Origin of the sequence: Staphylococcus kloosii (assembly GCF_032139365.1) — a bacterium.
GTDB classification, from domain to species: domain Bacteria; phylum Bacillota; class Bacilli; order Staphylococcales; family Staphylococcaceae; genus Staphylococcus; species Staphylococcus kloosii_A.
In genome coordinates this window covers 1-57,671 of sequence record NZ_JAVTDB010000053.1, presented here as the reverse complement: position 1 = coordinate 57,671, position 57,671 = coordinate 1, and the positions used below count along the sequence as shown (strand labels likewise).

54 protein-coding genes (1 of these 54 running past the window's edge) are annotated in these 57,671 nt (G+C 33.4%); 4 read left to right on the top strand and 50 right to left on the bottom strand.

From position 1 onward, the window contains the following. The 18 genes from rseP to ylqF all read right to left on the bottom strand — a co-directional run. Window positions 1–571, bottom strand: partial view of an RIP metalloprotease RseP gene (gene rseP, locus RPL90_RS06990; RefSeq protein ID WP_313547217.1) — the beginning only. It extends 713 nt beyond the left edge of the window; only the first 571 of its 1,284 coding nucleotides appear in the window; its start codon is at window positions 569–571; its stop codon lies beyond the left edge, outside the window. A gap of 308 nt (window positions 572–879) precedes the next feature. Continuing rightward, window positions 880–1,662, bottom strand: coding sequence for a phosphatidate cytidylyltransferase (locus RPL90_RS06985; RefSeq protein ID WP_313547216.1), 783 nt, complete (start codon window positions 1,660–1,662; stop codon window positions 880–882). 15 nt (window positions 1,663–1,677) lie between these two features. Beyond that, on the bottom strand, window positions 1,678–2,442 hold the full coding sequence (locus RPL90_RS06980) for an isoprenyl transferase (protein WP_313547214.1): 765 nt from the start codon (window positions 2,440–2,442) through the stop codon (window positions 1,678–1,680). Between the two features lie 254 nt (window positions 2,443–2,696). After that, window positions 2,697–3,251 (bottom strand): ribosome recycling factor, encoded by a 555-nt coding sequence (frr, locus tag RPL90_RS06975; RefSeq protein WP_313547213.1) that lies wholly within the window; start codon window positions 3,249–3,251, stop codon window positions 2,697–2,699. Between the two features lie 15 nt (window positions 3,252–3,266). Beyond that, window positions 3,267–3,989: a UMP kinase gene (gene pyrH / locus RPL90_RS06970; RefSeq protein ID WP_061854834.1), complete on the bottom strand. Its 723-nt coding sequence runs from the start codon at window positions 3,987–3,989 to the stop codon at window positions 3,267–3,269. Window positions 3,990–4,125: 136 nt separating this feature from the next. Continuing rightward, entirely contained in the window at window positions 4,126–5,004 is an 879-nt protein-coding gene (tsf, locus tag RPL90_RS06965; protein ID WP_313547212.1) for a translation elongation factor Ts, read from the bottom strand. Between the two features lie 90 nt (window positions 5,005–5,094). Beyond that, window positions 5,095–5,889, bottom strand: a complete 795-nt coding sequence (gene rpsB, locus RPL90_RS06960; protein ID WP_061854836.1) for a 30S ribosomal protein S2 — start codon at window positions 5,887–5,889, stop codon at window positions 5,095–5,097. Window positions 5,890–6,118: 229 nt separating this feature from the next. Further along, entirely contained in the window at window positions 6,119–6,892 is a 774-nt protein-coding gene (codY, locus tag RPL90_RS06955; protein ID WP_313547210.1) for a GTP-sensing pleiotropic transcriptional regulator CodY, read from the bottom strand. 24 nt (window positions 6,893–6,916) lie between these two features. Further along, complete coding sequence (gene hslU, locus RPL90_RS06950; RefSeq protein ID WP_313547208.1) at window positions 6,917–8,320, bottom strand: ATP-dependent protease ATPase subunit HslU; 1,404 nt, start codon at window positions 8,318–8,320, stop codon at window positions 6,917–6,919. A 99-nt stretch (window positions 8,321–8,419) separates the two neighbouring features. Continuing rightward, window positions 8,420–8,962 (bottom strand): ATP-dependent protease subunit HslV, encoded by a 543-nt coding sequence (gene hslV / locus RPL90_RS06945; protein ID WP_048794070.1) that lies wholly within the window; start codon window positions 8,960–8,962, stop codon window positions 8,420–8,422. A 1-nt stretch (window position 8,963) separates the two neighbouring features. Then, window positions 8,964–9,854, bottom strand: coding sequence for a tyrosine recombinase XerC (xerC, locus tag RPL90_RS06940; RefSeq protein WP_313547205.1), 891 nt, complete (start codon window positions 9,852–9,854; stop codon window positions 8,964–8,966). Between the two features lie 121 nt (window positions 9,855–9,975). Beyond that, a complete protein-coding gene (trmFO, locus tag RPL90_RS06935) occupies window positions 9,976–11,283 on the bottom strand; it encodes an FADH(2)-oxidizing methylenetetrahydrofolate--tRNA-(uracil(54)-C(5))-methyltransferase TrmFO (protein ID WP_313547203.1) in 1,308 nt (435 codons plus the stop codon). Window positions 11,284–11,437: 154 nt separating this feature from the next. Further along, a complete protein-coding gene (gene topA, locus RPL90_RS06930) occupies window positions 11,438–13,522 on the bottom strand; it encodes a type I DNA topoisomerase (protein ID WP_313547201.1) in 2,085 nt (694 codons plus the stop codon). A gap of 174 nt (window positions 13,523–13,696) precedes the next feature. Continuing rightward, window positions 13,697–14,575 (bottom strand): DNA-processing protein DprA, encoded by an 879-nt coding sequence (locus RPL90_RS06925; protein WP_313547199.1) that lies wholly within the window; start codon window positions 14,573–14,575, stop codon window positions 13,697–13,699. Window positions 14,576–14,757: 182 nt separating this feature from the next. Beyond that, window positions 14,758–15,666: a succinate--CoA ligase subunit alpha gene (gene sucD / locus RPL90_RS06920; protein WP_313547198.1), complete on the bottom strand. Its 909-nt coding sequence runs from the start codon at window positions 15,664–15,666 to the stop codon at window positions 14,758–14,760. A gap of 21 nt (window positions 15,667–15,687) precedes the next feature. Beyond that, window positions 15,688–16,854 carry an ADP-forming succinate--CoA ligase subunit beta gene (gene sucC, locus RPL90_RS06915; RefSeq protein ID WP_313547196.1) on the bottom strand — a complete coding sequence of 389 codons (1,167 nt, stop codon included), beginning with the start codon at window positions 16,852–16,854 and terminating at the stop codon, window positions 15,688–15,690. 96 nt (window positions 16,855–16,950) lie between these two features. After that, window positions 16,951–17,733: a ribonuclease HII gene (locus RPL90_RS06910; RefSeq protein ID WP_313547194.1), complete on the bottom strand. Its 783-nt coding sequence runs from the start codon at window positions 17,731–17,733 to the stop codon at window positions 16,951–16,953. Next, window positions 17,726–18,598: a ribosome biogenesis GTPase YlqF gene (gene ylqF, locus RPL90_RS06905; RefSeq protein ID WP_313547192.1), complete on the bottom strand. Its 873-nt coding sequence runs from the start codon at window positions 18,596–18,598 to the stop codon at window positions 17,726–17,728. Before ylqF ends, RPL90_RS06910 begins: the two co-directional genes overlap by 8 nt. A 224-nt stretch (window positions 18,599–18,822) precedes the next feature. Here ylqF and RPL90_RS06900 point away from each other — a divergent pair, with 224 nt between their 5' ends. Both RPL90_RS06900 and RPL90_RS06895 read left to right on the top strand, forming a co-directional pair. Next, a complete protein-coding gene (locus tag RPL90_RS06900) occupies window positions 18,823–21,402 on the top strand; it encodes a YfhO family protein (RefSeq protein ID WP_313547190.1) in 2,580 nt (859 codons plus the stop codon). A gap of 40 nt (window positions 21,403–21,442) precedes the next feature. Further along, on the top strand, window positions 21,443–24,052 hold the full coding sequence (locus tag RPL90_RS06895) for a YfhO family protein (RefSeq protein WP_313547188.1): 2,610 nt from the start codon (window positions 21,443–21,445) through the stop codon (window positions 24,050–24,052). A 57-nt stretch (window positions 24,053–24,109) separates the two neighbouring features. Here RPL90_RS06895 and RPL90_RS06890 read toward each other — a convergent pair whose 3' ends face one another. Beyond that, on the bottom strand, window positions 24,110–24,751 hold the full coding sequence (locus RPL90_RS06890; protein WP_313547186.1) for an FMN-dependent NADH-azoreductase: 642 nt from the start codon (window positions 24,749–24,751) through the stop codon (window positions 24,110–24,112). A gap of 81 nt (window positions 24,752–24,832) precedes the next feature. On the opposite strand from RPL90_RS06890, the gene RPL90_RS06885 reads away from it, so the two are divergent. Continuing rightward, the gene (locus RPL90_RS06885; RefSeq protein ID WP_313547184.1) at window positions 24,833–25,768 is read left to right on the top strand and encodes a helix-turn-helix transcriptional regulator; all 936 of its coding nucleotides are present in this window, start codon (window positions 24,833–24,835) and stop codon (window positions 25,766–25,768) included. A 66-nt stretch (window positions 25,769–25,834) separates the two neighbouring features. Here the strand turns inward: RPL90_RS06885 and rplS are convergent, their stop codons facing one another. The 20 genes from rplS to RPL90_RS06785 all read right to left on the bottom strand — a co-directional run bounded on the left by rplS (window position 25,835) and on the right by RPL90_RS06785 (window position 46,311). Then, the gene (rplS, locus tag RPL90_RS06880; RefSeq protein ID WP_048794080.1) at window positions 25,835–26,185 is read right to left on the bottom strand and encodes a 50S ribosomal protein L19; all 351 of its coding nucleotides are present in this window, start codon (window positions 26,183–26,185) and stop codon (window positions 25,835–25,837) included. Between the two features lie 184 nt (window positions 26,186–26,369). Next, window positions 26,370–26,768, bottom strand: a complete 399-nt coding sequence (locus tag RPL90_RS06875; protein ID WP_313547181.1) for a GNAT family N-acetyltransferase — start codon at window positions 26,766–26,768, stop codon at window positions 26,370–26,372. Window positions 26,769–26,794: 26 nt separating this feature from the next. Next, window positions 26,795–27,529 (bottom strand): tRNA (guanosine(37)-N1)-methyltransferase TrmD, encoded by a 735-nt coding sequence (gene trmD, locus RPL90_RS06870; RefSeq protein WP_313547179.1) that lies wholly within the window; start codon window positions 27,527–27,529, stop codon window positions 26,795–26,797. Continuing rightward, window positions 27,529–28,032: a ribosome maturation factor RimM gene (gene rimM, locus RPL90_RS06865; protein WP_313547177.1), complete on the bottom strand. Its 504-nt coding sequence runs from the start codon at window positions 28,030–28,032 to the stop codon at window positions 27,529–27,531. The genes trmD and rimM overlap by 1 nt, the downstream gene beginning before the upstream one ends. 288 nt (window positions 28,033–28,320) lie before the next feature. Further along, on the bottom strand, window positions 28,321–28,587 hold the full coding sequence (gene rpsP / locus RPL90_RS06860) for a 30S ribosomal protein S16 (protein ID WP_048794083.1): 267 nt from the start codon (window positions 28,585–28,587) through the stop codon (window positions 28,321–28,323). Between the two features lie 277 nt (window positions 28,588–28,864). Then, window positions 28,865–30,232 carry a signal recognition particle protein gene (ffh, locus tag RPL90_RS06855; protein ID WP_313547174.1) on the bottom strand — a complete coding sequence of 456 codons (1,368 nt, stop codon included), beginning with the start codon at window positions 30,230–30,232 and terminating at the stop codon, window positions 28,865–28,867. 16 nt (window positions 30,233–30,248) lie between these two features. After that, window positions 30,249–30,581 (bottom strand): putative DNA-binding protein, encoded by a 333-nt coding sequence (locus RPL90_RS06850; protein WP_313547172.1) that lies wholly within the window; start codon window positions 30,579–30,581, stop codon window positions 30,249–30,251. Further along, the gene (gene ftsY / locus RPL90_RS06845) at window positions 30,568–31,782 is read right to left on the bottom strand and encodes a signal recognition particle-docking protein FtsY (protein ID WP_313547170.1); all 1,215 of its coding nucleotides are present in this window, start codon (window positions 31,780–31,782) and stop codon (window positions 30,568–30,570) included. The genes RPL90_RS06850 and ftsY overlap by 14 nt, the downstream gene beginning before the upstream one ends. Next, on the bottom strand, window positions 31,779–35,348 hold the full coding sequence (gene smc, locus RPL90_RS06840; protein ID WP_313547168.1) for a chromosome segregation protein SMC: 3,570 nt from the start codon (window positions 35,346–35,348) through the stop codon (window positions 31,779–31,781). The genes ftsY and smc overlap by 4 nt, the downstream gene beginning before the upstream one ends. An 81-nt stretch (window positions 35,349–35,429) precedes the next feature. Beyond that, window positions 35,430–36,161, bottom strand: coding sequence for a ribonuclease III (gene rnc / locus RPL90_RS06835; protein WP_313547166.1), 732 nt, complete (start codon window positions 36,159–36,161; stop codon window positions 35,430–35,432). A 174-nt stretch (window positions 36,162–36,335) separates the two neighbouring features. Next, window positions 36,336–36,569 (bottom strand): acyl carrier protein, encoded by a 234-nt coding sequence (locus RPL90_RS06830; protein WP_002462381.1) that lies wholly within the window; start codon window positions 36,567–36,569, stop codon window positions 36,336–36,338. 167 nt (window positions 36,570–36,736) lie between these two features. Then, the gene (gene fabG / locus RPL90_RS06825; protein ID WP_313547163.1) at window positions 36,737–37,471 is read right to left on the bottom strand and encodes a 3-oxoacyl-[acyl-carrier-protein] reductase; all 735 of its coding nucleotides are present in this window, start codon (window positions 37,469–37,471) and stop codon (window positions 36,737–36,739) included. After that, window positions 37,464–38,390 (bottom strand): ACP S-malonyltransferase, encoded by a 927-nt coding sequence (fabD, locus tag RPL90_RS06820; protein WP_313547161.1) that lies wholly within the window; start codon window positions 38,388–38,390, stop codon window positions 37,464–37,466. The genes fabG and fabD overlap by 8 nt, the downstream gene beginning before the upstream one ends. A 1-nt stretch (window position 38,391) precedes the next feature. After that, window positions 38,392–39,369 carry a phosphate acyltransferase PlsX gene (gene plsX, locus RPL90_RS06815; protein ID WP_313547159.1) on the bottom strand — a complete coding sequence of 326 codons (978 nt, stop codon included), beginning with the start codon at window positions 39,367–39,369 and terminating at the stop codon, window positions 38,392–38,394. After that, window positions 39,362–39,931, bottom strand: coding sequence for a transcription factor FapR (fapR, locus tag RPL90_RS06810; protein ID WP_313547156.1), 570 nt, complete (start codon window positions 39,929–39,931; stop codon window positions 39,362–39,364). The genes plsX and fapR overlap by 8 nt, the downstream gene beginning before the upstream one ends. Window positions 39,932–40,451: 520 nt before the next feature. Beyond that, a complete protein-coding gene (gene recG / locus RPL90_RS06805) occupies window positions 40,452–42,500 on the bottom strand; it encodes an ATP-dependent DNA helicase RecG (protein ID WP_313547154.1) in 2,049 nt (682 codons plus the stop codon). A gap of 2 nt (window positions 42,501–42,502) precedes the next feature. Then, on the bottom strand, window positions 42,503–43,372 hold the full coding sequence (sdaAA, locus tag RPL90_RS06800) for an L-serine ammonia-lyase, iron-sulfur-dependent, subunit alpha (protein WP_313547152.1): 870 nt from the start codon (window positions 43,370–43,372) through the stop codon (window positions 42,503–42,505). A 12-nt stretch (window positions 43,373–43,384) separates the two neighbouring features. Beyond that, on the bottom strand, window positions 43,385–44,050 hold the full coding sequence (gene sdaAB, locus RPL90_RS06795) for an L-serine ammonia-lyase, iron-sulfur-dependent subunit beta (RefSeq protein WP_313547149.1): 666 nt from the start codon (window positions 44,048–44,050) through the stop codon (window positions 43,385–43,387). 231 nt (window positions 44,051–44,281) lie between these two features. Then, a complete protein-coding gene (gene fakA / locus RPL90_RS06790; protein ID WP_313547147.1) occupies window positions 44,282–45,925 on the bottom strand; it encodes a fatty acid kinase catalytic subunit FakA in 1,644 nt (547 codons plus the stop codon). A gap of 14 nt (window positions 45,926–45,939) precedes the next feature. Continuing rightward, window positions 45,940–46,311, bottom strand: coding sequence for an Asp23/Gls24 family envelope stress response protein (locus RPL90_RS06785; RefSeq protein WP_313547145.1), 372 nt, complete (start codon window positions 46,309–46,311; stop codon window positions 45,940–45,942). Between the two features lie 241 nt (window positions 46,312–46,552). On the opposite strand from RPL90_RS06785, the gene rpmB reads away from it, so the two are divergent. Beyond that, on the top strand, window positions 46,553–46,741 hold the full coding sequence (rpmB, locus tag RPL90_RS06780; protein ID WP_061854869.1) for a 50S ribosomal protein L28: 189 nt from the start codon (window positions 46,553–46,555) through the stop codon (window positions 46,739–46,741). 61 nt (window positions 46,742–46,802) lie between these two features. On the opposite strand, the gene RPL90_RS06775 is transcribed toward rpmB, so the two are convergent. The 11 genes from RPL90_RS06775 to RPL90_RS06725 all read right to left on the bottom strand — a co-directional run bounded on the left by RPL90_RS06775 (window position 46,803) and on the right by RPL90_RS06725 (window position 57,277). Next, window positions 46,803–47,438 (bottom strand): thiamine diphosphokinase, encoded by a 636-nt coding sequence (locus RPL90_RS06775; protein WP_313547143.1) that lies wholly within the window; start codon window positions 47,436–47,438, stop codon window positions 46,803–46,805. Window positions 47,439–47,442: 4 nt separating this feature from the next. Continuing rightward, the gene (rpe, locus tag RPL90_RS06770; RefSeq protein WP_313547141.1) at window positions 47,443–48,087 is read right to left on the bottom strand and encodes a ribulose-phosphate 3-epimerase; all 645 of its coding nucleotides are present in this window, start codon (window positions 48,085–48,087) and stop codon (window positions 47,443–47,445) included. After that, window positions 48,088–48,963: a ribosome small subunit-dependent GTPase A gene (gene rsgA, locus RPL90_RS06765; protein ID WP_313547139.1), complete on the bottom strand. Its 876-nt coding sequence runs from the start codon at window positions 48,961–48,963 to the stop codon at window positions 48,088–48,090. It lies immediately after the preceding gene. Between the two features lie 146 nt (window positions 48,964–49,109). After that, window positions 49,110–51,155, bottom strand: a complete 2,046-nt coding sequence (gene pknB / locus RPL90_RS06760; protein WP_313547137.1) for a Stk1 family PASTA domain-containing Ser/Thr kinase — start codon at window positions 51,153–51,155, stop codon at window positions 49,110–49,112. After that, window positions 51,152–51,895 (bottom strand): Stp1/IreP family PP2C-type Ser/Thr phosphatase, encoded by a 744-nt coding sequence (locus tag RPL90_RS06755; RefSeq protein WP_313547135.1) that lies wholly within the window; start codon window positions 51,893–51,895, stop codon window positions 51,152–51,154. The genes pknB and RPL90_RS06755 overlap by 4 nt, the downstream gene beginning before the upstream one ends. 7 nt (window positions 51,896–51,902) lie before the next feature. Further along, window positions 51,903–52,997 carry a dual-specificity RNA methyltransferase RlmN gene (rlmN, locus tag RPL90_RS06750; protein WP_313547132.1) on the bottom strand — a complete coding sequence of 365 codons (1,095 nt, stop codon included), beginning with the start codon at window positions 52,995–52,997 and terminating at the stop codon, window positions 51,903–51,905. A gap of 3 nt (window positions 52,998–53,000) precedes the next feature. Beyond that, window positions 53,001–54,311, bottom strand: coding sequence for a 16S rRNA (cytosine(967)-C(5))-methyltransferase RsmB (rsmB, locus tag RPL90_RS06745; RefSeq protein WP_313547129.1), 1,311 nt, complete (start codon window positions 54,309–54,311; stop codon window positions 53,001–53,003). Further along, a complete protein-coding gene (fmt, locus tag RPL90_RS06740; RefSeq protein ID WP_313547126.1) occupies window positions 54,308–55,240 on the bottom strand; it encodes a methionyl-tRNA formyltransferase in 933 nt (310 codons plus the stop codon). The genes rsmB and fmt overlap by 4 nt, the downstream gene beginning before the upstream one ends. Next, window positions 55,233–55,721, bottom strand: a complete 489-nt coding sequence (locus RPL90_RS06735) for a peptide deformylase (protein ID WP_313547123.1) — start codon at window positions 55,719–55,721, stop codon at window positions 55,233–55,235. The genes fmt and RPL90_RS06735 overlap by 8 nt, the downstream gene beginning before the upstream one ends. A 189-nt stretch (window positions 55,722–55,910) precedes the next feature. Continuing rightward, entirely contained in the window at window positions 55,911–56,603 is a 693-nt protein-coding gene (locus RPL90_RS06730) for a GNAT family N-acetyltransferase (protein WP_313547120.1), read from the bottom strand. Between the two features lie 518 nt (window positions 56,604–57,121). Beyond that, complete coding sequence (locus RPL90_RS06725; RefSeq protein WP_313547117.1) at window positions 57,122–57,277, bottom strand: hypothetical protein; 156 nt, start codon at window positions 57,275–57,277, stop codon at window positions 57,122–57,124. Between the last annotated feature and the right edge of the window lie 394 nt (window positions 57,278–57,671).

The following is a 57,671-nucleotide window of genomic DNA, read 5'->3' as shown; positions in this document are numbered from 1 at the left end:
CAATAAATAGAACTAATGTAAGTAAAAAGTTAAATAAAGGTCCAGCAAATAATGTTAAAAACTTTTGGTATGGCTTTTTGTAAGTAAATTGTCTGTTTTTTGGAGCAATTTGAATTAAACTACCATTTTCAACAAAGTATGCTTTATGCGCGATTGGATAATGATGTCGTTCATCATCTGAACCAACACCTTCAATAAACAAACCTTCTTTAAAATCACATTGTTTTACTTCGATTGCTTCGATTTGTTGGAATTTGTGCTGATCATCTAGAATGATGTGTGTGATTTCATCTTGCTCATTTAATTTAATTTTAACATGCATGCCGGGTTTTACTGGCGGTTCTTCTAAACCATCACCAGCCATACGTACATAACCACCAACAGGTAATAAGCGAATCGTATAGAGTGTTTCGTTTTTTCTAAAACTGAAAATTTTAGGACCCATTCCTATTGCAAATTCTGGACACATGATTCCTGCACGTTTGGCGAAAAACATATGTCCGTATTCATGTACGGATACTAATACGCCAAAGACGATAATAAAAGCAAATATTGTTACTAAGAAACTCAATTATATACACCTCGTGTTTGATTAATTTAGTCGCATAAAGTGTAAAAGTTAGCAGTTAATATTTATCTACAATAATTTAAAACTAGTTAGACGTAACTTTTACATTTATATATGGTTATATCATTTCATTAGTGTTATTAGGGATAAGTTTTTACAACTTGTGAAAAGGAGTTAAGAAATAAATAACTACTCAAATGATGTAGTTATTTTACCTCATTAACTCCTGCTCGACAACTTTATTCCATTATACAATCGTGACATTAATTTGTATGTATATGCTCGCTAGCAGTAATAAATTAGTCACATCATTACGCTTGAATAAGTAAAATATTAACTAGTGGTAAGACAAACATAAAGCTATCAAAGCGATCTAATATACCACCATGACCAGGTAATATTCTTCCAGAGTCTTTCACTCCAAAATGACGTTTAAACCCTGATTCTACTAAATCACCAAGCTGTCCGAATGCACTTAGTACAACAGTCCAGATTAGTAATAACCAAACAGCGATATTAAAGTCAACAAAAATCAACATAATAATCGGTACTAATAAACTACAAATTAAACCACCAATAAAACCCTCAATCGTTTTATTTGGACTGATTACTGGCCATAATTTGTGTTTACCCATTAAACGGCCGAAAATATATGCACCTGTATCTGTTAACCACACTACTAGAAAGGCATATAAAATATAATGTAATCCTTCAGAACGTGTTGCGTATAAATACATAAATCCAATACCTACATATGCAACAGCCATTAGACAGAAGGCCGCATCCATAAAACTAAATCTATTTTTAGACAATACAGTATAACTTAACAAGATAAAACTAATTGCTATAAGCGATTTAAGTTGGAAATTATCAATCCATGTCCCGGCATCTTGAGGTAACATTATAATCAATATTCCAAGCGCACAAATTAATCCTGGAATTGACATAAATTTAATCATGTTCATATTTAATAATTCTTTTAAACCTATAAAAGCAAGTAAATATGAAAATAGCATTAGTATAAATCCGCCCTTAAGTAATATAGGAAGGAAGATAATCAGAGCTATTATTGCAGTTAAAGTTCTAACTTTCATACTATTCTCCTAACTTTATAGTCCACCAAAACGTCGTTGGCGTGACTGATAAATTTTTATACATTTTGTTAGTTCTTCTTTATCAAAATCGGGCCATAATTTTTCATTAAAGATAAATTCACTATATGAAACTTGCCAAATTAAGAAATTACTAATGCGCTGTTCACCAGAAGTTCTAATTAATAAATCCGGATCAGGATAATTATGAGTGAATAAATGATCTGAGATTAATTTTTCGTCAATTTGATCGGAACTAGCACCTTCTGCTATTAATTGTTCATACAGCGATCTCACACTATGTACAATTTCAGCACGCCCACCATAATTAATCGCAAATATTAATTTCATACCTGTATTATTCTGAGTATCGGTCTTCGCCTTTTCTATTGCCTTTAGTGTAGACTTAGGTAAATTTTCTAAAATACCTATCGTTTCAACTTTAACATTATTTTCAATAAGTTCGGGTAAAAAAGTTTTCAAAAAATTTACTGGTAAGCTCATAATATAATTCACTTCATTTTCAGGCCTAGACCAATTTTCTGTAGAAAATGTATAAAGTGTTAAATATTTTAATCCCATATCGCTCGCAGCTTTTGTGATTGATTTTACGGTTTGCATACCTTGATAATGACCTTTAATTCTCGGCAGTTTACGTTGTTTTGCCCAGCGACCATTGCCATCCATTATGATTGCAACATGTTGAGGTATGTTATGTATGTCCAAATCATTATTTTCATGATTTGAAGGTGTTTTATTCTTCTTTTTAAGGTTTTTAAACATGGTATTTCCTCCGAGCATGATCATCTCTGTATATTATAATAGGTTCTTTATACAATTATCTACCATTTTATCATACTAAAACTGTACATTACATAAACAAAGAAAAAACTGTACCAAAGTCTTATTTGATACAGTCCACTATCTTCACAAAACTAATTACTGTAATACAAACTTAAATTGCCCATATTATAATAGATTAGTTTTAAAAAACGTCATGAATTGTACAAATCACTTTTGGCACAGTCTTACCATGATTATACTGATAAAATATCTTGTTCTTTATCTTCAAGTAAATTATCGATTTCCTTAATAGAATCGTCAGTAAGTTTTTGTATATCATCTGTTTGTGATCTTAAGTCATCTTCAGTAATGTCACCGTCTTTTTCTTGTTTCTTCAAAGAATCATTACTGTCACGACGAACGTTTCTTACTGCTACTTTAGCATTTTCACCGATTTTTTTTACTTCTTTAACTAATTCTTTACGACGTTCTTCAGTAAGTGCTGGTACAGAAATTCTAATAACTTCACCATCACTTGAAGGATTTACGCCTAAGTTAGCCGCATTGATAGCTTTTTCAATATTTCCAACAGAGCTTTTATCATAGGGAGAAATAACAAGTAAACGTGCTTCAGGCACATTGATGCTTGCTAATTGTTGAACTGGTGTTGGTGCACCATAGTAATCAACAGTTACGCCATTTAATAAATTTGAATTAGCACGTCCGGCACTAATGTTCGCTAATTCTCTTGATAAATTATCGATTGATTTTTTCATCTTACTTTTCGTGTCATTAATTATGTCACTCATATTTTACACCTCTGATTATTTAGTAATTAACGTACCTATTTTTTCGCCCATCACTGCACGTTTAATATTGCCTTCTTCCATGATTGAGAACACATTTAAAGGAATATTGTTATCCATACAGAATGATGAAGCAGTAGAATCCATTACTTGTAGGCCTTCTTGTAACATTTGGATGTGCGTTAAATGCTCATATTTAATAGCATTCGCATCGACTTTAGGGTCAGCAGAATATACACCATCTACATTATTTTTACCCATTAGGATAACATCTGCTTCAACTTCAGCTGCACGTAAGGCAGCAGTAGTATCTGTTGAGAAGTAAGGGTTACCGATACCAGCAGCGAAGATAACAACTCTTTTCTTCTCTAAATGTCTAATAGCACGACGTCTAATGTATGGTTCTGCCACTTGTTTCATTTCGATTGAAGTTAAGACACGTGTATCACAGTCTAGTTGCTCTAGGCTGTCTTGTAATGCTAGCGCGTTCATAACAGTTGCTAACATGCCCATGTAGTCCGCAGTACCACGGTCCATACCTAAATCCGCACCTGTTTTACCTCTCCAAATATTGCCACCGCCAACAATTACAGCAATTTCACAATCCATTTTTGCAACTTCAGCTACTTGTCTAGCGACACTTTTAATAATCATAGGGTTAATACCGCTACCTTTATCTCCCGCAAGTGCCTCACCACTTAATTTTAAAACAACACGTTTGAATTTTGAAGTATCAGCCATCGTCTTATCCTCTCTATTGAAAATATATGTAAATGATACAAGTAAAGAAGACACGTGAGTTGGACCTATACAAAAGTTTATCTTTTATACTGAGGCACAAAAGGTGTCTTCTTTCTTGTTCAACACTTATGAAAAATTATTTCATTTGTCCTTTAACTTCATCAGCGAAGTTTTCTTCGCGTTTTTCCATACCTTCGCCTACTTCATAACGTACGAAGTCAACAAGCTTACCACCTTTAGATTTTAAGTAAGCTTCAACTGTTTGGTCAGGATCTTTAACAAAGTTTTGGTCAACTGCACAAATTTCTTGTAAATATTTACGTAAACGACCTTCTACCATTTTTTCAACGATATTTTCTGGTTTACCTTCATTTAATGCTTGTTGTTTAAGCACTTCTTTTTCGTGTGCGATTTCTTCTTCATTTACTTGATCAGAAGAAACATATTTAGGGTTGATTGCCGCGATATGCATAGCGACATCTTTAGCAGCTTCTTGGTCTGTTGTTCCTTCAACAACGCTAAGTACGCCAATACGTCCACCCATGTGTTTGTAAATACCGAAAGCGTCGTTATCTGTTTTAGTTCTAACTGCAAAACGACGGATACTTAATTTTTCACCAATTGTAGCAATTGATTCTTTCATACGTTCATCAACTGTTTTACCGTCAGATAATTTAGTTTCTAATAATTCTTCTACTGTATTTACTTTTGTTTCAAGCACTTGGATTGCAATTTCTTTAACTAATTCTTGGAAACCTTCATTACGAGCAACGAAGTCAGTTTCTGAGTTGATTTCTACGATTGCTGCGTCGTTTCCTTTTTGTTCCGCATGTACTAAACCTTCTGCCGCGATACGGTCAGCTTTTTTAGCTGCTTTTGAGATACCTTTTTCACGTAGATAATCGATTGCTTTATCGATGTCACCGTCTGTTTCAGTTAGCGCTTTTTTACAGTCCATCATACCAGCGCCAGTTTTTTCACGTAATTCTTTAACAAGTTTAGCTGAAATTGCCATTTAATATTCCTCCATTATTTCATAAATTTATTATTTATTTTAAAAAAGGGTGATAAGCCTCATTATCTTATCACCCATTTTACATTATTCTTAGTTTGATTCAACAGAAGTGTTTTCTTCAGTTGATGCTGATTCAGTAGCTTCAGTTTCAGTTGATTCTTCAAGATTAATGTTTTGTTCTGCTGCTACTTCTTCATTAGATACACCTTGTTGACCTTCTAAGACTGCATCTGCCATTTTACCAGTTAATAATTTAACTGCGCGAATAGCGTCATCGTTTGCTGGGATAACGTAATCAATTTCATCAGGATCACAGTTTGTATCCACAATACCTACGATAGGGATGTTTAATTTACGTGCTTCAGCAATTGCGTTACGCTCTTTACGAGGGTCAACTACAAATAATGCTTGAGGCATTGATTTCATATCACGAATACCGCCTAAGAATTTGATTAAACGGTCGTATTCTTTTTTAAGTTCTACAACTTCTTTTTTAGGTAATACTTCGAATAAGCCATCTTCTTCCATTTTTTCAATTTCAGAGATGCGTTTGATACGTTTAGAGATTGTTTTGTAGTTAGTTAAAATTCCGCCTAACCATCTTTGGTTAACGTAAAACTGACCAGCACGTTCTGCTTCAGCTTTAACTGATTCTTGTGCTTGCTTTTTAGTACCTACAAATAAAACGCGTCCGCCATCTTCAGAAATTTGTTTAATGAAGTTATAAGCTTCTTCTACTTTTTTAACTGTTTTTTGTAAGTCGATGATATAGATACCATTTCTCTCAGTGAAAATGTATCTTTTCATTTTTGGGTTCCAACGGCGTGTTTGGTGACCGAAGTGAACACCTGCTTCTAGTAATTGTTTCATTGAAATTACTGCCATGATTAAATCCTCCTAATGGTTTTTTACCTCCACAAAAAGCTCATATAAACACGAAATAAATTATTTCGCACCCTTTATACTTCTACTCTTTGTGTGTGTATTGGCTCAATAGCCGTTTACTAATATACCACAATTATAATAACTACGCAATAAATTAATTTCGCCAGATTTCATAATAAAAAAACGACTCGCAAAATATTTATTACTGTCGCTTTTTTATGAAAGAATATTATTTAATATTACTTAATTCATCAAGGAATTTTTCTTTTTTAACTTTAATAAAAGTCCCCTTCATGCCGAGTGAGCGGGATTCAATGACCCCCGCACTTTCTAACTTTCTTAACGCATTAACAATTACAGATCTTGTAATACCCACTCTGTCTGCAACTTTAGATGCAATAAGTAACCCTTCTTTGCCACCTAGTTCTTCAAAGATATGATCAATGGCTTCGCTTTCTGAATAAGAAAGGGAATTAATAGCCATATTGATTGCTGCTTTATCACGTGCTTCTTGTTCTACCTCGTTATGTTTTTCACGTAGAATTTCCATACCGATAACAGTGGCAGCATATTCACCTAGCACTAAATCATTTTCAGAGAAGTCATCATGAACACGTCCTAGTACAAGTGTACCTAAACGCTCTCCTCCACCTAATAATGGGAAGATTGTTGTTCTGCTATCTTTGAATAAATCTTCATTTTCAGGTGGAAATACTGTAAGTACATCATTAATACTAATATTAGATTGTGTTTCTTTCACGTCCATTAACTTTTCAGTATATTCGCTTGGAATATGTCGATTTTCTAGCATTTGAATAATACGTTCATTTTTTAATAGTTCATTTAAGCTTGAACCTAATATTTTACCTTTTCTTGATACAATAAATACATTCGTTACGGTAACGCTACTAATTGTTTGTGCCATATCTTTAAAGTCTACAGCTATACCTTTATGCTTTTGTAACAGTGTATTTAATTCTCTCGTTTTTGATAATAAACTCATTTTGTCTCTCCTTTATCTTTGGTTTTATAGTATAAACGCGCTTAAATCTTTGTTCGTTGAAATTGATTTTAGTTTGTCGTCAACATACTGTGGTGTGATGTCTACAACTGCATTCGGCATATTAGGTGCTTCGTACGATAAATCTTCTAACATTTTTTCTAATATCGTGTGTAAACGTCTTGCACCAATATTATCAGTATCTTGGTTTACTTGATGTGCAATTTCGGCTAAACGTTTAACTGCTTCATCAGTAAACTTAACTGTGACATCTTCAGTTAATAGTAACGCCTCATATTGTTTAATTAGTGATAATTTAGGTTCTGTTAATATGCTGACGAAATCTTCAACTGATAAGCTTTCTAGTTCTACACGAATTGGGAAACGGCCTTGCAATTCTGGAATCAAGTCACTCGGTTTAGATACATGGAATGCACCTGCGCCTATGAATAGCATATGTTCAGTATTTACAGTACCATATTTTGTTTGAACCATGCCACCTTCAACAATAGGTAAAATATCTCGTTGTACACCTTGACGTGAAACATCTTGGCCAGAATTTTGATTGTTAGTAGCAACTTTATCTATTTCATCAATAAATATAATGCCCATTTCTTCAGCAAGTTTAATCGCTTCTTGATTAGCAGTCTCTTGATCAATTAATTCATCTGCAAACTCATCAGTTAAAATTTTACGTGCTGTTTTAACAGGTACTTCACGTTCAACTTTTTTCTTAGGCATTAATTGGTTCATCATGTCTTGCATTTGTTGATTTTGATTAGTACCTAGCATCCCCATTGCGCCAGGATCTTGTTCAACTTTGATACGAACTTTCTCTTCTTCAAGTTTACCTGCTAACAGTTGTTGCTTAATTTCTGAACGCTTCGTTTTAATTTCTTCAGTTGGTGCTTCTTCTTCATCTTCTTGGTTTTGACCAAAGTTTGGCATATTACCACCAAGTAGAGATTCTAAAGGATTTGAAGATTGACTCGCTTTTTTCTTCATACTTGGTACAAGTAGTTTCACTAATTTTTCGTTAGCTTTTTTCTCTGCATCGTCTTTGACTAATGCTTTTTTCTCTTCTTTTACTAACCTAACAGCAACATCTACTAAATCTCGTACCATACTCTCGACGTCACGACCAACGTAACCTACTTCGGTAAATTTAGTTGCTTCTACTTTAATAAAAGGTGCACCTACAATTTTCGCCATGCGTCTAGCGATTTCTGTTTTACCTACACCAGTAGGGCCAATCATTAAAATGTTTTTAGGTGCAATTTCTTGTTTTGTTTCGTCAGAAAGTAAACTTCTTCTATATCTATTTCTTAACGCTATCGCAACTTTGCGCTTGGCGTCTTCTTGACCTACGATATATTCGTTTAATTTTGAAACTATGTCTTTCGGCGTTAATTTTATGCCATTTTCAACCATAGTAATAATACCCTCCATCTCAAATACAATAAGCTGTTTTGCTTGTTTTCGTGTACGTTAACTATTAATTATTCTATCTATAACTAAGGTTAAGTATTTTTAAAGTTCTTCTACAACTATTTGGTCATTTGTAAATACGCAAATATCGGCAGCAACTTTTAAACTTTCATAAGCCATTTCTTTTGCGCTAAGATTTGTTGCATGTTTTTTCAATGCTCTACCAGCACTCAAAGCATAATTACCACCAGAACCAATTGCTATCAAGTTATCATCAGGTGCAATAACTTCTCCTGTGCCACTGACAACAAGTATAGATGATTGATCCATGACAATTAACATTGCTTCTAATTGGCGTAATTGTTTGTCACCACGCCATTCTTGAGCTAGTTCAACTGCTGCACGTTCTAAATTACCACCAAATTGTTGTAATTTAGTTTCAAATTTTTCAAACAATGTAAAAGCATCAGCAACACTTCCTGCAAATCCTGCTAATACTTTTCCTTCATACAATCTTCTTACTTTTCTCGCGGTTTGTTTCATAATTACTTGTTCGCCTAGAGTAACTTGGCCATCACCGGCCATCGCACAATGTCCATCATGTTGAACTGCAAATATTGTCGTGGCATGAATTGATGTACTCATTCTAATTCTCCTTTTTCGCACGAGGGTGTGCATTTAAATATACTTTTCTTAATTGTTCATTAGAGACGTGAGTATAGCGACCTGTGGTCGACAAATTAACATGTCCTAATAACGATTGTACTGTTCTTAAATCTGCACCTTCATTTAACATATGAGTGGCAAAGGTATGCCGTAGTTTATGAGGGTGTATATCAGTAACACCAGCAGTACGTTTGACTACATCATTCAATACAAAACGCACGCCTCTTTCAGTAATTGGGTCACCTTTCATGTTAACTAATAAGAAATTATGATCACTATTTAATTTAGGTTTGAATTGCGATAGATAGGCTTCAATACTTTGCTTACAAAATTCACCAAAAGGTATAAATCTTTCTTTATCACCTTTACCTAAAACTTTAACACCTGGTGAACTCATATCTAAGTCTTGTTCACGAATGTTTACTAACTCAGAAACACGTATACCAGTTGCATATAATAGTTCTAATATGATTCTATCTCTCAAACCTTTTTTAGCGTCTGTCGACACCGTTTTAAATAAAGCTTCCATTTCTTCTTCATAAAAAAAGTGGGGTAAATACTGTTCTTTTTTTGGATGTACTAGCTGAACAAATGGGTTAACAACACTTTCATCTCGCGTCATCCAATATTCATAAAAACTTCTTAGCGTAGAAATTTTACGAGAAACAGTTGTTCTTTTCAAGTTTTTCGAATATAAAAAACTTAAAAAGTTACGCGCATCTTTATATTCAAATGAATTTAAATCCAAATGTTCTTGTTGTAAAAAGTCATTGAATTGATGTATATCATCATAATAAGACTTTAATGTGTGGTTAGAAAATTGTTTTTCAACTTTTAGCATATAAAGATAAGCTTCTTGAATTTGTTCCACTAGAAAACCCCTCCATCATTTTGCATTGTAGCACATTGTTGGAGGGGACTGCTAAAAATAACTATTAAATTGTGTTCAATTATCAAAATTTTTCGAAGAATAGCCTATTCATCTTTTCAAATTATAATGTTTTTTTATAGTTATCTAAATATGATAATGCTCTATTGGCTAACGTTTCGTAACGTTCTTTTTTATCTTTAATGCGCTGTTCTAAAGCTGGCAACAATCCAAAGTTAGCATTCATAGGTTGGAAGTTTTTTTCATTTTTAGCATGAGAAATGTAGTAAGCCATACTACCCAACATTGTTTCTCTAGGGAAAATAACTTCTGCTTTATCTTGTAATTTATGTGCTACATTAATTCCGGCAATTAAGCCGCTTGCTGCACTTTCAACATAACCTTCAACCCCGGTCATTTGACCTGCAAAATATAAATTTTCTCTACCGTTAAGCGCATAAGTTTCGGATAATACATCTGGTGAATTAATAAATGTATTTCTATGCATGACACCATAACGTACGATTTCTACATTTTCTAAGCCGGGAATTAAACGAATAACGTCTTTTTGTGCGCCCCATTTGAGGTGCGTTTGGAACCCAACAATATTGTATAAAGTGCCAGCTGCATCATCTTGTCTTAGTTGTACGACTGCAAATGGTCTTTTATCAGTTTTTGGATCTTCAAGTCCTACTGGTTTCATTGGACCAAATAGCAATGTTTTTCTTCCACGTTCTGCCATTACTTCAAAAGGCATACACCCTTCAAAATATTTTTCCTTTTCAAATTCATTTGTAGGTGCTACTTCTGCCTCAAGTACAGCATCATAAAAGCGATTAAATTCTTCTTCAGTCATCGGACAATTCAAGTATGCTGCTTCACCTTTATCATATCTAGATTTTAAATAAACTTTATCCATATCTATTGTATCTTTTTCTATAATTGGAGCAGCCGCATCATAGAAATAAAGTTGATCTTTGCCTGTAACGTCAACAATTTCCTGAGCTAACTTATCAGTTGTAAGCGGACCAGTGGCAATGATTGTATAGCCTTCTGGAATACTATTAACTTCTTCATTAAGTACCGTTACATTAGGATGATTTCTCAACGTTTCAGTAATATAACCAGCAAAATCATGTCTGTCTACAGCTAATGCGCCACCAGCCGGTACTCTAGCACTATCTGCCGCTTTAATGATTAAAGAATCTAAACGTCTCATTTCTTCTTTTAATACACCTACTGCGTTCGTTAAAGCATTGCCTCTTAATGAATTAGAACAAACTAACTCGGCAAATTTATCTGTATGATGTGCAGGCGTTTGCTTCACAGGTCGCATTTCAATTAAATTCACTTTTACGCCTCTTTGCGCAAGTTGATAAGCCGCTTCTGATCCAGCTAATCCAGCGCCAACAACGTTAACTGTTTCCATCATGTATTTCCTCCATTACATTAAAATAGCAACTACGACAATGTCAATAGCAATATACTATATTTTGCCGTTAGTTGCTTTAATTTATATCTTTATCAATTACTTCATTAGTAATGTTATTATTTTAACATTACAACGATAAATTGTGACAATATATTTATTTTTGCTCTGCTTCTTTATAATCACAGTTTGAACAAACCACTTGGCTTGCTTTACCTTTTTTACGTTCTACAAGGTACTCATTACATTTAGGACAATCTCTTCCTACTGGTTTATCCCAACTTATAAAGTCACAATCAGGATATTTAGAACAACCATAGAATAATCTGTTTTTCTTAGATTTGCGTTCTACTACTTCTCCTTCTTTACATTTCGGACAAGTAACGCCTATTGATTTAACAATTGCCTTTGTATTGCGACAGTCTGGGAAATTAGAACAAGCCATAAACTTACCGTAACGCCCCATTTTAATTACCATAGGTGCGCCACAAACTTCACAATCTTCCCCAGCTGGTTCATCTTTAATTTCAATTTTTTCCATTTCTTCTTCTGCACGTTCAACATCTTGTTTGAAACTATTGAAGAAATCTCTAATTACTTTTTTCCATTCGATTTCACCTTCGGCAACTTTATCTAATAAAGTTTCCATATTAGCAGTAAAATCTACGTCGATAATTTCAGGGAAATATTCTTTAACTTGTTCATTAACGATTTCCCCAAGCTCTGTAGGTACAAAGCGTTTACTTTCATTTTTAACGTAGTTCCGTTTTTGAATTGTATCGATTGTCGGTGCATAAGTTGACGGTCGTCCAATTTTCAATTCTTCTAATGTTTTAACTAATCGTGCTTCAGTATAACGTGGAGGTGGTTGTGTGAAATGTTGAGAAGGTTCAATATTTGTCGCTGTCACCATTTCTCCTTCGTTTATTTTAGGTAATTTGTTATCTTGTCCGTCGTCACTATCATCTTTAGCTTCAACATATAGCGTCATAAAACCTTTGAACTTAATCGTTTGTCCATTAGCACGGAATTTCAAGTCATTTTGCGTTAAATCCATGGCTACGGTATCTAATATAGCTGGCGCCATTTGACTCGCCACAAAGCGTTCCCATATTAATTTATAAAGACGGTATTGATCTCGCGTTAAATAATCCTTCATTTGGCTAGGCGTACGCAATGTACTTGTTGGTCTTACTGCTTCATGGGCATCTTGGTCACCTTGACCTTTAGACTTACGATTAGAAGTATATTCTTTGCCATATGTTTCTTCGATATATGTTTTTGACTCGGCTTTTGCTTGATCAGATATACGTGTTGAATCTGTACGCATATAAGTAATTAAACCAACGGTACCTTGTTTCTTCAAATCAATACCTTCATATAATTGTTGAGCTAACATCATCGTTTTTCGTGCTTTAAAATTCAACTTACGTGCCGCTTCTTGTTGTAATGTTGATGTCGTGAATGGATTTGATGGATAACGTGTCTTTTCTTTAGTTGTAACTTTTGTTACTTCAAATTGATCGCCATCTAACTGAGTCGTTATTTTTTCAACATCATCTTTATTCGTTAATTTAAATGGTTTGTTTTTTAAATGAAGAAATTTGGCATTGAATTTAGATTTTTTATATCTAAATTCCCCTTCAATTTTCCAATATTCTTCCGGTTTGAAATTTCTAATTTCATTTTCACGGTCGATAACTAAACGTAAGGCAACAGATTGAACGCGACCTGCTGATAAACCTTTTTTTACTTTTTTCCATAATACTGGTGAGATATTATAACCAACTAGTCTATCCAAAATACGCCTAGCTTGTTGTGCATCAACGAGTTCCATCTCAATACCACGTGGATGTTTAAAGCTATCTTTTACTGCATCTTTAGTTATTTCGTTAAATACAACTCTATTTTCACTTGTGTCTTCTAAGTCTAATATGTTAGCCAAATGCCAAGCAATCGCTTCACCTTCACGGTCGGGGTCACTTGCTAAGTAAATATTTTTTGCTTTCTTAGCATGTTTCTTTAAGTCTTTGACAACTGGCCCTTTGCCGCGGATTGTTATATATTTCGGCTCATAATCGTTTTCCTCATCTACACCCATTTGACTTCTAGGTAAGTCTCTTACATGGCCCATTGAGGCGATAACTTTATATTTTTTACCTAAATATTTTTCAATAGTTTTAGCTTTTGCAGGCGATTCAACTATGACTAAATTTTCTGCCAAAGTAGTTCCCCCTTGCATATCTAATTTACAAAGATAAATAATAAACGGTCTAATTTGACTTTGTCAATGTTTTTAAATTACAACTCTATTTTTAGTAACATATTATAGTACACTAATTAAACTAAAATTAAGTAGGAAATGACTAAGAATTCTTATAAGTAGTAACTCAATTACCATAAATTGTTAAATCAATTACATAGCCAAATTAAAATCATCTATTATATCTTCGGGCTTCATAACAATTTTAGCGCCTTGTTGTGCTGCTATCATGTTACCTTCACTCAGTCGATCATAAAATCTACCTGGGATGACGTATACTTCTCTATTTTGGTCTAATGCATATTCTAAAGTAATGTGTGTGCCAGAATGCATTTCAGATTCTGTAATTAATACCCCTTTAGCAATACCGCTGATCAAACGATTACGCTGGGGAAAGTAATATTTTTTAATAGTTGTTTGAGGTGGATATTCACTTATCACTAAACCATATTGTTCAAGTTGATTTCTAGTCGTTCGTGTTATCGCTGGATAATGACGACAATGACCAAATGCTAATACAGCTATTGCTGGCAAACCATAGTCCAAGGCTAGTTTAAGGGCTCTGTGATCGGCACCTTTTGCCAATCCTGATACAATACCTATCTTTTGCTGTAACAATGCTGGATATAAATAATGTAACGCTTGATCTGTATATTCGGTCGCTTTTCTCGAGCCAATAACGCCAAGTAACGAAAAATAATTAAGCAATTTTATATTCCCTCTATAATATAAAATAACTGGTGGATTTGGTATTTCACGTAATAACCTTGGATAACGATAGTCATTAATAGCAATAAAATTCACTTTATCCATGGCTAAGTTTGTTCTTATCTTTTCAGTATTTAAGTTATTAAATATGGTAACTGACGTACTAAGAACTTTACTTTTATGTAATCGGACAAAATGATTTAAGATAGCAAATTGTTCATCTCTCGAGGCCTCTAAAAAATGTGGTGCAATTGCTATGATTTTATATATTTGAAGTGTCGTAAAACCTGCGGCTAATAATTTTAAATAGGTATATTGGGCCATATAAATACCTCCTTTTAATGCCATTATAAAACGTAAAATAAAGTAAACTTATTACATTTTCATTTCTTAATTGTTATCAAAACGTAAGGAGTAATATTCACTAGCCGTTGTTAAAATATTAAAATCATATATAAAAACGCACAAATTCTGGATATGCCAGAATTTGTGCTAAACATAATATATTATTGTTTTACAGTTAATAATTGTTCATATATTCCTGCTTCTTTAGCTGCTTCAATTAGAGTAGTTCCAATTTCTGAAGGAGTATCAGCAGTTTTTACACCACAATCGTTAAGTGTTTTGATTTTTTCTTCGGCAGTACCTTTACCGCCTGAAATAATGGCACCAGCGTGTCCCATACGTTTTCCTGGTGGTGCTGTTTGACCACCCACAAAGCCGACAACCGGTTTGCTCATGTTGGCTTTAATCCATTCAGCAGCTTCTTCTTCTGCTGTACCACCGATTTCACCAATCATAACTACTGCGTGTGTTTCATCGTCTTCATTAAATGCTTTTAATACATCAATAAAGTTAGTTCCATTTACTGGGTCGCCACCAATACCTACAGCAGTCGTTTGACCAATACCTTCTTCAGTTAGTTGGTGAACTGCTTCGTAAGTTAATGTACCAGAACGTGAAACAACACCTACGTGACCTTTTTTGTGAATGTAACCCGGCATAATACCAATTTTACATTCATCAGCTGTAATAACGCCTGGGCAGTTTGGTCCAACTACGCGAGTCTTCTTACCTTCTGAATAACGTTTAACTTTGACCATATCTACAACTGGAATGTGCTCAGTAATACAGATAGCCATATCTAGTTCTGCATCAATACATTCTAAGATAGCGTCTGCCGCGAATGGTGCCGGTACGTAAATTACTGATACGTTTGCACCCGTTTCTTCTTTAGCTTCGTCTACCGTATTGAATACTGGTACACCTTCGACAACTTGTCCACCTTTACCTGGTGTAACACCTGCAACAATTTGTGTACCATACTCTAACATTTGTTTAGTATGGAAAAGGGCAGTAGACCCTGTGATACCTTGTACAATTACTTTTGTATTTTTATCTATAAATACACTCATCTTAGTGCTCCCATCCTTTCCTTACGCTTCTTTAACAAGCTTTACAATTTTTTGTGCGCCTTCAGCCATAGTCGCGGCTGGTTCGATAGCTAGTCCTGATTCTTTAAGAATTGCTTTACCTTCTTTAACATTTGTACCTTCTAAACGTACAACTAACGGCAAAGTAAGTTCTACTTCTTTAACTGCAGCTACGATACCTTCAGCGATAACATCACATTTCATGATTCCACCGAAAATATTTACAAAGATACCTTTAACATTGTCATCACCTAAGATGATTTTAAATGCTTCAGTAACTTTCTCTTTAGTAGCGCCGCCCCCTACGTCTAGGAAGTTAGCTGGATTTCCGCCGAAATGGTTAATTGTGTCCATCGTAGCCATTGCTAAGCCTGCACCGTTTACCATACAACCGATGTCGCCATCCAATGCGATGTATGATAAATCATATTTAGAAGCTTCAATTTCTTTTGGATCTTCTTCTTCTAAATCGCGTAATTCTTGGATATCTTTATGTCTAAACATTGCATTGTCATCGAAATTAACTTTAGCATCTAATGCTAGAACTTCACCATCACCAGTTGTTACTAGTGGGTTGATTTCAACGATTGAACAATCTTTTTCTACAAAAACATTATATAAAGAAATTAAAAATTTCGCAGCTTTATTAATTGATTCTTTAGGAATATTAATATTGAAAGCGATTCTTCTTGCTTGATAAGGTGCTAAACCAGTTACTGGATCAATTGTTTCTTTAAAGATTTTTTCTGGTGTTTTAGCAGCTACCTCCTCAATTTCAGTTCCGCCTTCTTCAGAAGCCATTAACGTAATACGGTCTGTTGCTCTATCAATTACAAACCCTACATAATATTCTTTTTGAATATCGCAGCCTTCTTCAATGTAAAGGCGCTTCACTTCTTTACCTTCTGGGCCAGTTTGATGAGTTACCAATTGTTTTCCTAATAACTCATTTGCGTAACTTTCTACTTCAGATAGTGATTTAGCAATTTTAACACCGCCAGCTTTACCTCTACCGCCAGCGTGTATTTGTGCTTTTACCACATATACATCTGAGTTTAATTCTTTAGCTTTCTCTACTGCTTCATCTGCAGTAAATGCTACGCGTCCTTCTGGGACAGCTACGCCCATGGAACGAAAGATTTTTTTGCCTTGATACTCGTGGATATTCATTCTCCATCCTCCTCTTAGGTTAAGTGCATTTCAATTATAGAAAATGTAAGCGCTATTGTAAACTGTTTGACGCTAGTTATTTGTAATTTATTTTATTTAATAAGAATTGTTAACTATAGATTTAATTGGTTCAAATGTTTTTCGATGTTCCTTTGTAATACCAAATTGGTCTATGCCTTTAAGATGTTCATTCGTTCCATAGCCTACATTTTTACTAAATCCGTATCCTGGATACGTAGCATCAAGTTGGCGCATATAATCATCTCTATGTTCTTTTGCTAGTACACTAGCAGCGGCAATCGATACGCTTCGTGCATCACCTTTAATGAGTGATTGCTGAGGTATATCTATATCCAATTCCATAGCGTCTACAAGCAAATGTGTTGGTTTGTTAGATAAATTTTCTATTGCACGTGTCATTGCAAGTTTAGTTGCTTGATATATATTTAATTGATCTATTTCTGTTACAGACGCCACACCAAAAGCAAAATCTAACACTTCACTTTTTAGTCTATGTTCCATTTCTTTGCGCTTACTTGCCGATAATTTCTTTGAGTCATTTAATCCTAAAAATCGATGTGCTTTATTTAAAATTACGGCACAAGTAACGACAGGACCAGCTAAAGGACCTCTACCTACTTCATCAATGCCACAAATCAATGCTTGTGGTTGAGTTGCCAAAATATTATTTTCAAACTCTGACATAACAGCGTATTGATCAATCAATGCTTGTTCTTTTTGTAATTGCTTCTTCCTAGAAATAATGGCATTTTGTACACCTTTACGTTCATCTTCAACAAATTCGCTTTGATCTATTTCTTCTTCCGTCAAAAATTGAAGTAAAGATGCCTTGACTTCAGCAATACTTAGTTTAGCCAAAATAATCACGCTCGATTTCGCTAAATACATCGAAGGTATAAGTACCTATTTTTGCATTTCTGATTTCATTTATAATAAGCTCAATGACCGCTTCGTAATCCACTTCATTCCCTCTTTGTAACATACCGCGTCTTCGACCAATTGCTTCAAACCAAGCTAAGTTATCATCATCTTTTGCCACATCTACATTGTAATGCTTTACTAAATTATCATAATCATGTTCTTTTAAAAATTCTAAACCATAGATAGCCACTTCATCTAAATGAACAATACTATCTTTAATGGCACCTGTGATACTTAATTTTTTTCCTACTAACTGATCTTCAAATTTTGGCCATAGTATTCCCGGAGTATCTAACAATTGTAATGATTTACCTATTTTTATCCATTGTTGTTGCTTCGTTACACCCGGCGTATTACCCGTTTTAGCAATCGCTCGATTGGCTAATTTATTTATCAACGTAGATTTACCAACATTGGGTATGCCTACTATCATCGCTCTAATTGCACGCGGTTTTAGACCTTTATTACGTTCTCTTGCAAATTTTTCTTCGGTCGCTTTGATTGCAGCTTGTTCAACTTGTTTGAGATTTTTACCATGCTTGGCATCGACAGCAACGGGATAAAATCCTTGTTCTTTAAAATAAGTTTCCCATTTTTCAAGTTCTGCTAAATTTGCCATATCTTTTTTATTTAAAATAACCACTCTTGGTTTTTGTTGTATTACTTCATCAATCATTGGGTTTCTTGAACTATAAGGAATACGTGCGTCTACAAGTTCAAAAACGACATCGACCTTTTTCAATTGTTCAGTCACTTGTCTTTTGGCTTTGGCCATATGACCTGGATACCATTGAATAACCATAACTTTCACCTTTTCTTAGTTTATATTTTCATTTGCACTATATTAATAAGTGTGAGATGTATCTATTTTATTTTAATATGTAACGCTATAATATGATACCATTTCTATAAGTATTTTAAGTTTAGTCACATCGTAAAAGAATGCGCATAAAATTTTATCAACTTATTTTGTAATCTTGCTATAAAGCAACCTTTATATATAAAACTTTGTCGGGAGAAATAATTATGAAACGAAAAGTACTGTATTTGATTGTATTTATTGCCATCGCAATGATTGGCCACAGTTATATTATTTATAGATACATACATGATGGCATACTTTTTACAGGGCCAAATGATGGTTTAGAACAGATGATTCCTATCCAAATGTTTTTATACGATCATTGGAGTCACGGTTCATGGTTCTATGCATCTGATTTTGGTTTAGGTGGCGATTTTTTCACTGATTTAAGTTACTACTTCTCCACTAATATTTTATTTATTTTCAATGTGATCACTGTGTTTATTTTACAACATGTCATTCATGTCGATACAAATAGCGTAGCTTTTTGGACAGCTAACGCATTAGTTATGTCTATACTCAAATCATTTTTAGCATTAGTTGCTACATTTGCTTTTGCCAAATATATCATGCTAAATCGACAAATTGCGCTATTAGCAGCTTCTTTATTCGTTATTTCACCATTGTATTTTAGATTTACTGTATATTGGCCATTCTTTAGTGATATTTTTATTTTATTACCACTACTATTACTCTCGATTGAAAGATATATTCAACAGAGAAAAATTGGTTTGCTACTAATAGTTATAGTGCTATCACTAATAAATAATTTTTATTTTGCATATTACCAATTACTAGTGGGTATTATTTATTTAGCAATACGACTTATTTTCAAACATCAACAAGATATTAAATTGCACTTTCGTGACTATATAACATTATGTATTGTTGCGATTTTAGGTTTAGGTAGCAGTATGTTTTTCTTTTTCCACGGTATCCAGAGCTACTTAGGTAACAGACGAATCCCATTTAACGGACACGTTGATTTATTTGAAAACTTGGATAGAAATACTAATATTTTTTACGATAATTATTTAATTGTCATTCTCTATATAACAATACAAGCACTATTATCTTTTAAATTATATAAACATTTTTATTTTAAATTATTTGCTATTTTGACAATTATTACGATTATTGCCAGTTTCCTTCCATTTGTAGATCAACTTTTTAATGGGATGTCTGCACCACAAAAGCGTTGGCATTTCTTGTTAGCTTTTAATGCAGCTATACTAGTAGGCTTGTATGTTAAATACTTCAAAACCATGTCTATTAAAGGTTATTGCATTACTGCAATACCAGCCATAGCCATTATTTTTTATAGTGCTTGGTCATATCATAATACTGTTGCTTGGGTTTACTTTGTCCCTGTAGTTAGTTTAGTGGGCCTATTAATACTTTTCGTAAAAGAAAGTTATTTTAGAACAAAACTGACAGTAATTTTTATCATTACACTATTTATCTTAAGTTTATTAGTAGTTATTGTATTTATTTATAATCAAATATATTTCCCTGACCATCAACAACGGGCAAATAAAAATTATATTAATGAAAGCATGTACAGCTCACCAATGCAAAGAAACTTAGTGACTTACATGAACAACCATAAACGAGAAGATGAACGTATCGATTGGCGTGTGAATGAACAAGATAATACGCCGATGTATCAACATTTTAAAGGTACTAGTCTGTACTCAAGCATATTCAATCACAACATTTTAGACTCTTATTATGACGACTTAAAAATCAATATGCGCGAAGAATCAGTCAGTCGTTATCAGTCGACAAATGGCCGTCAAAACATTGCTAGTCTATGGTCTGTGCGTCATTTAATGGTTAAAGATTACCAAGATAATGTACCTCGTTATTTCAAAAAAATTAAGCAAGATGGTCAATATGTTATTTACGAAAATAACTATGTCTTACCAGCAGTTAATATTACTAATCATATTTATGACGCATCAAAATTAACTAATCCGATAGATCGTGAGCATGCCATGATTAAAGGTGTCGTTATGAATAATGCAGGTAAAACATGGCAACATCCTGCTCAAAATTTAATCTCACAAAGTAAAATCAAGACAAAGCATATGAAATTATTACCTAAATATCATATTCAAGTTAAAGATAATTCAGGTGAATATGTAATTCATGTCCCTAAGAAAATAACAAAGCGCTATAAAGATTTTTATTTAACACTTAAAGTAAAAAGAGGATTACCTGATAGTAACTATACGGTGAACGTAAATGGTTATATTAACAATCGTTTGTTTAATAACTCAACGTATAAAACAGGCGTCGATACACAATTATATAAAACACAACCAGATAAAAATGGCGATATCCACGTCAATGTAATGCCACGTGGTAACTATAAATTAGAAATCAAAAGTTTATATGGAGAAGATTATAAAGATTTAAAAGCTGCTGCAAGTCGTGACACGCATAAAAACACATATAAAGACATCAATGACGGTATTAAAGTTAACCTCAACCAACATAAAAGCGGCATAGCAAGTATTAATATACCTTATCGCCAAGGAATGCGTGCCTATGTAGATAATAAATCAGTTACGCCTAAAAAGGTAAACTATATGATGACGGGTGTGCCAGTGCATAAAAATGATAAAAGTATTATTATTAAATATCGTCCGCCTTATTGGTATACGATGTGTATCCTGTCATTCATATTTATGATTTTTAGTTATTGTTTTTGGAAATTTTATAATAGCAACCGTTCTTAATATTTAAATAAAAAGGAGCCTTTAAAATGAGGAATTGTACATGTTAAACCGTCTTTGGTCTAATAAGTTAACACGATTTATCTGTATTTTATTGATGGGGATAATTGTGGCGATGCTTATTTTCACACCCTATATTGTCAGATACTTTAAAGATGGCATTATTTTCAGTGGGTTCGGTGATGGTGTCAGACAGATGATGCCATTTCAAATGTATCTCTATCATCATTTCATTCATTTTGATAGCTTTTATGACCATTCCTTTGGTCTAGGCGGCGATTATGTAAAAGATCTTGCTTATTATTACACTACGTCACCTACAACTTATATTAACTTTATTTGTATTTGGATATGTAGCCAAATATTTCACCTACATCCTAATAGCATTATGTTTTGGCCAGGAAATCAACTTGTCGTGGCTTTTGCTAAAACTGTAGTTACATTTATATTAGCTTTTTACTATTTTAATTATTTACAGTTTAAAAAAACTGCTACTTTTATTGCAGCATTATTGTACAGTGGCTCAACAATAGTCATTTATTTTAATTTCACATGGTCATTTTATGGTGACTTATTAATATTTTTACCTTTATCGTTATACGCTATGGAACGTTATTTCAAAGAAAAAAAGTTAGGCTTATTTATTTTTGCAGTCGCATTAACTTTGTTTGCTAATTTTTATTTTAGCTATTTCGAAGCCTTAGTGTTATTTAGTTATTTTATTTATAGAGTAATTTGGAAACATCAAAAAGATATTGTAACGAGAAAACAAAAAATAGTGACATTGATAATTGCTGCTCTATTAAGTTTAATGTCAGCCAGTTGGGGATTTTATACAGGTGTTTCATCATTCTTTGCCAATAATCGCAAACAAAATCCTGATTTTCACATTCCAGCATTCACTGATTTTGAACGCCAAACACATTTTTTCTCTAATGGCTTTTATATAACAGTTACAATCTTTGCATTAGTAGCATTATTATCATTTCAATTGTATCGATATTACTACTATCGATTATTTGCCATATTCACTTGGATCATGCTAATTGGTTCTTTGACACCTTATTTTGATAGTTTATTTAATGGCTTCGCTACGCCAGAGAGACGTTGGATATACGTTTTCGCATTAACTACTGGCGCTTTGATTGGTTTATTTATCCATTATCTTAGAAAGATAACTTTACGTGCTTATCTTTTGACATGTACGCCTGTCATAATAATAATCATGATTGCTCATATGTTAATTCACCACGAAAAGTTAACTTGGATGTACGTATGTCTATTAATTATGTTTTCACTAGGGTTAATTATTGCTCGTAAAAATTTATTAAATAAGCGTTGGCCACTTACTATAGTCATTGTGTTATTTATGGCTCAACAAGCGATTTTAGTAAACGATCATCGTTATAATAATTTAAGGAAATATGAAACAACATTTTCAACATTAAAAAGTCCAAAATATCATAATGCTACACTAGCTAAATCAATTCATAAAATAAATGAGTCACATCGACAAGATCCATTCAATCGAATTGATTTTATGACGACTTTTTCACTGAATACGCCGCTCATCTATCACTTTAATGGCATTTTATTATATTCAAGTATTTTCGATGGAAATATATTGGATTACTACGATAAAACAATGCAAATTAATATGCCGACAGATACTAATAGCACATATCGCTTATTATCCAATCGCGCCAATTTAATGGCTTTATGGAATGTTCAAGATCGCATTAAAAAAACGACTGATCCAAACTTACCTTACGGCTTTAAACATAACAAGATGATTAGGCCGACGAAACATACTCAATTCTTGCATAGTAAAAATACGATTGATTATCCGAGTGCGCATATTACAAATAAGGTCTATAACACGCAAGACTTAAAGTCACCTTTAGACAGAGAACAAGCAATGCTACAAGGCGTAACTTTAACGAATAATCACAACGCGAACACTAACTTTAAGCCGAATAAAAATCTATTATCTTCGGCACATGCATCTTATATTAATGCACATAAAACGAGCAATGATACATTGATAGTTACTAAAAATAATGGTGGCATTCAATATAAGCTACCTGGACATCTAGCTCACAAATATAAAGACATGTATATTTCAATGGACTTAGTATTACGAGCGCCTGATAAACGACATAAGATTTCTGTAAATGAATATTCTCAACAACGCAAAGCACTCACATATAAATATCGACGCGTAGTAAAACCAACCACAATGAGAGTAAAAGCTAATAATAACCTAAACCTTAAACTACCTAAAGGTAAATATAACTATAAAATACACGGCATTTATGGTGAAGATTATAAAACATTACGAACAAGCGCAAAATCACTTACTAAAATTAAAGTCTCACAACAAAGAAATGGCTATACATTGACTAACAATCAGCACCGTAAAGGTTATATTGTACTTCCAATTCCTTTCAGAGATGGTATGAAGGCGAGTGCAGATGGGAAATCTATTCCTGTTACGAAAGGCAATGGTATAATGACTGTGATACATGCCAAACATGGCGAACAGCAAATTAAACTGACTTATCAACCCCCACTGCTATGGCCTTTAATATGTATTAGCATTATTGGTATAGTAGCTAGCTTTTTATTTGTAAGATCGGTGAAAAGACATTAATTAAAAGCACTGTTGCTATAAAGATAGCAACAGTGCTTTTATTTATTATTTTAAACTTTATGCTTCGTAAAATTTATTAAAGACTTCGTCTAAATTTGTTTTGGCTTTGTTTATAACTGCATCTTCACTCATTATGGAAGTCCCTTCAGCCCGAGCTATAAAAAATGCATCGAAGCCCATTATTTCTTCGAACATTTCTTTTAAATAATAATAAGAGGATTCAAGTGGTGTATAACGATCATTGTTTGTATATACTGTACCACTTGCTTGTAGTAATAAAGCTTTATAATTATCAGTCATTAAACCTACAGAACCCTCTTCAGTATATTTAAATGTTTCTCTTGCTAACATAATATTATCCATATAATCTTTCATTCTTGAAGTGATATTAAAGTTATGAAGCGGAGAAACAATTACAATGCGCTGGCATCTTTTAAATTGAGTAAGTAAATTTGCCGAAGTATCGGCTATTATTTGTTCTTCTTCCGTTAAAGGTTGATTAGCAATTTGCTTACCCCATATTTTTAATAATTGTGTTTCTTCAATTCTGGGAAGATCCATATCATATAAATTTAAAACTTCAGGCGCTTCATTAGGAAATGCCGTTGTGAATTTTTCCATAAATAGATCTTTTAATTTAGCCGAAAAAGTATTGTTATTTTTAAAATCAGGATGTGCGTTAATAATTAGTGTGTGCATTAAGATATTCTCCTTTTAATATGATATTATTACTATAAATCTTAAAGGTGTCATTTTACGGCACCATTGAAAGGAAAATTTATGAATAAAGCTGAGCGCTTAAACCAAGAACTCATTTATCTAAGTAATAAACATACTTTTCACTTAAAAGATATAATGGAAGAATTTAATATTTCAAAAAGAACCGCCCTTAGAGACATAGCAGAACTTGAAAGTATGGGCGTCGGCCTATATGTTGAAAGCGGTAGATACGGTGGCTATAAGATTATTAATCAGAATTTGTTAACACCCCTTTATTTTAATAAAAATGAAATTTTAGCAATTTTCTTTGCATTAGATGCATTAAAATTACTTTCAAGTACGCCATTTAAAAAATCATATAAGCAAATTCGTGATAAATTATACTCTACGATTCCTAATAATTTAAAAAGTGACGTTCAAAACACGTTAAATGTGATTCAATATTACAATGCATACCCTATTAACCAATCAGATATCTTAGCAGATATTTTAAGTTCAATACTTAATCAAAATACGATAACTATAACTTACACTCAATTTACTTATAAAGAGCTAGAAGTACAAGCTTATGAATTATTATATAGAAATGGCATTTGGTTCTTCGAAGCTTACAATATTACCGAACAAAAATGGGGTGTATTTAGATGTGATTACATACAACAAATGGTAATCAATAATGCACAAGAAGTATTACTGTCGAGAGAAAAGTTGGAAGAATTAAAATTTATGGACGAGCAAGCTTATCAAAATATATTTTTTAAATGTGAATTAAATTATGCTGGTGTGGAAACGTTTATGAAAAATCACTATCCTAATATGGAGTTGAAATATGAAAATGATACGCCATTTATCATAGGTAAATATAGTGATGATGAATTAAACTATATGACTCATTATTTATTAACTTTAGGTGAAAATGTAAAAATCATCTATCCACAACAGTTAAAAGAAAGTTATTTAAAACAGTTACATGCGATGATTGAACGTTACAATTAATTTCCTATAAAAATACATAAAAAAAGAGCCTTAAAATTAAGGCTCTTTTGCTTGTAGAAAAGCTGATTAGCGAATTTCTGGAATTCTAGCAGCTTTACCACGTAAATTACGTAAGTAGTATAATTTAGCACGACGTACTTTACCGCGACGTTTAACTTCGATTTTTTCGATTTTAGGCGTGTGTAATGGGAAAGTTCTTTCCACACCAACACCTGAAGAAATTTTACGTACAGTGAAAGTTTCTGAAATGCCTCCACCACGACGTTTAATTACTACACCTTCGAATACTTGGATACGTTCGCGCGTACCTTCAATAATACGTACGTGTACTCTTAAAGAGTCACCTGCACGGAAAGAAGGTAAATCAGTGCGTAGTTGTGATTTAGTTACTGCTTCAATCAATTTGTGATTAGTCATTTTCTATTCTCTCCTTCAACCTATGTTCTTGCCTAGACAAATATATAGCAGCGGATCATAGTGATTTTTCGTGTATCGCACACTTGAATTATGTTAGCACATTGTTCGCCGTTTTTCAATCAGTTTTTAAATTTCTAGACGAAACAATGTAAATCAGTTTTGAAAACCAAAATAGTAATTAAAACTATTCATCCGATGATTTTCTAAAGCCATAAAACAGTCTAAATTTATGTTTTTCATAATATGCAGCCGAACTTTTTGTAGCCAATAGTTCAATTCTAGTTGAGGGATATTGTCGATGCGCTTTATTTATTAAAGCTCGCCCCAGTCCGTCACTTCTATACGTCATTTTAACAAGTAATTCACATATAAATAAAGTAATAAATTGATCTGTAATTGTTCTAATATAGCCTAGCACATTATTTTCATTATCAATAGCAACATATGCATTTGACTGATTTAAAGCATTTTTAAACGTTGCTTTATGTTCAACAAGATTATGCCAGCCTTCTTCACTGTTCAATTTATTAATTGCACCAAAATATTTATCGTCGTATGGTACTATATTGCAGTCTATTACCATTGTCGTTTCACCCTAAATATTTGTTATTACTTAGATGACTGCTTGTTATGCTTTTCTATAATTTTTTTATCTGCTTGTGTAAGCTCATAATGTTCTAATAAGTCAGGACGTTTATCATACGTTCTAATAATCTTTTGTTCATGTCTCCAACGTTCAATATTGGCATGGTTTCCAGATAATAGAACGTCTGGCACTTTATAGTTTTTAAACTCTCTTGGTCTTGTATACTGTGGGAATTCTAATAATCCATCTTGGAATGAATCATCCGCATGTGATTGTTGATTCCCTAGCACACCTGGTATAAGTCTGACGATTGCGTCTGTCATGGTCATAGCAGGCAGTTCACCGCCAGTTAATACGTAATCACCCATAGATATCTCATCGGTAACGAGATGTTCCCTAATACGTTCATCATAGCCCTCATAATGTCCACAAATAAAGACGAGATGTTCTGACTCACTTAACTCTTGTGCAATTTGCTGACTAAATGGTCTCCCTTGCGGACACATTAATATCACGCGTGTATTTTCATTATGTTCGATCGATTCCATTGCATTAAAGACAGGTTCTGGTTTTAACACCATACCTTGCCCGCCTCCAAATGGATAATCATCAACTTGTTGATGTTTGTTTTGTGCGAAGTCTCTAAAATTAATCGTATTAACTGACAGTACATTTTTATCCTGTGCTCTTTTTAAAATCGAATGATTTAACACACCATCAAACATTTCTGGAAATAATGTTAAGTAATCTATGCGCATTAATCTAACAGTCCTTCCATTGGAGTGATTACGATTTTTCTACCTTCAACATCTACGGATTTAACAACGTCAGCAATGTAAGGTATTAAATATTCTTTATCACCTTTAACCACCCAGACATCATTTGCGCCTGTTTCAAATATTTCTATCACTCGACCTATAGGTGTTTCTTGTTCATCGAACACTGTACAACCTATAATATCGGAATAATAATACTCATTTTCGACTAATTCAATGTCTTCATGTTCACGTTCTTGAAGTAACACTTCATTTTTTAAATATTCAATGTCATTAATATTATTAATGCCTTCAAATTTCAACATATGAAAACCTTTATGAACTCGATACGAGGCAATAGTTAATGCTATATTGTCACCGTTGCGTTCAATTGTCAGTACTTCTCCTGGTTGAAAACGGGTTTCTGTAAAATCAGAATTTGATTTTACTTTGACCTCTCCTTTAATTCCATGTGTATTTACTATAGTGCCAACTTCAACTTTCATATTTTTTCCTCCGTAAATAAAACGCTATATATTCAAGTACATTTAATAAAATAATCATGTAAATTATACCATTATGTTAAAACTTTGAATATGTACTATAAATAAAATAAGGGGAGCGAGAAAAAATCTTTTTAAAAAGATGATTTTGTATTCTCCCCGGAATAAATGACTAGAGTAAAAACTTGATCCAAGCACATTTTCTATTCATTCATCTACTGCCAATATAAAAATAGAGTCTGAAGACAATATAATGTCCCAGACTCCTATTTATTACTAGTTGAAATCAACTTATTTTTGTTCGTCGAATTTTTTCAAGATGCCTTCTCTTGATAAAATGTTACGTACTGTATCAGTTGGTTTCGCACCATTTTTTAACCATTTAAGCGCTAGCTCTTCGTCGATTTTAACTTCTGGTGCATTTACATTGTTAGGGTTGTATGTACCAACTTGTTCGATGTTACGACCATCACGTGGCGCGCGAGCATCAGCTGCTACAATACGGTAAAATGGGTTTCTTTTAGAACCTAAACGTGTTAAACGTAATTTAACTGCCATAATTATTTCTCTCCTTTAAATCTTTAATGTTTTATTTTTCCACAAGCAATAATATAACAGTTTCCAATTACTTTGTAAAGAGTTTTCTCTTTACCATATATAAAAACAACAGATCTTATCAACTACGGAAAATTAATTATATTGTCATTTCTCTAAAAATATTGATTTTATACCCTTTTAGTTACTTAGTGAAGTTTTTAATAAAGGCAATTTCTATTAATTTAAAAATAGAAATTGCCTTTTAATATTATTTGTATTAACTCTGATATTAATCAAATTAAAATGGTAAGTTCATGCCTTTTAACATATTTTCCATTTGTTGGCGTTTGCCTTTTTTACCTTTGCCGCCACCAGAAAATTGTTTCATCATTTTTTTCATTTCGTTGAATTGTTTCATCAAACGGTTAACTTCTTGCAGACTACGTCCAGATCCGCTTGCAATACGTTTTTTACGTGAAACGTTTAGCGTGTTTGGATCATTTCTTTCGCTCGGAGTCATCGATTGAATAATCGCTTTAATATGATCGATTTGTTTTTCGCTCATATTTAAGTTATCTAGGCCTTTCATCTTATTCATACCCGGTATCATTTTCATAATATCGTCTAAAGGCCCTAGGTTTTTAACTTGATCTAATTGTTCTAAAAAGTCATCTAACGTAAATGAAGATGAACGCATTTTTTGTTCTAAATCTTTAGCTTTATCTTGGTCTACGTCTTGTTGTGCTTTTTCAATTAAACTTAAGACGTCACCCATGCCTAGAATCCTTGAAGCCATACGTTCTGGATGGAATGGTTCTAGTCCGTCTAACTTCTCACTCATACCTACGTATTTAATTGGTTTTTGTGTCACAGAGCGGATAGATAAAGCAGCACCACCACGTGTATCACCGTCTAATTTAGTTAAAGTAACACCTGACAATTCAAGTTGCTCATCAAATGATTGCGCAACATTAACGGCATCTTGACCTGTCATCGCGTCGACAACAAGCATGATTTCGTTAGGTTTTGTAATCTCTTTAACGTCTTGCAACTCATTCATAAGTGCTTCATCAACATGCAGTCTACCTGCCGTATCAATAATGACAAAGTCTAAATGTTCTTCTTTTGCATGCTTTATCGCATTATCAACGATTTGTTGTGGTTTTACTTGGTCACCTTCACTGTATACGGGCACATCAATTTGTTTACCTACAGTTTGAAGTTGATCGATTGCTGCTGGACGATAAATATCGGCAGCAACTAACATCGGTTTTTTGTTATATTTCTTACGCATTAATAATGCTAATTTACCCGCAGTTGTCGTTTTACCGGCACCTTGTAAACCAACCATCATCACAACTGTCGGTGGTTTATTCGCCATTGTAATCGTACTATTCTCTCCACCCATAAGCTGAGTTAATTCATCTTGTACAATTTTAATGACTTGTTGTCCAGGTGTTAATGATTTCATAACATCTGAACCTAATGCTCGATCTGACACTGTTTTGACAAAGTCTTTTACAACTTTAAAGTTAACGTCGGCTTCTAATAAAGCTAATCTTACTTCACGCATCATCGTTTTGATGTCAGCCTCAGTTACTTTACCTTTGCCACGTATTTTTTGCATCGTCCCTTGTAAACGTTCGGACAATCCTTCAAACGCCATATCGATTACCTCCTTTTTAATCTATTTGTTCTAGTGTTTTAATTGCTTCTAACACTTTTTCAGAATCATTTATATGTTGTTTTATTTCTTCATACAATGCTTGTCTTTGCTCAAAGTTTTTATAAAGTCCTAGCTTAGTTTCATAATCTTCTACTAAGTCGCCAGTTCTTCTTATATTATCATAAACTGCTTGTCGACTCACTTCAAAAGTATCAGCAATCTCACTTAACGAATAATCTTCTAAGTAAAATAATTGTAAATAGTTACGTTGCTTTTCTGTTAATAGCGCTTGATAAAAATCAAATAAATAATTCATACGTAACGTCTTAACGAGATCATTTTGAGCCATCTGTTGAGCCCTCTTCATCCATTGTTGAACTTTCATCTGTATCTTCAGGAAGTTCATCCACATTTTCTTCAATCATATCGGCAAATAAACCATAAACATAACTTTCTGGGTTGAATGGCTGTAAATCATCTAGCTTCTCGCCTAGTCCAACGTATTTAACCGGAATATGCAATTCATTACGTATCGCTAAGACGATACCACCTTTTGCTGTACCATCTAATTTAGTTAAAACGATACCTGTAACATTTGTTACGTCTTTAAATGAGCTAGCTTGTGATAAAGCATTTTGCCCCGTTGTTGCGTCTAAACATAATAATACTTCGTGTGGTGCATCAGGTATAGAACGTCCGATTACACGTTTTACTTTTTCTAATTCATTCATTAAATTAGATTTATTTTGTAATCTTCCGGCGGTATCACAAATTAAAATATCTACACCTTTATTTTTAGCAGCATTGATAGCGTCATACATTACTGCTGCTGGGTCAGAACCTTCAGCTTGGCTGACGACTTCAACACCGACACGTTCGCCCCAAACTTTAAGTTGTTCGATAGCACCGGCTCTGAATGTATCACCTGCTGCTAACATCACTTTTTTACCTTCAGCTTGATAACGGTGTGCTAATTTACCAATCGTTGTCGTTTTACCGACACCATTAACACCAACCATTAAAATGACGTTTAATCGATCGTCTTCTAGATTCATCACTTCAGAGTGTTCACTATCTTGGTGATAGATTTCTACTATTTTTTCGACGATAACTTCACGTAAATCTGCCGTTTCTTGAATATTTCTACGACGTGCTTCATCACGTAATTCATCTACTAATTGCATTACAGTATTAAAGCCTACATCGGCTGTAATTAACATTTCTTCCAATGCTTCGAAGAAATCTTCATCCACTTTACGATATTTAGCAATTAAATTGTTTAACTGTTCTTGGAAGTTTTGACGAGATTTTTCTAAACCGGCTTTGAATTTCGCACCTAGTTGTTGTGCTTCTATTTCTTCAAAGTCTTCAATAGATATCATACCATCTTCGTCAAAATCTGCTTCTTTTAACTTTTTAGGTTTCTTTTTAGGTTTTTCCTCTGTCGACTCAACTTCACTGTCATCTGTCAATGAAGTGTCGAGTTGATTTTGGTCTTCTTGTTGGTCTGCCCCTGAGAATTTATTTTTTAAGCGTTTGAAAAAACTCATGCTTGTTCCTCCTTCATTACTTCATCAATCGTATTTAAGTTCACACTCACAAGTTTAGAAACTCCTGATTCTTGCATTGTAACACCATATAGTCTATCGGAATATTCCATTGTCCCTTTTCTATGCGTGATAACTATAAACTGCGTTTGATCAGATAAATTATTTAAATAATTTGCATATCTAATAACGTTTGCTTCATCGAGCGCCGCTTCTACTTCGTCGAGTATTACAAATGGTGCAGAACGCACTTTTAATATGGCAAATAACAATGCAATAGCACTTAACGCTCTTTCTCCACCACTTAATAATGACAAGTGCTGTAGCTTTTTACCTGGTGGTTGCACTATAATATCAACCCCTGCAGATAAATAATCATCATCAGTTAAGCGTAGCTCTGCCTGCCCGCCACCAAATAAAGTTTTAAATACTTCGGTAAAGTGGCCTTGTACAGCATGGAAAGTTTCTTTAAAGCGATCTTTCACTTCTTGGTCCATTTCAGCAATAATTTGTTCTAATGTAACCTTAGCCTCTCTTAAGTCTGTACGCTGTTCATTTAAAAAAGTATAACGTTCGTTGATTTCTTCAAATTGTTCAATAGCATTTAAATTAACTGGGCCCAGTTCTTCAATAGACATTTTTGTTAATTTAACTTTTTTACGTAACGTATCTATGTCTTCATCTAATTCATATAAATCTTTCGCACGTTCAAAAGTTAAATGATACGTCTCACTTAAATGATCGATTGCATGATTAATTAATACATCAAGTCTAGATTGTTCTGATTTAATATCTTGATAGCTATTTTCGATAGATAAGATATCTCTATGTGCTTCTTGTAATAAAGCATCAGTTTCTTCTACCGTATCATTTAACTGACTTCTTTGTTCTTTTATTTCTGCCAGTTTAGCAGTTAACGTTTCTTTCTCCGCCTTACTGTCATCGATATTTCGTTGCACGTTATCAAACGCCTTTTGACCTGTCATATCTTCAGAATTAAAGAAATTAATTTGTTCTTCAATCTTCTGCTGCTGCTCTTTTGCTGAGGTTAATTGTTTACTTAAGCGTTCTTCTTCTTGACGTTGACTCTTCAATCTTTCTTTAACTACGGCTAAATCAGATTGTTTTTGATGTAATTGTTGTTGCGTTTGCGTAGTATTTTCTTTACCCTCTTTTGATAATTTAGTATAAACATCAATATCTTTCTCTAATTGTTGTAGTGAGGAGTGAATTTCCTCTAGCTTTTGCTTTTTATCTGCTAAAGTTTGGCGACTCGTCTCACTTTGGTAACCATCATTTTTTTCAAATTCGAATTCTTCGTGTTCATTTTTGAGATGACTTTCACTTTTTCGTAATTTATCTAACGCAAGCTCATGTTCGTGAACGTCTTGTTTCACCTTATTATACTGCTGACTCAAATCAAAATAAGATTCGCTTAAGCCATCTGATTTTTCTTTTAACGATTTATACTCTTGTTCAAAATTAACTGTCTGTCTTTGATAGTCTTCCAGTTGTTTACGCATAGAATTAAGTTCATCTTTTTGAGCTAAAATACTTTTCGTTTTTCTGTCGCCACCACCTGTCATAGATCCGCCAGGGTTAACTATATCTCCATCTAAAGTAACAATTCTTGTACGGTAACGAATGGCTCTTGCTAATTCATTAGCATGTTTTAAATCATCAACTATTATTGTGTTACCTAATAAGTTCTGAATGACCTTTTGATATTTATCATTTGTTTCCACGCCTTCAGCTGCAATCGTTACAAAACCTTCAGATTGTTGTGCAGACTGACGAATATCCATAGCTAATTGTCGTGATTGTACAACATTTAACGGTAAAAACGTTGCCCGTCCTAAACCATTTTGCTTTAAATATTGTATCGCCGCGCGTCCATCTTTTTCATTATCTACGATGATGTGTTGTAATGAAGCACCTAATGCAGTTTCAATCGCTTTTGTTAAATTTGAAGGTACTTGAATAATTTCAGCCACTGCACCATGAATACCTGATAGTTTTTGTTCTTTAGCTTTCAAAATATGCTTTACACCATTGAAGAAATAACTATAGTCTTCTTGTTGTGTTGCAATGCTATCAATTCGAGATTTTAACTTCTCATTATATCTATAAGCTTGATGTAATTTATCTTCATATTCAGTTTGTTGTTGTTTCGTTGCAGTTAATTGCTTTTCACAAGATTTCAATTCGTTATCTAGCTTATTTAATTCACGTTGCTTTTGGTCATACTGTTGTTGCTTATCGTTAATTTCACTTTGCAGTTCTTTTAGTTGATTATAAGCTTCAAGTAATCGTGAGTCTAATCTAGATTGCTTGCTTTCATTTTCTTGAATTGTATGTTCTAAAAAGCGAATATCGTTATTTACATCAGATTGTTCTGATATCAATGTATAATATTCGTCTCTTATTGCTTCTAATTTTTCGTCATGTTGCTCATCAGAAACGTAAAGTTGTGATTCAATTTGTTCGATTTCTTTAGTTAATTGTTGTTGTTGCTTACTTAATGATGTACGTTGCTCTTGTGCTTTTACAAGTTCTTGTTGTAACTGTTCGATTTGTTCAGCTACATTTGCTTGTTCTTCTTCAAAACGCGCATTTGTTTCGGATTGATTTTTTTTACGCTCTTCTAAAACGTTAAGTTGACCCGTAAATTTTTCAACTTCTTCAGTTGCTTTTACTAATTTATAGTTTAATGATTCAATTGTGTCATCTAATTGATGACGTTCAGCTTTATACTTAGCAATCGCATTTGAATGTTGCACTTTTTGCGCTTCTTTTGTTTCTTGTTGGCTTTTAAGATTATTTAAATTGTTGTCTAATTTATTAATGTTGTCATTGTATTGCTCGATATCGTGCACAGTTACAAGTACATCGCTTTTTTCCATTTCTTTAGACAAATGCTTATATTCTTTTGCAATTGCCGCTTCTTCTCTCAGTGGTTCTACGCGTCCTTCTAAATCGTATAATATATCCTCAACTCTAGTTAGATTGTCTTCAGTTTGGTCTAACTTTTGTACCGATGCAGTTTTACGTTTTTTATATTTTAATACGCCTGCAGATTCTTCTAGTATTTGTCTTCTATCAATGGGTTTCGCATTCAGAATTTCATCCACTCTACCTTGAGAAATAATACTGAAGGCTTCTTTACCTAAACCAGAATCTAAAAATAGATCAACTATATCCTTTAAACGCGCTTTATCATTATTTAAAAAATATTCACTATCGCCACTTCTATAAAGACGACGCGTTACAACAACTTCTTGCTCATCAATTTGTAGTTTGCCAGATTTATTATCCAATTTAAGTTTAACTTCGGCATAATTTTGAGCTTTACGATGCTCTGCGCCTGAAAATATAATATCTTCCATTTTAGCACCACGTAAAGATTTGGCAGATTGTTCACCTAATACCCATTTGATGGCATCAGTTATATTACTTTTTCCACTACCGTTTGGACCTACAATCGCCGTTACACCTTTGTCAAAATGTACGGTCGTATGTTCAGCGAATGACTTAAAACCAAACGTATCTATCGATTTTAAATATACCATGCTATTCTCCTTAATACATTACCAACTCTACATAAGAGTCTTCACCTATTTGTGCTAAATATTTATATCTATTTCAACACCTTAAACTTTAGTTACCATCGTTTTGTAGGCACTTTCAGCAGCCTTTTGTTCAGATTCTTTTTTAGTCTTACCTTTACCTTCTGCTATAGCTGTGTTTTCTAAGATTACTTCTGAAGTAAATAAACGATGATGTGCAGGGCCTTCCTCTTTGATGAGTCTATAAGTTACATCACCTTTATTTTGTTGGTGTACAAATTCTTGAAATTGAGTTTTAAAATCGATAACACCATCAAGTTCATCATCTTCAGCAAAAGGAAAAATGACATGTTGGGCAAAATACCATACAGATTCTAATCCTTGATCTAAATATAATGCACCTACAAAAGCTTCGAAAGCATCTGAAACTAATGAAGGTCTCGTACGTCCACCTGTTTTCTCTTCGCCTTTACCTAGTAAAATTAATTCATTTAATTGTATTTTATTGGCAAATATTACAAGTGAGGGTTCACATACTATTGTTGCACGCATTTTTGTCAGGTTACCTTCTGGTAAATCTGGATATTTATCAAATAAGTAGCGTGAAACCGTCAATTCTAATACCGCATCTCCTAAAAATTCTAATCGTTCATTATGGTCTAACCGATTCATATTAAAATCATTAATAAAACTTGAATGAGAAAACGCTTGTTGGTATAACTCAACATTGTTATAAGTTAAGTTTAATTGTTCCATCTTTTGTGCAAACCTATCTTTGAAGTCATTAATTATATCTATCTTTTTGTTGTTGCTCAATCTCTTTCCTCCTAAACTTATTAAACATGGTCATACATATATAATTTTACGTTAAAACAAGGGAAAACTAAAGGGAAACCTATAGTAATTCTTTATCTATTAAGTTGTTTCATTTCAAAAACTAAAGTCAATAAAAAATCTGAACCGCAAGGAAACGGTCCAGATTTTAATTTATTATTTTTCAAGACTGTTAATGAAGTTAACAGCGTCACCAACTGTGTTGATTTTTTCAGCTTCTTCATCAGGAATTTCAGTACCAAATTCATCTTCTAATTCCATTACTAATTCAGCGATATCAAGTGAGTCAGCACCTAAATCGTCTTTAAATGATGCATCAGCAGTTACTTTATCCGCATCAACACCTAATCGATCAACGATGATATCTTTTACTTTATCGAAGTTTTCCACGTCGATTCACCTCCTTTAAAAAGAATATACATAGACTTTATCATTTTCCCATTTTATACGGGGAAATACAAGCGTTATTTCACCCATTTAGTCGTTAAATTTCAGAAAACGATGTGGCTAAGTCGTATTATAAAGGTAACTATTATTTTTAACAATAATAGTTCCACTTACATGTACATACCACCATTGACATGAATTGTTTGGCCTGTAATATATTTAGCTTTATCTGATGCCAAGAATACAACAGTATTAGCAATATCAGTATCGTCACCAAATCTTGAAAGTGGGATTTGCTCTAACATTTGTGATTTCAATTCTTCGCTTAAAGCATCTGTCATATCTGAAACGATAAATCCAGGCGCTACCGCATTAACCGTAATGTTTCTAGATGCTAATTCACGTGCACTAGATTTAGTTAAACCGATTACACCTGCTTTAGTTGCAACATAGTTAGCTTGTCCTGGGTTACCTACAGCACCTACAACACTTGATAAGTTAATAATTGAACCACTTTTTTGACGTAGCATTTGTGGCGTTACTTTTTGAATACAATTAAAGACACCTTTTAAATTTGTATCAATAACATCGTCCCATTCTGATTCTTTCATACGCATTAATAAATTATCACGCGTGATACCTGCATTATTTACTAAAACATCCACTGAACCAAATTGATTTACAACTTCTTTAATCATTGCTTTAACTTCATTACCGTCAGCGACGTTTGCTTGAATTGCAAAACTTTCTACATTTTTCGCTTTAATTTCTTCTACAACTGCTTCCGCTTTTTCTTTACTTCCTGCGTAGTTAACTGCTACATTATAGCCTTCTTCAGCTAATTGTAGCGCTATACTACGTCCAATGCCTCTTGAAGCTCCAGTTACTAATGCACTTTTAGTCATTTTCATTCCATCCTTTTACATCTTCAATAGTTTGAATTGAAGTTAATTTTACGTCTCTATTGATTTTCTTAATCAATCCAGATAAAACTTTACCTGGTCCAACTTCGATAAAATGGTCAACACCTTGATCAATTAACCATTCTGTAGATTCAATAAATTGTACAGGCGAATATAGTTGCTTAATCATATTTTGTTTTATTACAGAGCTATTAGTCTCTGGTTGAGCATCAACATTTTGCACGACTGGGAACTGTGCGTCATGCCATTCAAATTGCTCAATATATTCAGCAAATTGTTCTTCTATTACTTGCATCATTGATGAATGGAAAGGACCTGAAACAGATAGTGGCATAACACGTTTAGCACCTAATGATTTACCTTCTTCTGCAAGTTTGTCTATTAATGTTTTGTGTCCAGATACAACAATTTGTCCTGGAGCATTAATATTAGCAGGTTCTATAATTTCATTATCAGTCGATAATTTTTTACAAATAGCATCTACCTCGTCGTAATCCAGCCCAAGTACAGCAGCCATGCTACCGACACCATTAGGAAAAGCTTCTGCCATAAGTTGACCACGTTTTCTTACAATTTTTACTGCATCTTCAAATTTTAATACGCCACTAGCTACTAAACTTGAATATTCTCCAAGGCTGTGCCCCATAGTATAGTCTGCATTTAAGTTATTTAACGCCTCATACAAAGCGACACTATGCGTTAGTAAAGCTGGTTGTGTATTTTCTGTTAGTCCTAATTTGTCCTCACTATCAGTAAACATTGTTTCTAAAATATCAAAGTCTAGTTGTTGTGCAGCTTGATCCAATACTGCTGTAGCATTGCTATCAACGTTATATAAATCATGCGCCATGCCTACTTTTTGTGACCCTTGTCCTGGGAAAATTACAGCTGTTTTACCCATATTATTCACCAACCGTTTCTCTCATAGTTTTAACAATCTCTTGTTCTCCGGCAATTTTAGCTTGTCTAATTGCAGAGTAAAATGCTTTAGCACTTGAACTACCATGTGCTTTTACAACGATGCCGTCTAAGCCAAGTAATACTGAACCACCGTATTCTGCATAGTCCATTTTACGTGTTAAACCTTGTAAGTCTTTACGTAATACTAAAGCTGCCATTTTGTTTTTGAAACTACTTAATAGTGTTTCTTTAAACATTTTGCCAAAAGCTTTGGCTACGCCTTCAAGATTTTTTAATATCATATTACCAGTGTAACCATCTGTAACGATAACATCGGCAGCATCTTCCATTAAACCTTTAGCTTCGACATTACCATTAAATTTAAAGTCATTTTGTTCTTCCATTAAATTAAATGCTTTTTTAGTTAAGGCATTACCTTTTGCTGCCTCTGTACCAATATTTAATAAACCAACAGATGGTTGTTCAATGCCACGAATCTTCTGAGCATAAATACTTCCTAATTGAGCATATTGTAATAAATGTTCAGCTTTTGCATCAGCGTTCGCACCGACGTCCATGAAGACGAAACCTTTACCTGATGTTGTCGGTAATGTAACGACTAAAGCGGGTCTCGACACGCCACTAATACGGCCAACAATAAATAATCCAGCTGACATTAAGGCACCTGTATTACCTGCCGATACACAACCGTCTGCCTCGCCTGATTTAACAGCTTCCGCCATACGAACCATAGAACTATCTTTCTTTCTCTTTATTGCTCTTACTGGTTCATCTTCCATTGTAATTTCTTCAGTACAATGTCTGACTTCAACACGTCCGTGGTTTAAATTACATTGATCTTTATCACCAAATAATATAATCTCTAAATCTTTAAAATCATTAACTGCTTGTTCTACAGCTTCAAGTACAATTTGAGGTGCATCGTCGCCACCCATCATATCAATTGCAATTTTAACCATTTATTTCATCCTCACTTGTATAATACATTTTGAAAGTGCCACCAAAAACTTGTTGCTCTTTAACGTATGATTTCACTTCAATAATATAATATTTTTCTCTATATTCTACAACTTGTGCTTCTGCAGTTACGATATCATTTAATTTAACTGTTTTTACAAATTTAATATTACTTTCTTTTGTTAAAACGACTGGTTTATGTATTAAAGCGACACATAATGAATTGGCTTGAGCAAATAGGACATGTCCTCTAGCAATTAAATTACGAGAAAAAACTGAATCTTCTCCTATATTAATAATAGATACTGCATGTTTATCTGGCTCTACGTTTATAACGTCACCAATGATTTCGCTCCCATCAATCGACCGAATTCTATCATGATTTTCTTTAGCAACATTTTTAATTCGTTTGCGTAATTCTGGAATATTCAAGTTGGTGCGATCTAAGCGTATTGTTTGAATACTTACGTCAAACTTTTCACTTAAATCCAAGTCAGTAATGAAGGGATTGCGTTCTATTTCTTTTTTAATTGAGTCACGTCTTGCTTGCTTTTTTAATTTCACAAAAACCCTCCTTAATTATTTTTTAGTACCAAGTCTTAAACATTCCTAACATATCATAACACTTTCTATTTTAAATGCTCAACAATTATGTGATTTATTTATTTCTCAGGCTAATTTAATACTTAGTTTATTTTCAAATTAACAATACTTACTTAAACTTATTACTCATAATATTTAACTTTCATCCTTACAGACCATCTATTATTATGCATATGCTTAAAAATATGTATAATTCAACGAATACTATTATATACTGCAAAATATTAATAATTAAAGTTAACAACTTTTTTCTATTATACGGGCAATATGAAGAAAGTTTGGGCATGTACAATGGCTACTTGTATGTTACTCGCTTTATCTACTAACTATGCTAACGATGCTGAGCAGTCACAATCGAACAGCATTATCGCTATAGATAAAGCATAAAATGATGTAGCCGTACCCAAATAAATTCACCTCAACAGCATTAAAATACACACTCAAAACATAGTGTCTCAAGCGTGTATTTTTATTATTATAATTAATCAAAACTCGTATAAAGTAAATTACGTTCTATAAAATGTCTCAAACGTTCATATTCTCTCGAGAAAAAGGCGCCAGATTTAATTAATTCTGCGGCTTCATCTCTTGCCACTTCTAACATTTTATAATCTTCTACTACGTTTGCAACTAAGAAATCAGGCAACCCACTTTGCTTCACGCCAAAGAAATCACCAGGTCCTCTCATTTCAAGGTCCCGTTCACTCAATTCAAAGCCATCAGTCGTTTGCGTCATGATATTCATACGCTCAATACCGACTTCAGTTTTTGGCGATGCAATTAACACACAATAACTTTGTTGATCACTTCGTCCTACACGGCCTCGTAATTGATGAAGCGTAGATAAACCAAATCGATCTGCATCATAAATCATCATGAATGTTGCATTTGGTACATTGACACCTACTTCTACAACAGTCGTTGACACAAGTATGTCTATTTCATGATCACTAAAGCGTTGCATCACAGCATCTTTCTCATCGCTAGATAATTTACCGTGTAAAATACCTACGCGCTGTTCCCCATAATAATCTTTCAATGATTCAAATAAAGCAACGACGTTTTGTACGTCTTCTAAATGCTCTGAACTTTCAATAAGAGGGCATATAACATAAGCTTGTCTCCCTTTTTTAAGCTCATTGGTCATTTGATTTAACACGTCTTCATAGGCTTCATGTTTCGACCAACTCGTGATGATAGGTTTGCGCCCACGCGGTAATTGTTTAATTGATGAGACATCCATTTCTCCAAATACCGAAATCGCCAACGTTCTTGGAATAGGTGTAGCCGTCATAAATAATACGTTCGTCATTGCACCTTTTTCTCTTAACAATTGCCGTTGATTTACACCAAATCGATGTTGCTCATCGGTAATAACTAACCCAACGTTATTAAATACAACATCTTCTTGTATTAGCGCATGCGTACCTATCAAACAATCTATAGTGCCTTCTGACAATTGTTGTAATAAGACTTTACGTTTTTTTCCTTTGACCGAACCTGTTAGTAATGCTACGTTCATCGTGTCACCAAATAAATCTACGAGGCTCTCTGCATGTTGTTCGGCTAATATTTCTGTAGGTACCATTAAGGCAGATTGGTACCCCGAAGTTTTCAATGCATACATACATATTGCAGCTACTACTGTCTTACCCGATCCTACATCACCTTGCAATAATCGATGCATTCTAATCGGCGCTTTTAAATCTCTAAATATTTCATTCACACTCTTTTTTTGGGCGTCAGTTAATTCAAATGGCAAATTATTAATAAACTGTTTTACTTTATCGATATCATAGTCGATTTCAACCGCTTCATCTGAAGTCTTTTCTAATCTATTTAGCCATTGCATTCTTAGTTCAAATAAAAATAATTCAGTAAAAGCATAAGTTCGCCTTGCTTTTAATAACGATTGTTTATCAGTCGCAAAATGTAAGGCTTTCACTGTTTGTTCTAAAGTTTCAAGTTTGTATTTATCTCTTAAATCTTGAGATAACCATTCATGTATAGTAACCTCATCTATCACTTGTCGAATCATATCACGCAATGGCTTTTGTTTAATACCTTCTTTGATTCTATACACGGGTTCAAACTGTTCATTTTCATTTATGTTTTCTTCATTGAAAAACATTCTATTGCCATTAATCTCTTGCTTGTTACGTATCCATTTCCCTTTTACAATCACTTTACCGTGTAACTCAATTTTCTTTTTCAAATACGGTTGATTAAAAAATACACATTTAACTGCTATATTGTTCACCATTAAATGAACGGTCAATTTGGATTTATTTCGGCCAAAAAAAGCGACAGTTGGAGATGAGTAAACTTCACCTACAACTGTCACTATAGATTGATCATCAGCCTCAGTTAAGTCAATTATAGTATTATCTTCATAACGTGTTGGTAAGTATAAGATTAAATCCTCAACTGTATTAATATTAAGTTCATTTAACACCGCCAACCGTTTAGGACCCAAACCCTTGATTTCAGATAATGGAAATGGACTTTCTATTAAATTGACTTTTGACATAATTAATCACCAAATATTTCTTGTTTCAAACGTTGCCCAGTTGGAGTACCTGCAAGTCCTCCACGACCTGTCTCTCTTAAAGCAGAAGGCATTGTTTGTCCTATTTTATACATTGCTTCAATGACTTCATCCGTTGGAATTCTAGAAGTAACGCCTGCTAATGCCATATCAGCAGAAACAATCGCATTAGATGCGCCCGCAGCATTACGCTTAACACACGGTACTTCAACTAAACCAGCAACTGGATCACATACTAAACCTAGCATATTTTTTAAGCAAATTGCAAAAGCTTCAGCTGATTGTTGTGCTGTGCCACCAGCTAATTCAACAGTTGCAGCTGCTGCCATCGCTGCTGCAGAACCTACTTCTGCTTGGCAACCACCAGCCGCGCCTGAAATTGAGGCGTTGTTAGCCACTACAAATCCAAATGCGCCAGATGTTAATAAGAAATTTAACATATCTCTCCTTGAAGGATTTAGTCTTGGTTTTAGTCCAAATAATACACCTGGTACGACCCCCGCAGAACCGGCAGTAGGTGTCGCACATATTTTACCCATCGCTGCATTAACTTCGTTTGTTGCAACTGCCTTACTCACTGCATCTAACAATGTATTACCTGCTAATGATTTCCCTGTAGCTAAATAATTTTTAATTAATACTGCATCTCCACCTGTTAGTCCTGTTGTTGATGTTACGCCTTCAAGTCCCTCATCTAAGGCATTTTCCATAGTTTGTAAATTTTTATCCATATTAGCATAAACTGCTTCTGCTGATAGTCCAGTTACTTCCATTTCTTGCTCGAGCATTACTTCATGAATCATTTTATTTTCGGATTCACAAATTGCAATTAATTCTTTCACACTTTTAAACATGCTATTCCTCCATTAGGCGTCGCCCATGAGTGAAACAGTCACTACACCATCGACGTTTTTTATTCTCTCTATAATTTCATCATTAATAGCGTCATCTAATTCGCAAGTCATTAAAGCTTGATCGCCTTTTTCTTTACGTGCAACTTGCATACTTCCAACATTAATACTTGAATCTCCCAAAATGTTTGCCACGCGTCCAATCGTACCAAATGTATCTTTATGAAAAACAAGTAGCGCAGGATAATTACCACTAATAGCGATATTAAAGCCATTAATTGCTATAATTTCAATCTTACCGCCACCTATTGATACACCTTCGACAGAAATCTCTTTATCTCCATCTCTCATATTAATTATGGCAGTATTTGGATGTGAACGCTCTTCAGACATTTCGATAAAATTTACTTTCATGTCCTTTTCTTTAGCTGTTTCTAAACTTGTTGTTAAACGATCATCATCTGTATCGTAGCCGAGCAAACCACCTACCAATGCTACGTCAGTGCCATGACCTCTGTATGTTTCCATAAAAGAACCATATAAATATATATCTGCTTGTTGTGGTGTTTGACCAAACAAATCTCTTGCAACTAAACCAATTCTGACTGCACCAGCTGTGTGAGATGATGATGGACCTACCATTGTTGGTCCTATAATGTCAAAAACGCTTTTATATTTCATAATGATACCCCACAATAATTTTTAATAATTCTAAAGTGTTGCGCTTACATCTTTACGTCCATATTATTATAACAAGCTATATCTCATTTATAAACTATTATCGGTTGAACAACACATAAATAAATAAAATAACAATTAATACCTGCATAATTTATAAATACAATGCGTTATGTACACAAAAATATACGTAATTAAGCCGTAGCCTAATTACGTATTATTTCAATAGCTGTTTTATTCTACTGCAAATAAATAAGGATAAACGGGTTGTTGTCCGTCATGTTGATCTATTTCTATTTCAGGATATTGTGCTTCTAACCAGTCGATTATTTGTTCTGTGTTGTCATTCGTAGCTTCTGCGCCTGCAATAATAGTAATAATTTCACTATCTTCTTCAATCATGTTAGTTAACAATGCTTTGATAGCTTTAACTTGATTAGCGTGCGTTGCTACAATTTTATCCTCTTGCAAACCAATAAAGTCATGTTCTTTAACGTCCACGCCATCAATTTTTGTATCTCTTACGGCATAAGTTATAGCGCCTGACTTAACAGTTTCAAGTGATTGAATCATACGTTCTTTATTATCCTCTAAGCTATCATTACTGTCTAAATTGAACAGTGCAGCTATACCTTGCGGGATGGATTTTGTAGGCACAACGACTGCTTCAGCATCAACTAAATCCGCTGCTTGTTCACTCGCCATTAATATGTTTTTATTATTAGGTAAAATAATCGCACGTTTGCATTCAGTTTGTTTAATAACTTCGACGATATCCTGAGTAGAAGGGTTCATCGTTTGGCCCCCACTAATTACATTAGTAGCACCCATTGATTTAAATAATTCAGAAATTCCTTCGCCCATTGAAATTGTAATGATTGCTGTTTCAACTGTTTCAGATTTAGGTTGATTATGTTGTTCTTTTCTCAACACTTCTCTATGTTGTTCTCTCATATTTTCAACTTTAAGTTTAATTAATTCGCCATATTGTTGACCATAATTGAATACTTCACCTGGTTTTTCAGTATGGACATGAACTTTAACAATTTCATCATCATTAATTACAAGTAATGAATCCCCAAATTTACTCATATCTTCCCTAAATTCATTTTCATCAAATGCTTTTAGCTGACTATCAAAACGTACCATCATTTCAGTACAATATCCGTATTTTATATCATCAGTACTGATTACTCCATGAAAATCGTGTGCTTCATGAACAATTGGATCTGTGCCTATTTTAGCTTTATCACTAGTAATTGTTTCACCTTTAAGTGCACTTAAAAATCCTTCATAAATAAGCACTAAACCTTTACCACCACTATCTACGACACCAACTTCTTTTAACACTGGTAATAAATTAGGTGTATTTTCTAATGATTTAGTTGCTGCTTCAACTACATAAGATAATAATTCAATGCAATCTTCAGTATGCTCCATTTTTTCTAACGCTGCAGCTCCTGCATCCTTAGCAACAGTTAAAATAGTACCTTCTACTGGTTTCATAATGGCATTGTAGGCTGTTTTAACCCCAGCTTGAATACTTTCAGCAAATTGTTTTGCGTCAATTGTTTCTGATTGTTCTAAATGATGACAAAATCCTCTAAATATTTGTGATAGTATAACGCCTGAGTTTCCTCTTGCACCCATTAATAAACCTTTAGCAAAAGTTTTACCTTGTTCGCCTATATGCGTAGATAGATTTTGCTCAACTGCTTCTTTTCCTGAAGTCATTGTTAAATTCATGTTTGTCCCAGTATCACCATCTGGCACTGGGTAAACATTTAGTGAATCTACCAAGTCTGCATTATTTGATAAATTTTGCGCACCTTGAAAAACCATATCCGCAAATAATTTACCATCGATTGTACGTACCATTATGTATTGTCCTCCTAATTGTCCTTACCATTATTAATTCTTAAACCTTGTACATGTATATTTATAGCATTAATTTTTACTTTTAAAGATTGTTCTAATGTATACTTAACCGTCGCTTGAACATTACTAGCGACTTCTGAAATTTTTACACCATAGCTTACAATAACATACATATCAACGTTGATACTGTCATTAGCACTATGAATAACTATGCCTTTAGCATAATTTTCACGGCCTAATATTTCAGCTATGCCATCTCTCACTTGTTGTTTAGATGCCATGCCAACAATGCCATAACACTCAACAACTTTGCTACCAACTACAGTAGCGATAACATCATTAGAAATATCTATGTTCCCGTAATCATTGTTTATTTCCAATGTCATTGTCGTTACCCTCCATTTTGTGTAGTCATAGTTTCGTACCACTTTTACTTTTCGTCATTAATGATATGTAACCATTAACTGTTACAATATTTCATTTCGCATTATTATAGCATATTTTGTTACATCTAAAAGCAAAATAGTCAATAATATTAAAATTTATTGCTTTGATTTATTATATATGATAAATTTGTAAGGTATGTAGTAGATACGTGTATTTATATTTATTAAAGGAGGTACTTTCATGGGCAAACAATGTTACGTAACAGGTCGTAAAGCTTCAACTGGTAACAATCGTTCACACGCTTTAAACGCTACGAAACGTAGATGGAATGCTAACCTTCAAAAAGTTAGAATTCTTGTAGACGGAAAACCTAAAAAAGTTTGGGTTTCTGCACGTGCTTTAAAATCTGGTAAAGTTACTAGAGTTTAATAAATATAATGCACAAAAAGACCCATCCTTATGTGGAGGATGGGTTTTTTTTTATTTGCAGTTAATCAGTTGATTGTATCATTAAAACTGTGCCTTCATGTAGTTCAACGACAGCTGACTGCCCATCCAACTCATTAGATATAGTTAATGTGGACCCTTGTTCTAAATTTTGATGCTCTAACGGGTATTTAAAATTGATTAACGAAATTGATGTCGGATAGTTAACTGGTATGAAGGAAACATATTTAAAGTTTGCTTGTTGCTCTATGTTATAATGCCCAGCAGTTAAATATTGTATTTCATTTTGCTGATCGATGATCATAATTTTTACATTTAGGCGCTGATATTCAGGCTTTTCCAGTATTTGTAATGCGCCCATAAAGTGGTCTAACCTACCACCAGTTGCCCCATAAATATAAATTTCTAAAAAACCACGCTGTACAGCTTCTTCAACGGCTATCGCTAAATCAGTATCATCTTTTTCTGCTTTAACCGGATTGATGCCAAATTGATTAGATAATAATTGTCTCTCTTTATCATTTATTGAATCGAAATCGCCAATCGTAAATTCAGGTTCGATATTATTTTGATATAGAATTAAAGCGCCTCGATCTACGCCAACCCATTTTTCTTTGCTTTTATGATTTAATAAATGATCGGGCGTGTTTCTATCGCTACACAATAAATTTATATGCATAACATCATCCTTTTAATTGTTTTACTGCATCATTGTAACTTTGATGTCCAAAAAAGTATGAACCCGCAACTAACATCGTTGCCCCATTTTCAATAACCTTATCTACTGTCTTGTCGTTAATACCACCATCAACTTCAATATCAAAAGTTAAATTATTGGCTGATTTAACGCTAGATAATTGTTTTAATTTTGTAACTGTTGATTCAATAAATGCTTGACCACCAAAACCTGGATTCACTGTCATTACTAATACATAATCTACCATATTAATCACAGGTAATATCGTTTCTACAGGTGTACCTGGATTAATTACAACACCTGCTTTTTTCTTAGCATTTTTGATTTGTTGAATTACTCTATGTATATGTGGTGTTGCTTCAACATGAACAGAAATCATATCCGCACCACTGTCTGCAAATAATTCAATATATTTTTCAGGCGATTCAATCATTAAATGCACATCAATAGGTAAAGATGTACCTCTGCGTACTGCTTCAAGTACAGGTATGCCTACTGAAATGTTCGGTACAAATTGACCATCCATAACATCAAAATGGACGCCATCAACGCCTGCTGCTTCTAAGTTTACTAATTCATCATTTAAATTTAAAAAATCTGCTGATAATAGAGATGGGAATATCTTTGCCATTTAATATCTTTCCTTTCTGTTACTAATCTCGTTAAACAATTGAACATAATGATCATATCTAAATTGAGCAAGGTTGCCTTGAGCCAGTTGTTCTTTCACATTACATTTTGGCTCATTAATGTGATTACAATCTCTAAATTTACATAATTCTCCCAATTCATTAATATCTATAAAGTATGCTTTCACTTCATTTTTTTGAATGTGGTCAAAATCTAAAGCACTAAATCCAGGGGTATCTGCAATAAACCCATTATTTCTTTCAAATAACTCTACATGACGTGTTGTATGTCGACCGCGGTTCAATGATTTAGATATATGTTGTGTCTCAAGTTGTAGTTCAGGAAAATAGTGATTTAACAATGTAGATTTCCCAACTCCTGACTGGCCACTTAACACGGCTAAACCTTCTCCCCATTCATTAAATATTGCGTCAATATTACTATCTTTGCCGATAAATTGAATTTGATATCCTATTTCAGCGTAAGTAGCAAGTTGCTGCTGAATATTGTGTTGTATTTCTGACGTCGCTAAATCTTTTTTAGTAATCAAAATTTGAGGACGTAAATGATATGAATGTGCTATAACTAAAAACCTATCTAATAATTGTGTTGAAAAATCAGGTTCTACTGCACTCATAACGATAATTAAGTGATCAATATTACTCACCGGTGGTCTCTTTAGTTCGTTCTTGCGTTCATGTACATGTTGAATATAACCCTCTGTTTTGTTTTCGACATCAAAATCTACGACATCCCCAACTATCGGAGAAAATTTATTTTTTCTAAATAAACCTCGTGGTTTTGTATCATACATTTCTCCTTGTACATCCACACGATATACACCACTTAGCGATTTAATGATACGTCCAGTTTTCAACTTTGCACCTCTTTTCATTACTATTACTTGTCTTATTATAGCAAAGCATAGTTATTTTAAATAATAAATAACCTACAAATAAAATAAAAGAGGTAAGACAAATTTTAATAACGACTATTAAAACTTGTCTAAACCTCTATTTACAATTAAAAATCATATGGAATATCTTTGTCTGACACTACTTTGTCATCTACTCGAACTGTATAACCTGCTGTTTTTCCTTTAGCAATTTTCATCGGAATTTTAATTGTTTTATCGTCTTTAATTTTATAAGTTTGAGCTACCGATGATCCAGAGTTGTCTTTATCTCTAATATAAACTTTTACTTCTTGGCTTTTATCGTCTTTACCAGTATAAGGTACGACGACTGTTTGCGTATAAGTTTTAGTCATATCTTCATCGTCGTCATCTTTATTCTTATGTTTGTCATCTTCCTTATCTGTCTTGACTTTGTCGTCATCACCTTTTTTCTCTTTGCCTTTAGAGACGACAAAGGAGATTGTAGAACCTTCATCTACTTCTTTATCTTTAGGTGACTGACTAATAACAGACCCTTTACTTACATGGTCGTCATTTTTTTCGGAAGTTACGACAACGTTAAAACCTTTGTCTTCTAATTTAGACTGAGCATCTTTAAATGATTTGTCCTCAAAGTCATCAACGTAAACTTGTTTAACACCCAATGATTCGGTCAATTTAATATTATTACTGCTTAATTTAACATTATTACCTGCCGTAATATTTTGCTTTTCAATTAATCCTTTGGCCATATTATTTTTTGTATAAGCTTTATCCACTTTTACATTTTTAAAGCCTAGGTCTTTTAATTTTTTTACCGCTTCGTCTTTTGGCACACCAAATAATTGAGGCATTTTAGCCGTTTGAGGCCCTTTAGATAAAATGATATCGACTTTACTATTTTGTTTTAATCTAGAACCCTTTTTCGGAGATGTTTTAATAATTTTATTTTCACCATATTTATCACTATATGCACGCGATGTTTCACCTAATTTAAGCTTTTTCTGAGCCAAAATAGATTCTGCTTGTTTTTCTGTTTTGCCAGATAAATTTGGTGTTTCTAAATATTTATTACCGAACATCCCCATAGCAACAAAGCTAAATAGACCGCAAAGCAATATAACTAAAATGAAAGCATAAAAAAACTTTTTCTTTTTCGATCTTTTTTTAGGGGGCACAGCATAAATATGCTCTTCACTCGATTGAAATTTCTGGTGATCCACAATAGGAATTTGCATCGTTTGCTCAATATTATTGTTATCTTCTTGTCTAACACGTTCTTTGATTTCATTTTTATCAAATTCCATCGTTGTCTTAGCCATATCTTCAGATACATATTTAGCTTCATTAATGCGATCATCTGACATTGTACTCTTTAAATCTTGCTGCATTTCATTTACAGATTGGTAACGTTTCTTTTTATCTTTTTCAGTGGCTTTCAATACTACATTACTTAACGCTTGAGGCACATCTTTGCGCTGATCAGTAGGATTTGGCATTTCGTCTTGAATATGTTTAATTGCAATGCTTATGGCATTTTCACCATTATATGGTGGTTGGCCTACTAACATTTCATATAGTACGACACCAATAGAATATATATCTGTACCACTATCCGTTGATTCTCCGCGAGCTTGTTCTGGTGATAAGTACTGCACTGTACCGAGTACATGATTTGTTTGCGTCATCGTCGTTTCGCTTAACGCTTTTGCAATACCAAAATCTAAAATCTTTAATGTTTTATCTTTTTCGATTAAGATATTTTGCGGCTTAATATCTCTATGCACTATTCTAGTTTCATGAGCGTGTTTTATGCCTTCGATAATTTGCTCAGTAAAATTAATGATTGTTTGAATATCTAACGGTTGATGATTCGCTATATATTCAGAAAGTGTAGGCCCGTCGATATACTCCATTACTATGAAAAAACAATCATCGTTTTCGGTTACATCATAAACGTTAACGATATTTTTATGAGCAAGTTGTGTTAAGTTATGTACTTCTCGTTCAAAACGTTCTATTGTTTCTTCTTTTTCATTTGCGGGGATAGCAATAGCTTTGATTGCAACGTTACGCTTTAAAATTGTATCTTTAGCAAGATAGACAACACTCATCCCTCCGCCACCAAGTTTCTCAATCACTTCATAACGGTCATTTATTACCTTGCCTATCATACTTTGTCACCTTCAATCTCTGCGAGAACAAAACTTATATTATCATTAGAATCATTAGCTAATGCTACTTCTATTAATTTTGCTCCGATACTATCAATAGAGTCGTTGTCCTCGATGATTTCTTGTAGTTGATTATCTCTAACATAATCAGTTAGTCCATCAGAGTTTAATATAAGATAATCATAGTAATTAAAACGTTTAACAAAAATATCTGGTGACACTAATTTGTCTGTACCCATAACTTTAGTAATAATATTTCGTTGTGGATGACTGAATGCTTCTTCTTCAGTAATCTGACCAATCATTACTAAATGATTAACGAATGAATGGTCACTAGTAATTTGCTCAACGTCTCGACTATTGACTAAATAAGCGCGAGAGTCTCCTATATTTGCAACGACGATATAATTATCAAATACTAATGCACAAACACATGTCGTTCCCATACCGTTGTATTCAGGACGATCAATGGATAACTGATAAAGCTCGCGATTAATATTTTTTAACGTCGAACGTAACCAATCTTCTGCTTGATGTGATTCTATTAAGTTTTCTGTCTCAAAGCGTTGTTGCAATTCTTTAGTTACGAATTGACTAGCCACTTCACCCGCTTGATGTCCGCCCATGCCATCACATAAAACTAATAGTTGTTGATTTGTTTTATTATAAAATACGCCGCCCGCATCTTCATTGTTTTCACGATATTGACCTTTGTCAGTATAAAATTGTGCTTTTAGCATTTGATCTCTACCTCGTTTCTACTTGTCGTTCCTTAGCTCTTAATTGACCACATGCAGCGTCAATGTCAGATCCTTGTTCTCTTCTAATAGTTGCATTAATACCTAAACGCTTAAGCTCTTTTTCAAATTTAAAAATATCTTCTTTCGGTGTCTTTACATAATTACGTTCAGGCACGTGATTGACAGGTATTAAGTTAACATGACAATTTAAATCTTGAATTAAATGCGCTAATTCTCTTGCATGTTCAAGCTGATCATTCACTCCGCCAAATAAACCGTACTCGAAAGTAATACGACGATTTGTTTTTTCTTGGTAATATTCTATTGCTTCCATTAATTTCTCAACATTATATGCTCTATTAATAGGCATAAGTCGTGAACGAATTTCATCTTTCGCCCCGTGTAAACTTACGGCAAAATTAATTTGAATATCTTCCTCAGCAAAATCATAAATTCTAGGAATGATACCTGAAGTTGATACAGTAATATGACGTGCGCCAATGTTTAATCCATTATCATCGTTAACGATTCTTAAGAAATCCATCATTTCATCATAGTTTTCAAAAGGTTCACCAATACCCATAATAACAATTTGAGAGACACGTTCTGCTGTTTCATCTAATGCTTTTTGTACTGTTAAAACTTGTGAGACGATTTCTCCAGCTTCAAGGTTTCTTTTTAATCCACCTAAAGTAGAAGCACAGAATGTACAACCAATACGACAACCCACTTGTGTTGTTACACAAACTGAATTTCCGTACTCATGTCTCATTAATACTGTTTCAATTGTATATCCATCTTGTAGTTCAAATAAAAACTTAATCGTACCATCTTTACTTTCTTGTTTTACTACTGTAGACAGTGTTGTCATAACAAAATTTTCTTCTAATAACTCTCTTAAATCTTTAGATAAGTTTGTCATTTCATCGAAACTATTGATACGTTTTTCATATAACCATTCGAATATTTGTTTTGCTCTAAATTTTTGTTGTTTATGTTCTACTAACCAATCTTGCATCTCGTCATATCTTAAAGAGTAAATAGATTGTTTCTCAAAATCCGGTAAAAACTTGTTTTTTTTCTTTTTTTCGGCTGTAATCATAAATTAGCTATCCTTCCGTCTTATTTTAGTTATAAAGAAACCATCGGAGTTGAAATCTTGGGGTAGTATTTGCATTGTTTTAACTTGCTCGCCTGTTCTCGGGTCTACAAATAGCTCAAATTCAAAGTCCTTATTATTTTTTAAAAATGTATAAATTACATTTTCATTTTCTAGTTGTTCTATTGTACATGTAGAATAAATCAATGTACCGCCAGGTTTAACGTTTGCTTTAACATTATCTAAAATAGCTAATTGTGTGTCGACAAGACTATCTATTGTTGTTTTATTTTGTTCGTATTTTATTTCTGGCTTATGGCGTAACACACCCAAACCACTACATGGCGCATCAACTAAAATCTTATCATACACTTTATCATATTTTTCTGTGGCATCGTGTGTATAGCTTAAAATGTTAGATAATCGTAATTTTTTGATATTAAAGTTAATCAAATCAATCTTATGTTCATGAATATCAGTAGCCTCTATTTGACCTTGATTATCCATCAGTTCTGCAAGATGACACGCTTTGCCGCCCGGTGCACTACACGCATCTAAAATTAAATCTTGTTTTTCAGGTGCTACAATGCCAGCTACCAACATAGAACTTTTATCTTGAATTGATACTAAACCATCTTTAAACATTCGTGACTCAATGATAGGTTGGCCACTAACATGTAAACAAATAGCGATATGTTGATCTTGTACTACTTCAAAACCATCATCTTGCAATCTTGAAATTGCATTGTCAACACTGATTCGTGTCGTATTAACTCTTACAGTTTGTTGAACTTTCTCTAGTTGCGATTGAGCAATCTCTACTGTTTTGTCTATACCATAATGTGTCGCCCAATGATCGACTAACCATTTAGGTATACTATATTGAATTGCAATGCGTTTTTTAGTATCTGCAATTTCTTCAAATTTAGGTAAATCACTACGCATAATATTGCGTAAAATACCATTCACTACATTACCGTTATGTGGACCACCTTTATATTTAGCAATTTCTACCGCTTCATTAATGATGGCATGCTCAGGAATTTTATTTAAATAAACATATTGATAAATGCTCATCCATAATAATTGACGGACCCATCCTTTAATTTTGGTTTGGACAAATGGCTTTAAAAAATAATCTAACGTATATTTTCTCGCTAAAGTACCGTAAACCATCTCAGTATACAAATTTTTATCGGCTCTATTCATTTCACTATTAGATAGCGTGTCGTTAATAATAATATTACTGTATGCTTTCTCATTAATAATTGCTTGTAACGTATCAAATGCATGTCGTCTTACAGATATTTCTGTCATGTTAATTCCTTCCCTACTAATGATGTTTGGACACCACTTAAATAATTTGCTGCAAGCATACGCTTTTTACCCGCAACTTGAATATCCGTTAAAGCAATCGCATCTTGTGATCCTGTCCCAACTATAATTGCCTTTTTAGTAGTTTCTATAATTTCACCTGGTTTGCCATCTTTATTAGTAACAACATGGGCAGCATATAATTTCATATTTGCGTCATCCATAATCGTATAAGCTACTGGCCATGGAGATAACCCTCTAATATGGTTATAAATTGCTTCTGCTGGTTGGTGCCAATCAATTTTTTCATCGTCTCGACTTATATTTGAAGCAAAAGTAGCTTCGCTATCATTTTGTGGCTGTCTACTATTCGTACCATTAATAATGGCAGGCAATGTTTCTTTTAATAAATCAGCGCCTAAGAAACTTAATTTATCATGCATTGAACCAACATCGTCTTGCTGTTCAATATCGATTGCACGTTGAGCAATAATATCACCTGCATCAAGTTTTTTCGCCATATACATAATTGTTATACCTGTTTGTGTTTCGCCATCGATAATAGCTTGATGTATCGGAGCACCGCCTCTATATTTTGGTAATAAAGATGCGTGTACATTGATTGCACCTAATTTAGGTGCTGCTAATAATCTTTCCGGTAACAATTGACCAAAGGCAGCTGTCACTATTAAATCTGAGTCTAATGCTATAAGTTGATCTAATTCTTCAGATTGTATTAATTTTTCTGGTTGATAAACAGGTAGCCCATGTTTTACTGCAATCTCTTTAACTGGTGGTGATGTCATTTTTTTCTTTCTACCTACTGGTCTATCTGGTTGTGTAACAACAGCTATAACATTATGTTCGGCTATAAGCATTTCCAAAACTGTCGTTGAAAAATCTGGTGTTCCCATAAAAATTATATTACTCATGATTAAAATATGCCTCCATCTCAGATTCAGTCATTAATCGTTCAACACGTTCGGTGAATAACGTTCCATTAAAATGATCTACCATATGTAATATCATTCGGGCTACATCATCATAGGCTGTTAATTCAACTTCATTGCCTTCTTTATCATTACTTTTCACGACTATCATCTTACTTCTTGTCACTTCACCATATACGTCTGGTATGCTAATCGAACCTTCAAGTTCTGTTATTTTTTCATCTGATTGGCTTATTATTACAGGATTAATTAACTGTAAAAGTCCATCTATTTCCATATCGATTATAGCTACTTGTTGATCAATACCAATTTGTGGTGCACATAATGCTGACGCTTCTTGTCCATACATAGTATCTTCTATATCTAATAATAATTGTTCAAGATTTTCATTAAAATCCTCAACAGGAGAAATCTTTTTAGACAACAATGGATGTTGTTTTGCAACCAAACGTTTAATTGTCATCAGTAAGCCACCTCTCAAAATTCATCATATCATTATAACTTATCTTACATAAAATTGCGACCGTTACTAAATTTAACTTTTGCGCAAATTATATTGCTGTCTTTTAATTAATAATATTATGTTTTAGCAATCAAAAACAAGCACCTTCATAAAAGTTAAACTTTTATTTAACGATGCTTGTTGTCATAGTTATTGAATATTCAAACTTTCGTATTGTCGTCCTTTGCTATCAAAATTATTTGGTGATAACCATCGTTCATATTGCTGTTTTATACTAGGCCACTCACGATTCAACATAGAAAACCATGCCGTGTTTCTATTGCGTTTTTTATAAATTTTATGTTGTCTAAATGTACCTTCGTAAGTAAATCCTAATCTTTTTGCACTATTTTTAGACGCTTGATTGAAGTCATCACATTTCCATTCGTATCTACGATAGCCCAGCACTTCAAAAACATAATTCGCTAATAAATAATGAGCCTCAGTCGCAATACGTGTTTGCTTTAGAACGTTTGAAAAATGAATATGCCCGACTTCAATCGACGCATCTATTGGATTTATTCTCAGTAGCGCAAGTTCTCCAAGGGCTTCATTTGTATCTTGATCAATTATGGCCATAAAATATGGATCTCGTGAATTAATTTGATTATTTATATACTGCTTAAATTGGCCTTTGTCTTTGAGTGGTTCTTCAGTTAGATACGTCCAATTTGGTACATCATCATCTAAACTAAAATGGTTATACAAGTCATCTATATGTTGTACGGCTAACTTTTCCAAACGACAGTAACGACCATTTAAAATATTCACTGTAGGATTTGACGGTAAATTAAAAGCCTCTAAACTTTCACCAATAGGTTGATTAAATTGATTATATCTCACTTCTTACACCCCTTTTGTTAAAGTTATATTTAAATTTGCTAAATAATTAAACGCTTGATAATTTAGTCTATTGAAGCGGAAAAGACATTTAAGACTAAAGGTTATCATACCTTTTTTACTTATTCATAAACTATAGTTGACATACTTCTAATGGTTAAATTGAGTTCCATCGAATGATATCGGTAGGTTCATCACTTTTTCTTATTATAAAATTATCATGAAGTATGCGATCAAAATCATCTGTAAAACTATTCAATTTCATGTTATTTAATAAGGACTTTTTATTTATCTTCTTTTTAATAATTAAAAATGCCATACCTATACACATCCACATCCGATTATCGAAAACCAAACGGACGTCTAAACACCCCTATCTGCTTATCTTTTGTTAATACGTTATATACTATCCTAAATAATAAACAATAATTATTAATCAAACATATTCAAGTTCATTTATTCATAATAACTATACTGTTTCTTTGACTTCTTAAATTTATATATTCCCTTCTTTAAAATTATCATGTAATAGCTTTCACCAATATCTTAATAATACGACTATTATATTTTTTAAAGTCATCTAATTCTTCTTTAACGTGCGTATAATCAAACATAGCTAAAAAAGTTAACATGATTATCTTTAAGATAAATTTAAGGATTCGTTTAACCTTACTCATAAAGATATCCCCATTTAATATATGTAAATTTATATTAATTTATATAATACCCTACTTAAATTATAAAATTCATCGTATAGCATAAATTAAAACCATAGTATATTTACTTTGGTTAGCCATTTCACTTACTAAATAAAAAAAGACCACCCAATTAAGGGTGGCTGTCTGAGTGTTTGTCTGGAGATACGCCCTAGAGCATATATTAGACAAACATTCACAAGATACGCCCTAAGACGTATTAATGTATCATACAACATTTTGGTGATTAAAGCTATCTTTATTTAAATAAAGCTTACTTCTAGAAAACTATTAGCAACTTACTAAAGTTTAAAAGTTATTATTTGATGTTTATAAAAAGTTTGGCTTTTGTACCAACCATACTTATCTATAACGC

Bases quoted from the DNA above. Each gene is read 5' to 3' on its own strand.
- RPL90_RS06985 (WP_313547216.1), bottom strand. From the start codon at position 1,662: ATGAAAGTTAGAACTTTAACTGCAATAATAGCTCTGATTATCTTCCTT.
- RPL90_RS06980 (WP_313547214.1), bottom strand. From the start codon at position 2,442: ATGTTTAAAAACCTTAAAAAGAAGAATAAAACACCTTCAAATCATGAA.
- frr (WP_313547213.1), bottom strand. From the start codon at position 3,251: ATGAGTGACATAATTAATGACACGAAAAGTAAGATGAAAAAATCAATC.
- pyrH (WP_061854834.1), bottom strand. From the start codon at position 3,989: ATGGCTGATACTTCAAAATTCAAACGTGTTGTTTTAAAATTAAGTGGT.
- tsf (WP_313547212.1), bottom strand. From the start codon at position 5,004: ATGGCAATTTCAGCTAAACTTGTTAAAGAATTACGTGAAAAAACTGGC.
- rpsB (WP_061854836.1), bottom strand. From the start codon at position 5,889: ATGGCAGTAATTTCAATGAAACAATTACTAGAAGCAGGTGTTCACTTC.
- codY (WP_313547210.1), bottom strand. From the start codon at position 6,892: ATGAGTTTATTATCAAAAACGAGAGAATTAAATACACTGTTACAAAAG.
- hslU (WP_313547208.1), bottom strand. From the start codon at position 8,320: ATGGTTGAAAATGGCATAAAATTAACGCCGAAAGACATAGTTTCAAAA.
- hslV (WP_048794070.1), bottom strand. From the start codon at position 8,962: ATGAGTACATCAATTCATGCCACGACAATATTTGCAGTTCAACATGAT.
- trmFO (WP_313547203.1), bottom strand. From the start codon at position 11,283: ATGATGGAAACAGTTAACGTTGTTGGCGCTGGATTAGCTGGATCAGAA.
- topA (WP_313547201.1), bottom strand. From the start codon at position 13,522: ATGCAAGGGGGAACTACTTTGGCAGAAAATTTAGTCATAGTTGAATCG.
- RPL90_RS06925 (WP_313547199.1), bottom strand. From the start codon at position 14,575: ATGGCCCAATATACCTATTTAAAATTATTAGCCGCAGGTTTTACGACA.
- sucD (WP_313547198.1), bottom strand. From the start codon at position 15,666: ATGAGTGTATTTATAGATAAAAATACAAAAGTAATTGTACAAGGTATC.
- sucC (WP_313547196.1), bottom strand. From the start codon at position 16,854: ATGAATATCCACGAGTATCAAGGCAAAAAAATCTTTCGTTCCATGGGC.
- ylqF (WP_313547192.1), bottom strand. From the start codon at position 18,598: ATGGTTATTCAATGGTATCCAGGTCATATGGCCAAAGCCAAAAGACAA.
- RPL90_RS06900 (WP_313547190.1), top strand. From the start codon at position 18,823: ATGAAACGAAAAGTACTGTATTTGATTGTATTTATTGCCATCGCAATG.
- RPL90_RS06895 (WP_313547188.1), top strand. From the start codon at position 21,443: ATGTTAAACCGTCTTTGGTCTAATAAGTTAACACGATTTATCTGTATT.
- RPL90_RS06890 (WP_313547186.1), bottom strand. From the start codon at position 24,751: ATGCACACACTAATTATTAACGCACATCCTGATTTTAAAAATAACAAT.
- RPL90_RS06885 (WP_313547184.1), top strand. From the start codon at position 24,833: ATGAATAAAGCTGAGCGCTTAAACCAAGAACTCATTTATCTAAGTAAT.
- rplS (WP_048794080.1), bottom strand. From the start codon at position 26,185: ATGACTAATCACAAATTGATTGAAGCAGTAACTAAATCACAACTACGC.
- RPL90_RS06875 (WP_313547181.1), bottom strand. From the start codon at position 26,768: ATGGTAATAGACTGCAATATAGTACCATACGACGATAAATATTTTGGT.
- trmD (WP_313547179.1), bottom strand. From the start codon at position 27,529: ATGCGCATAGATTACTTAACATTATTTCCAGAAATGTTTGATGGTGTG.
- rimM (WP_313547177.1), bottom strand. From the start codon at position 28,032: ATGAAAGTTGAAGTTGGCACTATAGTAAATACACATGGAATTAAAGGA.
- rpsP (WP_048794083.1), bottom strand. From the start codon at position 28,587: ATGGCAGTTAAATTACGTTTAACACGTTTAGGTTCTAAAAGAAACCCA.
- ffh (WP_313547174.1), bottom strand. From the start codon at position 30,232: ATGGCGTTTGAAGGATTGTCCGAACGTTTACAAGGGACGATGCAAAAA.
- RPL90_RS06850 (WP_313547172.1), bottom strand. From the start codon at position 30,581: ATGGCTCAAAATGATCTCGTTAAGACGTTACGTATGAATTATTTATTT.
- ftsY (WP_313547170.1), bottom strand. From the start codon at position 31,782: ATGAGTTTTTTCAAACGCTTAAAAAATAAATTCTCAGGGGCAGACCAA.
- smc (WP_313547168.1), bottom strand. From the start codon at position 35,348: ATGGTATATTTAAAATCGATAGATACGTTTGGTTTTAAGTCATTCGCT.
- fabG (WP_313547163.1), bottom strand. From the start codon at position 37,471: ATGACTAAAAGTGCATTAGTAACTGGAGCTTCAAGAGGCATTGGACGT.
- fabD (WP_313547161.1), bottom strand. From the start codon at position 38,390: ATGGGTAAAACAGCTGTAATTTTCCCAGGACAAGGGTCACAAAAAGTA.
- plsX (WP_313547159.1), bottom strand. From the start codon at position 39,369: ATGGTTAAAATTGCAATTGATATGATGGGTGGCGACGATGCACCTCAA.
- recG (WP_313547154.1), bottom strand. From the start codon at position 42,500: ATGTCAAAAGTCAATTTAATAGAAAGTCCATTTCCATTATCTGAAATC.
- sdaAA (WP_313547152.1), bottom strand. From the start codon at position 43,372: ATGTTTAAAAGTGTGAAAGAATTAATTGCAATTTGTGAATCCGAAAAT.
- sdaAB (WP_313547149.1), bottom strand. From the start codon at position 44,050: ATGAAATATAAAAGCGTTTTTGACATTATAGGACCAACAATGGTAGGT.
- fakA (WP_313547147.1), bottom strand. From the start codon at position 45,925: ATGGTACGTACAATCGATGGTAAATTATTTGCGGATATGGTTTTTCAA.
- RPL90_RS06785 (WP_313547145.1), bottom strand. From the start codon at position 46,311: ATGACATTGGAAATAAACAATGATTACGGGAACATAGATATTTCTAAT.
- rpmB (WP_061854869.1), top strand. From the start codon at position 46,553: ATGGGCAAACAATGTTACGTAACAGGTCGTAAAGCTTCAACTGGTAAC.
- RPL90_RS06775 (WP_313547143.1), bottom strand. From the start codon at position 47,438: ATGCATATAAATTTATTGTGTAGCGATAGAAACACGCCCGATCATTTA.
- rpe (WP_313547141.1), bottom strand. From the start codon at position 48,087: ATGGCAAAGATATTCCCATCTCTATTATCAGCAGATTTTTTAAATTTA.
- pknB (WP_313547137.1), bottom strand. From the start codon at position 51,155: ATGATAGGCAAGGTAATAAATGACCGTTATGAAGTGATTGAGAAACTT.
- RPL90_RS06755 (WP_313547135.1), bottom strand. From the start codon at position 51,895: ATGCTAAAAGCACAATTTTATACTGACAAAGGTCAATATCGTGAAAAC.
- rlmN (WP_313547132.1), bottom strand. From the start codon at position 52,997: ATGATTACAGCCGAAAAAAAGAAAAAAAACAAGTTTTTACCGGATTTT.
- rsmB (WP_313547129.1), bottom strand. From the start codon at position 54,311: ATGACAGAAATATCTGTAAGACGACATGCATTTGATACGTTACAAGCA.
- fmt (WP_313547126.1), bottom strand. From the start codon at position 55,240: ATGAGTAATATAATTTTTATGGGAACACCAGATTTTTCAACGACAGTT.
- RPL90_RS06735 (WP_313547123.1), bottom strand. From the start codon at position 55,721: ATGACAATTAAACGTTTGGTTGCAAAACAACATCCATTGTTGTCTAAA.
- RPL90_RS06725 (WP_313547117.1), bottom strand. From the start codon at position 57,277: ATGAGTAAGGTTAAACGAATCCTTAAATTTATCTTAAAGATAATCATG.